The organism is Actinacidiphila bryophytorum, assembly GCF_016916835.1.
GTDB classification, from domain to species: Bacteria; Actinomycetota; Actinomycetes; order Streptomycetales; family Streptomycetaceae; genus Actinacidiphila; species Actinacidiphila bryophytorum.
This window is the reverse complement of record NZ_JAFFIX010000014.1, coordinates 1-56,596: the sequence shown is the minus strand read 5'-3', so window position 1 is coordinate 56,596 and position 56,596 is coordinate 1. Positions and strand designations below refer to the sequence as shown.

Sequence of the window (56,596 nt, the reverse complement as noted above, 5' to 3'; positions counted from 1 at the left end):
GCTGACGTGCGTGTCGAGGGTGCGCCGGGACCAGGAGTTGCCCCACACCTCGCGCATCAGGTCGTCGCGGCCGAGGACCCGGCCGGAGCGCGAGGCCAGCGCGTGCAGCAGGTCGAACTCCTTGCGGGTCACGCCGATCTGCTGGCCGTCGAGGTGGACCTCGCGGGAGACCTCGTTGATGTTCAGCTGGCCGTGCTTGATGATGTGGCCGGAAGGGCGCGGGTGGACGCGCCGCATGATGGCGTCGGTCCGCGCCATGATCTCCCGTATCCGGTACGGCTTGCGCAGGAAGTCGTCGGCGCCGGCCCGCAGGCTCAGGACGCAGTCCAGCTCGTTCTCGCTGACGGCCGCGGCGATGAGCGGGGTGCTGTCCACCGACCGGATGCTCCGGCAGACCTCCAGGCCGTCGGCGTCGGGGAGTTCCAGGTCGAGGATGATCAGGTCCGCGTCCCGCGCGAGCCGCAGCGCGGCGTCCGCGGTCTGCACGTGCTGCACCTTGTGGCCGTACCGGCGTAACTGGTGGGCTAAGTGGTCGGCTTGGTCGACGTCACCCTCGGCGATGAGGATGCGCCAGGTCAGAGATGCATATCCATTCGGAGTTTCGGATTCCGCCAGTCGCATCGCTTGGTCACTCACGACTCCCCCTCGTCTGAAGGTCCCGTAGTAAGCGCGTGCCCGACTCATGAAAGTAGAAAGCTGTATGACTGCTTGTCAATGCCGAATGATGATCCAGGATACCCGGTATACTCGATGCTGCCCAAGCCTCAACCCGACGGTCCGACACACTCATTTCGGGGAGACAGTGGCCATATTGCTGAAGAGTTAACTCACCAAGCAACACAGGCAGGCAGGTGTGTAAAGGAAAGCGCCGCGGCCGATCACAGCAGTGCTCGCCGTGCCGGCGCGCGGACTGGCGCGGATGACCATCGTCCCCCGTCCGGTCGTCACACTTGTGGCTTCCAGTCTCTGCAGCCACAGCGGCACTATACGACACGGCGCAGGTTTGTACGAGGCCGCCTGTACCGCCCCGGACCTGGACGACTCTGGCGGCACCACTCCCATCAGCGGGTTCATCTCCCCCTCCGCACCCAACCTGTGAGCGGATCCACCGCGAACCCCCCGGCGGGTGCGGGCGGTTCGCCGGCGCAGGCCCAGGAAGGCCGGGTCGCGGGCGCCGCGGCCGCCCTTCCGCACGCTCGGGACCTGCACATTTGACACCCCTCTGGCCTGCTCCTGTAATTCCCGGTCGTGCCGTGCGCCTACTCCTGACCAACCTCTGAACCAGCACGGGTTGAATCATGCGCCCTGCACCGAAGAAGGTATGTATCACGATCCCATGCACTGTCTGCCGCACCCGGAAGCCCGTTCAAATGGCGCTGCAATTGCGCGGGCCCCGGTAATTCGGAATCGCGCTGTCGGAAGAAGGGCATACGGGCCACGATGAGTGAACGCCCTCTCTACTACCTGGTCTCGACCGCGGGCATACCCAATCTGGGCGACGAGCTGATCGCCGCGACCTGGGTGCGCTATCTCGCGGAGCACGCACCCGGCGCGGATGTCGTCCTGGACTGCGTCGACCCGTCGGCCGTGGTGGCGCCGCTGCGTTCCCTGCACCCGCGGCTGCGCACGGTCTCCACCCTGTGGCAGCTGTGCTTCCGCAACTGGGCGGCAGGGCTCGGCGCCGCCGACGCGGTGCAGGCGGCGGTCGCCGACCCCGGGCAGGCAGCAGCGGACCTGCGGGACGGGATCGGGCTGCTGCGCCGGGCCGACGTGGTCCACCTGACCGGCGGCGGTTTCCTCAACAGCATGTGGCCGGCCTTCACCGGGCTGCTGTCCGGCATCGCGGCGGCCACAGAGCACTCCGGCGGGCGCGCGGCGATGACCGGTGTCGGCCTCATCCCGCCGGCCGCCGACGGCGAGGACCGTATACGGGCGCTCGCCGCGCGCCTGGCGGTGGCCGACGTCCGCGACACCGCGTCGGCCCAGCTGCTCGGCGACACCGCCGCGCTCTCCTGCGACGACGTCTTCCTCTACCCGCGCGCGTGGCGGGACGAGGAGTCCGCGGACCTGCCGGACGTCATGGTGTCGGTGCAGTTCACGCTGCGCCCCACCGCGCTCTTCCCGCCCGGCGCAGCCGCGCCGGCGGCGGGCGCACCGGGCAACGCGGCGCGGGAGCGGGCGGCGCAGCGCGGCATGGGCGGGCTGATCGCCCTGGTCTCCAAGGCCGTTGCCGACTGGGGCGCCCGCGAGGTCGGGGTGCTCGAATGCTGGCCGGACGCGGACCGCGACGTGCTGGCGGCGACGCTGGGCGCACTGCCGCGGGCGCGGCTGTTCACCCTGGAGGACGTGCTGCGCCGGGGCTTTCCCGCGCGGCCCGGCCAGGCCTGGTTCTCCACCCGCTTCCACCCGCACCTGCTGGCCGCGGCGGCCGGGGCGTCGGGCGTCGCGGTGAGCCTGCGCGACGACTACTACGGCACCAAGCACCGCTCGCTGACCGACCACGGTTCGCCGTGGGCACTGGCGCGCTGCGACGTGCTCGGGCCGCAGGCACCCGATGTCCCGCAGCGGCCGGCCGCGGGCGGCTACCTGCCGGCGCAGCTCGACGCGCACCAGGCGGCCAAGCGGCGGGTGGCGGAGCGGATCTACGGGTTCGGCCCCGCGGCGGGTGCGCCGCACGACGGCGGCGGCGCCGTATGAGCGCGGGCGCGCACGCGGACGTGGTCCGCCGCTACCTCGCCGTCTGGAACCTCCCCGACGACCGCAGGCGCGCGGCGGTGGACGAGGTGTTCACCGAGGACGTCTTCTACGCCGACCCCGAGGTCGCCCTGCGCGGCAGGACGGCCCTTGACTCCTACATCGGGCTCACCAGGCGCCGTTTCGAGGGGCTGGTGTTCACCGCGTACGGCCGCCCCGACGGACACCACCAGCAGGTGCGCTTCGGCTGGCAGTGCACGGCCGAGGGCGGCGAGCCGGCGCTGACCGGGATGGACGTCGCGCTGCTCGACGGCGGCCGGGTCCTGGCCCTTTACGGCTTCTTCGACCGCTGAGCAACCGCCCGCCCAGCCCCGCCCGTTGACCAACTCCCCCTCGTGACCGAACAGGAGGCACCGCCATGGCGGTCATCAGTGCCGACACCCGGGACCGTATCAAGAGGCTCGTCAGCGACGTCCTGGAAGTGGAGTCCGACGAGATGACGGACACCAGCCGCTTCGTGGAGGACCACGACGCGGACTCGATGCGGCTGATCGAGATCCTCTCCTCGCTCGAACTCAACCTCAAGGTGACCATCCCGCAGTCGGAGCTGCCGCGGATGGTCAACCTGTCCGGCGTGTACGACGTCGTCGGGGAAATCCGGCCGTGACCGCTGCCACGCTCGCCATCACCGACTGGTCGGCCGTCTCCCCCTTCGGCACCGGCCGCGACGCCTTCGTCAAGGGCGTACGGCAGCAGCAGTCCACCGCGGTGCAGCTGGACCGGGAGCGGTGGGGCGGGCCCGACGACGTCGCCTGCCTCGTACCGGACTTCGACGTGCGCACCGTGCTGGGCAAGAAGGGCACCCGGTCGATGAACCGGGTGACGGGCCTTGCGGTGGCGACCTCAGGCGACCTGCTGGCGAGCGCCGACGGGCTTGAGGTGCCGCGCGAGAGCACCGCGTTCGTGCTCGGCACCACCGTGGGCAGCGCGCAGAGCACCATCGACCTGACCCGCGGGTCGCTCACCGGCGAGCGGCCCTACCACGTCGAGTCCGGGCTGATCCCGTACGCGGTGATGAACGGCGCGGCCGGCCAGTGCGCCATCTGGCACGGGCTGCGCGGACCCAACGCGACGCTGTCGGCCGGCCGGCCCGGCGGACTTGTGGCCCTCAACTACGCCCGCAGGCTGCTGCTGAGCGGGCGGGCCGCGGCGGTCCTGTGCGGGGCCGCGGAGGAGTACTCCGACGCGCGGGCCTGGATCGACCACCACAGCCGGGACGACGGCGCAGCAGGGCCGGTGCTCGGCGAGGGCTGCGCGCTGTTCTCGCTGACCACGCAGCCCGAACTTCCGCCGCTCGCCGAGCTGTTGGCGGTGGCCTCCGGGACCTTCGCCGACGGCGACCGGGAGGGCGCGGTGGCCCGCTGCGTACGGCGCGCCCTGGCGGCGGGCGGTGCGCAGGCCCAGCAGGTGTGGGTGGCCTGCCCCTCGGGGGCCGCGGGGGCCGAGGGCGACGCCGAGATCGCCGCGCTGAACGGGCTGTTCGGCGCCTCCCGGGTGGGGACACCGGTGGCGGCGCTGATCGGCGAGACGCACGCGGCCTCAGCCTCGTTCGAACTGGCCGCGCTGCTCAGCCGCGCCGAGGACGACGCGTCGTGCGCGGGACGTACCGCGGTCATCACCTCGGTCGACCCGGGCGGTACGGCAGCGGCGGCGCTGCTGCGGCTGCGGCCCGACCGCTGACCGGTGCCCGGACCGCGGCGGCCTGATGTGCATTCCGGAACTGCGACCTCGAAGGGAGCCACACGCATGCCCCACACGAGCGGCGAGCACAGCACGAGGACCGTCCTGGTCACCGGGGCGACGGGGAACGTCGGCCCGTACGCCGTCCGCCAGCTGCTGGAGGCGGGCGCGAACGTCCGCGCGCTGGTGCTCAAGGACGACCCGAACCTGCACCGCCTTCCCGACGGCGTCGAGCTGCACTACGGCGACCTGGCCGACCCCGACAGCGTCGAGGCGGCGCTGCCCGGGGTCGACGGGGTGTTCTGGATGTGGCCCTTCTTCGCCCTCAGCACCGCCACCGCGCCGGCGGTGCTGGAGCGGATCGCCGCGCACGCCGGGCGGGTCGCGGTGGTCTCCTCCGTCGGTGTGCACCTGGGCATCGAGCCGGTGGACAACAACTGCCACGCCTACCTGGAGAAGCTGCTGGAGCAGACCGAGCTGGAGTGGACCTTCCTGCGCACCACCGGCTTCATGGCCAACGCGCTCGGCTTCGCCCCGCAGATCCGCACCTCGGGGACGGTGCAGTTCCCCTACGGCGACGCGGTCCGCACCTCGGTGCACGAGTCGGACCTTGCCGCGGTCGGGGTGCGGGCGCTGACCGAGGACGGGCACGCGGGGCAGAAGTACCTGGTGACCGGCCCCGAGGCGCTCTCGCAGCGGGAGCAGGTGCAGATCATCGGCGACGTGCTGGGGCGCACCCTGGTGTGGGAGGACATCCACCACGACGCGGCCCGCAAGGCGATGGTCGACACCGGGTGGCCGCCGTCGTACGCGGACGGCGCGCTGGACTACTTCGCCGACCTGTGCGTCACCCCGGAGCCGGGCTCGACCGTGGTCGCCGACACCACGGGGCGCCCGGCCCGCTCCTTCCGCGAGTGGGCGGTGGAGCACGCCGATGCCTTCCGCTGAACCCGGCTTCGTGACCTTCGGCGTGCTGCACACGGACGGCGCCAGGGCGTCGGCCGACGCGGCCGCGGCGATCACCGCCGAGGTGCGCGAGTGGGTGCGGCACGCGCCGGGGTTCGTCTCGTCGCGGGTCCACCTCGGCGTCGCCGACGACGTCGTGGTGCACCGCGGGGAGTGGACGGACCCGGAGTCCTACCGCACCTCCTTCCAGGACAGCCCGGCGGCCGGCCGGCTGCACGGCGCGGCGGGCTGGCCCGGCGTCACCGGGGCGACGGTCTTCCGCGGCGCCCCCGCGGCCGGCATCTCCGGTCCCGCGGCCGGGCGGCGGCCGGGCACCGTCGTGGTCGCCACCCGGCACCTGTCGGGTCCCGCGGCCACGGCGGCGCTGCTCGGCCTCCTGCACGGCAGCGGCGAGTGGAAGCGCGACAGCCCGGGGTTCGTGTCGGCCACGCCCTACGTCGACGCGGACGGCCGCACCTTCGTCAACTACCCGGTGTGGGTGGACCGGGCGGCCTACGACGCGTGGATGGCCGATCCGCGCATCCCGGCAGGCCAGCAGGAGATCGCCCGCCTGGAGGTGGCTCCGCCGGAGTACCTGCTGTGCACGGTCGTCTCGGACATCGCCGCCGCACCCGCGGCGGGCACCCCGCGTACCGGCGGCACCGCACCCCCTGGAGGCACCGCATGACCACCGCACAGGCGCACGCGCCGCTGTTCAGCCCGGAGTACTACCGGGACCCGTACGCCACCCTGGGGTGGCTGCGCGAGCACGACCCGGTGCACGAGTTCCGCTTCCCCGTCGGCGACGTGCGGATGTGGATCGTCACGCGCTACGACGACGTACGCGCGCTGCTGGCCGATCCGCGGTTCAGCTCGGAGAGCGGCACGTGGGCCAACGAGGAGTTCACGGCGGCCGGGCTGACCACCGGCGCCGGCAGCATCCTGGAGAAGGCGATCACCGTCGTCGACCCGCCGGCGCACACCCGGCTGCGGCGGCTGGCGATGAGCGCCTTCACCCCGCGCCGGGTCGCCGACTGGCGGGACACGGTGAGCCGGACGGTGGAGGCCACGCTCGAGCAGTGCGCGGCCCGCGGCACCTTCGACGTGATGGACGACTACGCGGGGGTGGTCTCGTCCGGGGTGATGGGCGAGATCCTGGGCTTCCGGATCGACCGGCACAAGGAGCTGGTCGAGGCGCTGGCGCAGGCCTTCCCTTCCGACCCCGCGCTGATGGACCAGGTCCCGGCGGGCTTCGGGCGGATCTGCTCCTACGCGGCGGACCTGGTCGCCGACAAGCGGCGCCACCCGGGCGCCGACCTGACGTCGGTGCTGGTGCAGGCGCGCGAGGACGAGGACCGGCTGTCGGAGGACGAGCTGGTCGCCATGGTGGCCGCGATGATCCTTGCGGGCAGTGACACCATCAGGGCCTTCGTCGGCAATGCGGTGCTCGCGCTGCTCGACCACCCCGACCAGGCGCGGCTGCTGGCGGCCGACCCGGGTCTGGGCGCCGGGGCGATCGAGGAACTGTTGCGCTACGACGGCGCCTTGAGCGCGGGCCTGTTCCGTATCACCACCGAGGAGGTGGAGTTGGCCGGCACCGTGCTGCCCGCCGGGTCGCCGGTGATCGCCGCGCTGCTGGCCGCCAACCGGGACCCCGCGCGCTTCACCGACCCCGACCGGGTGGACATCACCCGGCCCGACAACCGGCACCTGGGCCTCGGCCACGGGCTGCACAACTGCCTGGGCGCCGCGCTGGCCCGGATGGAGGGCGACATCGCGGTGGGCGGCCTCTTCCGCCGCTTCCCGCACCTCGAACTGGCCATGGATCGGGACGAGATCGGCTACATCGAGAACTGGGCGATGCGCCGGATCGTGCGGCTTCCGGTGCGGGCGGCGGCCGGCGCATGAGCAGCGGCTCCTTCAGCGTGGACCGGGAGCTGTGCCGCGGCACCGGGCTGTGCCAGGCGATGGTTCCCGCGCTCTTCGGCAGGACCGACAGCGGCTACCCGGCCGCCGACACGGGCGAGTTGGCGGACGAGCGCAGCGTCGTGCTCGCCGACGAGGTCGCCGAGTGCTGTCCGACCGGGGCGATCGAAGTGTTCCGGCACGACCCGGTGCACGAGTGACACCGGCAGACAGGAGGAGGGCGGTATGAACGGACAAGGCGAACGCGGCTTCCCCGCGGGTCCCGAGGAGTCGGGCGAGCGGGTCATCGGCCGGCTGTGGGAGCGCAACTACGACAGCGGGACGTCCGCGCTGCTGGAGTCGCTGCCCTTCCGGGAGGACTGGGACTGCCTCGACCTCGGCACGGGCACCGGCTCCATGGCGCGCTGGATGGCGCGGCGTGCCCGGCGCGGCTCGGTGCTGGCCGTGGACGTCGACACGTCGCTGGTGGACGAGGACGTGCCGCACAACCTGACGGTCAAGCAGATGGACCTGCGGGCCGAGGACTTCGTCGAGGGGTCCTTCGACCTGATTCTGGCACGCGCGGTCTTCTCTCAACTGCCGGACCCGGACGCGTCGTTGGCACGGGCGGCGCGCTGGCTCGCACCCGGCGGCTGGCTGCTGGTGGAGGACTTCTGCTTCATGCCGTCCGAGCACTCCACGACCGAGACCGGGAAGGCGGTGATCGACGCGTATGTGCGCACCTTCGAGGCGCATGGCGTGGACGCCTACTGGGGGCGGCGGGCGCCGGCGCTGATGGCGCGGGCGGGCCTGGTGGAGATGGGCAAGCAGGTGCGCCCGCTGGGGCCCGGGCAGGGCGAGACCGAGAACGACCTGATGCGTGCCCGGCTGGCCTACCAGGGGGCGCCCCTGGTGGACAACGGGCTGGTGAGTGCGCAGCAGCTCGCGGAGTTCGTGGCGTCCCTGGACGACCCGGGCGCCCAGGACATCGCGACGCTGCAGATCTCGGTGTGGGCGCGCCGACCCGCCGCCTGACGTGGGCGGCAGCTCAGTTGCGTACGCCGTACCGGAATGGCTAAGCTGAGGGAACGTCAACCCCGTACACTGTACGAAATAATGGAGCCGGGCCGCGACGTGACGGCGCTGCCCGAACGCGCGTGGCCATAAGGGGAATCGATGCCCGACAATCCGATAAAGCTCGCTCTGATCACCGGAAGTGTGCGCGGTGGGCGCTTCGGCCCCGTGGTCGCGAAGTGGTTCGCCGGGCAGGCCCAGGCGCACGGCGAGGTCGAGGTCGACGTCATAGACCTCGCCGACTACCCGCTGCCGCTGGAGATGCCGCCGCACGGCGAGATGCCGCCCCCCGAGGTGGGGGCGGTGTGGGCCAGGCTGCAGGCTAAGCTCGCCTCGGCCGACGCCTTCGTGATGGTGACGCCGGAGTACAACCACGCGGTGCCCGCCTCGCTGAAGAACGCCATCGACTGGTTCAAGCAGGAGTGGGTGGCCAAGCCGGTCGGCATCGTCTGCTACGGCGGCGTCGGCGGCGGCCTGCGCGCCGCCGAAAACCTGCGGCTGATCTTCGCCGAACTGCACGCCCACACCGTCCGCGACACCGTCAGCTTCCACAACTCGTGGGGCGACTTCATCCAGGACGGCGCGATCGTCAGCCCCGAAGGCAGCGAGGCCGCGGCCAAGACGCTGCTGGACCAGGTCGTCTGGTGGGGCCAGGCGCTGCGCGACGCCCGCGAGAAGCGGCCGTATCTGAACTGATCCCGCACAGGACCGGTCACACCGGCCGGGGGTATGGGCAGGCGGCGCCTGCGCATACCCCCGGTTCTGCTTTCCCGGACTTCTCCCCCGTTGTCAGGAGCGCCCGTGAGGTTCCTCTTCATCGCGGCAGGCAGCGCCGCCACCGTCTTCGGACTGGCGCCGCTGGCAACCGCCGTGCGCAACGCCGGCCATGAGGTCTTCATGGCCGCCAACGACAACGTGATGGGCAGCGTCGCCGGCGTCGGGCTTCCCGGGGTGCCGGTGTCCGCGGTGCCGCTGCTGGACTTCATCACCAAGGACCGCACCGGCGCCCCGGTCGCGGTGCCGCAGGGGATGGCCGAGGGCGTCCGCTACACCGGCACCTGGTTCGCCCGGATGGCGGTGGCCCAGCTCGAACGGCTGCTGGCCTTCACCGCCCACCGGCCGCCGGACGTCGTGGTGGGCGGCACCCTGTGCTACGCGGCGCCGCTGCTGGCCGCCCGGTTCGGCATCCCCTGGGTCCGGCACGCCTGGGACGCCATCGACGCGACCGGCGCCGACGCCGGAGCGCAGGAGGAACTGGCCGCAGAACTCGCCGAGTTGAGCCTCGACGGGCTGCCGCGGCCCGACCTCTTCGTGGATGTGTGCCCGCCCGGCATCCGCCCGCCGCACGCGGCCGAGGCCCGCCTGATGCGCTGGATCCCCGTCACGACCCAGCGCCCGCTGGAGCCCTGGCTGTACGCCAAGGACTCCGGTCGGCCGCGGATCTGCCTGACCGCGGGCAGCCGCGTCACGCAGGACGCCGCGGAGGGCACGGCCTTCCTGGCCGACATGGTCAAGGCGCTGTCGCTGCCCGGTGTGGAACTGCTGGTCGCCGCGCCCGACGACGTGGCGCGGGGGCTGCGCGCCGCCTTCCCCGGCATCCGCGCGGGCTGGATGCCGCTCGACGTGCTCGCCCCCAGCTGCGACCTGGTCGTCCACCACGGCGGCGGCACCACAGCGCTGACCGGGCTGCGCTCCGGGGTGCCCCAACTGATATTCCCGCAGGGCGCGTTCAGCGTCCGCGGGGCGCAGGCACTGGTGGACTACGGCGCCGCGCTCGCACTCGACCCGCAGCAGGCGGCACCGGCGACGGTCACCGAGGCCGCACTCGACCTGCTGCACAGCCCCCGATACCGGGCGCGGGCCGGGGAGTTGTCGCGCGACATCGCCCGGCTTCCCGCACCGCCCGACCTGGTGGGTGCACTGACCGCCCTGTGAGAACACGAGACGGAGCGCGATGATCACGCTGACCGCGGTGGAGTCGGCCTTCCCCGACACCACCGTCACCGTCGAGGAGCGAGCCGCGCAACTCGGCCGCAGCGACGTACAGACCCATATGCACCGCACCATCCACGGCCTGGACACGATGCACTACGACGCCGGGCTGGACCTCTACGACCTGGTGCTGCCGCCCGCGCGGCGGATCCTGCGGGCCACCGACCCGCAGGCGGTGCGCTACCTGATCTACGGGCACGCGCTGCACGGTGCCCGCGGGGCCGCGCCCGACACCCCGCAGCAGATCAGGCAGCGGCTCGGGCTCGGCGGTGCGACCGCCTTCGCCATGACGCAGCAGAACTGCGCGATCCCGCTGTCGGCCATCGACACCGCGGGCGCGCTGCTGCGGGCCGACGGCGAGCCCGGTGCGACGGCGCTGCTGGTGACCGGTGAGAAGCCCGCGCCGGAGGTGGCCGCGGCGATCGACACGGTGATGATCGCCGACGGCGCGGCAGCGTGCCTGGTCTCGCTCGGCGGACCGGGCGCGCAGGTGCGGTCGTTCGCGACCCGCACCCGCGGCGAGTACTACCAGGGGCTGGCCGGCAGCCGGGAGGACTTCAGGTCGGCGGCGCAGATGCGGCCCAAGGTGCTGTGGGAGATCATGCGCGAGGCCGTCGACCGGGCCGGCTGCACCCTGGACGACATCGAGTGGATCATCCCGCCCAACCAGGGCTACGCCTTCTGGGAGGGCGTGCTGGACCGCGAGCCGGTGGCCGGCCGGGTCTTCTTCGACAACAACCGCCGGTTCAGCCACTGCCTGGCCGCGGACATCCTGATAAACGCCGCCACGCTGACGCACGAGCGGCGCTTCTCCCCGGGGCGCCCGTCGATGTTCCTCGCGACCGGGCTGGGCTGGACCTTCTCCGCCATGGTCGTCGTACCGATCCCGGAGGCGGGCTGATGGCGGACCTGCGACTCGTGACGGCCGTCGGGGCGAGCACCCCGCAGGACGGCGCGGCGGTGGGCCACAAGGAGGTCGTGGACCTGCTCGTGGCCGGGCTGCCGCAGGACCTGCCGCCGCCCGGCCTGGTGCTGCTCTCCTACGCGGCACCCGACGTCAACGGCAACCAGACCGTGGCGTCGTACCTGAACATGCGCACCGGCGGCCAGGCGCACAGCTTCGCGGTGTCGGGGCAGGGCCTGGGCGGGCCGTTCTCCGCGCTGCGGGTGGCCCGCGCCTACGCGGCCGAGGCCGGGACGTCGGTGCTGGCCGTGGTGGAGTGCCGTACGCCTGACGGGGTCGGCGCACCGCTCGCTGCGACCGGGGCGCTGCTGGCCTTCGGAAGCGGCGAAGGCCCGGTCGTGGAACCCGCAGCGGGCGGGCAACTGGCCGCACTGGCACAGGAGTCAGGCCCGCTGCTCGCGGTGCTCGGCCCGGCCGCGGACGCCGGGGCGCTCGGTGTGCCCGCGGGCGCCGACATCCACCGGGTGGCGGCCGGCGGCTACTGCACGAGCGTGTGGCTGGCGCTCGCCAGGCACTGGCCGCGGTGGTCGCGTACGTACACGGCGATCGCCCTGTGCGACACCGACCCGCTGCACGGCACAGGGCATGTGGCGGTCCTGCACGGAACGCACGCGCTGCACGGCACCGCAGAACGAGGCGGCAGGCCGCAGGCGGTTCACTGACCCAGGCTCACCCCAGAGGAGTGCTCGTCATGAACGACACGGCACAGCGCACCGGGCGGCAGGCGGCGGAGCGGCCGGACTCCGCCCGGGTGGTCATCACCGGGCTCGGGGTCTTCTCCAGCATCGGGATCGGCGCGAAGGAGTTCACCGAGGGCCTGCGGGCAGGCCGCAGCGGCGTCTCGCCGATCACGGCCTTCGACGTCACCGGCTACGACCGGGCCAACGGCTGCGAGGTGCGCGACTTCGCACCGCAGGAGTGGATCACCCGGGGTCCCGCATCCGAGCTGGGCCGGGCGAGCCAGTTCTCCGTGGTGGCCGCGCGGATGGCGGTCAGGGACGCCGGGATGGACGAGGACGAGCTGCGCGGGCGGCGGGTGCAGATATCGATCGGCACCACCGACGGCGAGTCGCGGGACATGGACCACCTCGCCGCGAGCTGGGTCAGCGACGGCCCCGAGGCCTTCGACCCCGGCCTGTCCCGGCGGCTGAGCGCCGACCGGCTCTCGGCGTCGGTCGCCCAGGAGCTGCGGCTCACCGACGCCGAGTGCGTGACGCTGGCGACCGCCTGCTCCGCGGGCAACTACGCCATCGGGCACGGCTTCGACGCGCTGCGGATGGGCGACGCGGACATCGCGCTGTGCGGCGGCGCGGACGCGATGTGCCGCAAGTCCTTCACCGCCTTCTACCGGCTGGGCACCATCGCACCGGACTTCTGCCGCCCCTTCGACGTGGACCGGCAGGGCATCCTCACCGGCGAGGGCGCAGGCGTGGTGATGATGGAGACGCTGGAGTCCGCCCTGGCCCGCGGCGCCCGGATCTACGCCGAGGTCCTCGGCTACGGGCTCAGCTGCGACGCCCACCACCCGGTCTCCCCCGAGCAGTCCAGCATCGAGCGGTGCATGCGCTCGGCGCTGGACGACGCGGGGGTGGCCCCCGAGGACGTCGACCTGATCTCGGCGCACGGCACCGGGACCCGGATGAACGACGTGACCGAGTCGCGGGCGATCCGCGGGGTGTACGAGGGCCGGCCGCCGCGGACCATCTCGCTGAAGTCGATGCTGGGGCACACGATGGGCGCGGCGAGCGCGCTGGCCGCGGTGGCCTGCTCGCTGGCCATCACCCACGGCTTCATCCCGCCGACCATCAACCACCGCAGGACCGACCCGGAGTGCGAGATCGACTGCGTGCCGAACGAGTCGGTCGACGCGGACCTGCGGGTGGTGCAGAACAACGGGCTGGCCTTCGCCGGCAACAACGCGGTGGTGGTGCTCGGCAAGTACTGACGGCGGGCGGGCCGCTCAGGTCCCGGGCTTCAGGCTCGCCTCGATGCTGTCGAGCACCCGGTCGAGCCCGTAGTGGAAGCGCGCGTCGGGCTCCATGTGGGGCGAGGTGTTCTCCATCAGCACCCGGGAGAAGGCCGGGTAGCGGCCGGAGATCACCAGGTGCCGGGCGTAGGGCGCGGTGCGCCGCATCCACTCCTGCATGTCGACGCCGGTGCGGCGGGCCTCCTCCTGCCAGCCGACCTCGGCACGCACGAAGCTCTCCACGTAGCCGTTCAGCAGGCCGGTCAGGCTGACGAGTTCGTCCACCGACATCTCGAACGCGTCGAAGGAGGACAGCAGGAACTCCTGCACGTGCAGGGAGTGCGGACCCCACACCGGGTGCCCGGGGACGCGGGTGGCCAGCCAGGTGTGCCGCAGGTACAGGTCGCGCTTGGCGACGGCCACGGCGGCGGCGTCCGCCCGCCACTCGCCGCTGGGCCGCTCGGGCAGCCCCATCTCGCCGGTGACCTCGTCGACGATCAGCTCCATGAGGTCCTCGCGGTTGCGCACGTACTGGTAGAGGGTCATGGTGCCGGCGCCGATCTCGGCGGCGATCCTGCGCATGGACGCCGCCTGCAGCCCGTCCTGGTCGGCGATCTTGATGGCGGCCCTGACGACCTGCTGCCTGCTGTACGCCCGCTGCGGCCCCGGGCTGGGCCTTCTCGAACGCTCCGGCTGCATCCAGATGCTCGATTCGTCGCCTCCCATGAGGTCTCCCGTCCGTGCCCGCCGTGCCGAAAGCTACTTGCGTACACCGTACCAAGATGGGTACGCTCGATCGAGACTTCGTACGGTGTACGGGGATAGTGAGGGCGAGGCGGCGCCGATGGCAACGGACAACAGCACGGAACAGGCGGCGGCCCCCGGGCCGGCCGCCGCGGACGTCAGGACGAAGGAGCGGCGGTACGCCCTGGGGGTGGCCGCACTGGCCCTGGCGATGGCCCTGGCCATGCTCGACCAGGTGATCGTGGGCACCGCGCTGCCCACGATCGTCGGCGACCTGGGCGGGCTGAACCAGCTGTCGTGGGTGGTCACCGCCTACCTGGTGACCAGCTCGGCGACCACGCCCCTGTGGGGCAAGCTCGGCGACCTCTACGGGCGCCGGGCCACCTTCCTGTCCTCGATCTCGATCTTCCTGGCCGGCTCCATGCTCTGCGGCCTGGCCCAGAGCATGGGCCAGCTGATCGCCTTCCGCGCGCTGCAGGGCCTGGGTGCCGGCGGGCTGATGGTCGGCGCCTTCGCGCTCATCGGCGACCTGGTGACCACGCCGGCCGAGCGCGCCAAGCTGCTGTCGGTGATCGGCGCCATCATGCCCACCGCACTGGCCGGCGGCCCGATCCTGGGCGGCCTGCTCACCCAGCACGCCAACTGGCGCTGGGCCTTCTACATCAACGTGCCGCTCGGGGCCGCGGCCCTGGCGGCCAGCGCGGCCGGCATCCGGCCCGGGCGGCGGCGCGCGGTGCGCATCGACTACCTGGGCGGTGCGCTGCTGAGCGCCGCGGTCGCCGCACTGACGCTGCTGGCGACCTGGGGCGGCAGCCGGTACGCATGGGGCTCGCCGCAGATCGCCGCGCTCGGCGCGGCCTGCGCCGTGCTGCTGGCCGTGCTGCCGGCGGTGGAGCGGCGGGCGGCGGAACCGATCCTGCCGCCGCGGCTCTTCCACGACCGCGACTTCAACCTGGCGCAGGTGCTCGGCCTGCTGATGGGCGCCGCGATGCTCGCGGTGATGGTGTACTTCCCGACCTACATGCAGGACGTGCGGAGCGCCTCGCCCACCTTCAGCGGGTTGCTGCTGCTGCCCTTCGTCGGCGGCATGATCGGCGTCCAGCTCGTCATCGCCCGCATCATCCCGCGCACCGGGCGGGTGCGGCCCTACCCCATCGCGGGCGGCGCGCTGGCGACCGCCGGCATGCTGACCCTGCTGCTGCTCGACACCGGAACCGCGACGCTGGCCGCCTCCGCGCTGACGCTGACCGCGGGCGTCGGCACCGGCCTGGTCATGCAGAGCACCCAGCTGATGACCTTCGGCAGCGTCGAGCAGCGCGACATCGGCGCGGCCAGCGGGCTGCTCAACCTCTTCCGCAACATCGGTGGCACGCTGGGCGTGGCGCTGCTCGGCTCGGTCTACACCAGCCGCCTGCACACCACGCTCAACGACCGGCTCGGCGAGGGGACCGGCGGCCGGCTCACCCACTCCAGCGGCCAGCTCACCCCCGAGCAGCTGCACGCGCTGCCCGGCACGCTGCGCGAGGCCTTCCGGCAGGGCGTCAGCCACGGCCTGCACGGCGTCGTGACCGGCGCCGCGGTCCTGACCGTCATGGCGCTGGTGACCGCCTGCTTCGTCCGCGGCCGGCTGCCGCAGCGCCAACCGAACCCGAACTGATCCGGCCCGCACACCGAGGGAGCCGGGCGGCCGCACCTGCGGCCGCCCGGCTCCCTCGCGTCGGCGACCCGGCACACCAGGGCGAACCCGCACCGCGGACAACCGCAAACCAGCAACCCGGCAAACCAGCAACGAGGAGATTCCCCCTATGGACCCCTTACGTCGTGTCGCGCTGGTCAGCGGCGGCTCGCGCGGAATCGGCCGGGCGACCGTGCTGCGCCTGGTGCGCGACGGCTACGAGGTGGCCTTCTGCTACCAGCGCGACGCCGGCGCGGCCCGCGCGGTGGAGAAGGAGGCCGCGGAGATCGGCGGGCACGCCACCGCCCGGCAGGTGGACGTCACCAGCGCGGCCGAGGTGCAGGCCTGGGTGCTCGGCGTCGAGCAGGAGACCGGCCCGGTCGACACCGTGGTGACCTCGGCCGGCGTGGTCAAGGACGCGCCGCTGGTGATGATGACCGACGAGGACTGGGACCTGGTGCTCGACACCAACCTGCGCGGCACCTTCCTGGTATGCAGGGCCGCGCTCTTCCACATGATGAAGCGCAGGTCCGGCTGCGTGGTGAACGTGTCGTCGATCGCGGGCGTCGCGGGAAACGCCTCGCAGGGCAACTACTCCGCCGCCAAGGCCGGGATCATCGGCCTCGGCCGGTCCCTGTCGAAGGAGGTCGGCCGCTACGGGATACGCGTCAACACCGTGGCCCCCGGCTTCATCGAGACGGACATGCTCGCGCAGCTGACCGACGGCTACCGCAGCCGCATGGTCGACCGGACCGCGCTGCGCAGGTTCGGACAGCCGGAGGACGTCGCGGACGCCGTCGCGTACCTGGCCGGAGCAGCGTACGTGACCGGCGCCGTGCTCCAGGTCGACGGCGGGCTCGCCATCTGAGGAGCGTCCGCCGCGCCTACCTCCGCCCGGTGCCCGACGCGGGTGCCGCCGCACCCGCTCCCCGCGTGTCGCACACCTCGAACACCCCGCAGCCGAAGCCCTGTTGCCTCCGGCGCCCGCCCCCTAACGGAGCCTGCCATGAGCGAGCAGAAGATCCACAACGGACGGTTCACCACGGCCGGCGACGAGGAGGTCGTGCTGTTCCTCCTCGGCATCCGGGTCAACAAGGCCAGAGCGCTGCGCTCCTGGCTGCCGGTGGTCCGCGCGCTCGACCCGATGCTGCGGGAGCTGGCCGCCGACCCCCGCAGCGGCCTGCTGTACTCGCGCACCCAGCGCTACGGGCTGCGCGAGGTGACCCTGCTGCAGTACTGGCGCAGCACCGACGCGCTGATCGAGTTCTCGCACGCGGCGATGCACCGGCGCGCCTGGCGGGACTTCTACAAGGTCGCCTCCCGCGGCACCGACGTCGGCCTGTGGCACGAGACCTACGTCGTACCCGCGGGGCACTACGAGTCGATCTACGGCAGCGTGCCGCTCACGGGCCTGGGCATCGTGCAGGGGCTCACCCCGATCGGGCGGCGCACGGAGACCGCACGGGACCGGCTCGGCGGGGCCGGCGAGCCGCGTACCGCGCAGCCCGCCGAGTCCGAGTCGCAGTGACCCGCCCGGCACACGGGGCGCCCGCCTGGACGACCGTGCTGCGCCCGGCAGCAGGACCCCGCCGCCGGCTGGTCGTCTTCGCCCACGCGGGAGCGGGACCGCGGCTGTACTCGCGGCTGCTGTCCGGGCTCCCGGACGACATCGAACTCGTCGGGGTGGCACTGCCCGGCCGGGAGCACCGGGACGGCGAACCGCCGGGGGCGCTGCTGCCCGCGGTCACCGGCGGGGCGGTCCGTGAACTGCGGGCTGCCGTACCGCTGCCGACGACGTACTACGGGCACAGCCTCGGCTCGCTGCTGGCGCTGGCCGCCGCCCGCACGGCACCGGAGCTGTGCCACGCCCTGGTGCTGACCGCCGCGCCGCCCGGCACCCGGGGCCACGACTTCGCCGCACCCCTGGGCACCCCGGAAGGGCTCGCCGAACTCTTCGCCCACCACCGGGTGCCGATGGACGCGCTGGAGGAGTCCCGCGCGCGCGACCGGGCGCAGCACGTGCTGGCCTGGGACCTGCTGCTGGCCCGCGACGCGCTGCTGGCCGCCGACGGGACGCGGGTCGGCCAGCCGCTGACCGTGCTCGGCGGGCTGCACGACGAGGTGGTGCCGATCGGCACGCTGCCGCTGTGGGCGGGCTTCACCACCGGGCGGTTCCGGTCCCGCGCGGTCCCCGGCGGGCACTTCTTCCCCTTCCACCCCGAGGGGCGGCACCTGCTGGTCGGCGAACTGGCCGGCGAACCGGCCAGGTTGACGACCCCCCAGGCCGGCCCCTGGACCGATCCGTTGAGGAGACAGCCGTGGATGCATCAGTCATAGTCGCCGGCGCAGGACCCGCCGGGCTCATGCTCGCCGGCGAACTGCGCCTGGCCGGCGTCGACGTGATCGTCGTCGAGCGCCTGCCGCGCCGCACCGGCGAGTCCCGCGGGCTGGGCTTCACCGCCCGCACCATGGAGGTGTTCGACCAGCGCGGGCTGCTCACCAGGTTCGGCGAGGTCGAGACCAGCAACCAGGGTCACTTCGGCGGTGTGCCGGTGGACTTCGCCGTCCTCGAAGGCGCCCACCAGGCCGCCAAGTCCGTCCCGCAGTCCGCGACCGAGGCGGTGCTCGAAGGGTGGGCCGCCGACCTCGGCGCCGACATCAGGCGGGACCACGAACTGCTGGGCATCGCCGAGAAGGACGACGCCGTCGAGATCACCGTCCGCGGACCGCAGGGCGAGCACCTGCTGCGTACCGAGTGGCTGGTCGGCTGCGACGGCGGCCGCAGCACGGTGCGCAAGGCGGCCGGCTTCGACTTCCCCGGCACCCCCGCCACGATGGAGATGTACCTCGCCGACCTGCGCGGGGTGGACCTGGCACCGCGGATGATCGGCGAGACGCTGCCCGGCGGCATGGTCATGGTCGGCCCGCTGCCCGGCGGCGTCACCCGGATCATCGTGTGCGAGCGCGGCACCCCGCCCCGCCGGCGGACCGGGCCGCCGGCCTTCTCCGAGGTCAGCGACGCCTGGCAGCGGCTGACCGGCACCGACATCTCGCACGCGGAGCCGGTGTGGGTCAGCGCCTTCGGCGACGCCACCCGCCAGGTCACGCAGTACCGGCGCGGCCGGGTGCTGCTGGCCGGGGACGCCGCGCACATCCACCTGCCGGCCGGCGGGCAGGGCATGAACGCCAGCATCCAGGACTCGGTCAACCTCGGCTGGAAGCTGGCCGCGGTGCAGCGCGGCACCGCGCCCGAGACCCTGCTCGACACCTACCACGGCGAGCGGCACCCGGTCGGCAGCCGGCTGCTGCTGAACACCCGGGCACAGGGCATGCTCTTCCTGCGCGGCGAGGAGATGCAGCCGCTGCGCGACGTGCTCGGCGAGCTGGTGGCCTACCCCGAGGTGGCACGCCATCTGGCCGCGATGGTCAGCGGCCTGGAGATCCGCTACGACGTCGGCACCGGCAGCCACCCCCTGCTGGGGATGCGGATGCCGCCGCTGGCCCTGACCAGGAAGGGCCGTGCCACCAGCACGGCCGAGCTGCTGCACCCGGCCCGCGGCCTGCTGCTCGACCTCGCGGACAACGCGGAGCTGCGCCGCCGTTCGGCCGGCTGGACCGACCGCATCGACCTGGTCACCGCGGTCCCGGCAGACCCGGCACCCGGCTCCCCGCTCGCCGGCACCACCGCACTGCTGGTCAGGCCCGACGGGTACGTCGCCTGGGCCGCGCCCGGCAGCCACCACGACCTGCCGATGGCCCTGGAGCGGTGGTTCGGCCCCGCACGCTGACCTCCCCCACCCCAGAGAACGCCCCCCGCCGCCCGCCCGCGCCCGCCCGCGCAGCCCCGGGCTGCACCCCCGCACCGGCCCGCACGACGGAGCCGTGCACCCGCGGCCGACCCGGCCCGACATGGAGGACCCACCATGCACAGCACGCTGATCGTGGCCCGAATGAACGCCCATTCGGCCACGGACGTCGCCGACCTCTTCACCGCCTTCGACGCCACCGACATGCCCCATGCCATGGGCACCAGGCGGCGGCAGCTCTTCTCCTACCGGGGGCTCTACTTCCACCTGCAGGACTTCGACACCGCGGACGGCGGCGAGCGGATCGAGACCGCCAAGACCGACCCGCGCTTCGTCGCCATCAGCCAGGACCTCAAGCCCTTCATCGAGGCGTACGACCCGGCCACCTGGCGCTCGCCCGCCGACGCGATGGCGCAGCGCTTCTACCACTGGAGCGCGCGGTGAGCCGTCGGCGTGTCGTCATCACCGGCGTCGGCGTCGTCGCGCCGGGCGGTATCGGCAGCAAGGACTTCTGGCAGCTGCTGACCGAGGGGCGCACCGCGACCCGCAGGATCAGCTTCTTCGACCCGTCACCCTTCCGCTCCCAGGTCGCCGCCGAGGCGGACTTCGACGCCGAGCTGCTGGGGCTGACCCCGCACCAGATCCGGCGGATGGACCGGGCCGCGCAGTTCGCGGTGGTCGCCGCCCGCGAGGCGATGGCCGACAGCGGGCTGGAGTTCGAGGGCCTGGAGCCGCACCGCACCGGGGTGACGATCGGCAGTGCGGTCGGCGCCACGACCGGGCTCGACCAGGAGTACCGCACCGTCAGCGACGGCGGACGGCTCGACCTGGTGGACCACTCCTACGCCGTGCCGCACCTCTACAACTACCTGGTGCCCAGCTCCTTCGCGGCGGAGGTCGCCCTTGCGGCCGGCGCGGAGGGGCCGTGCACGGTGGTGTCGACCGGCTGCACCTCGGGCCTGGACGCGGTCGGCCACGCGGCCGAGCTGATCCGGGAGGGCAGCGCCGACATCATGATCGCCGGCGCCACCGATGCGCCCATCTCCCCCATCACGGTGGCCTGCTTCGACGCCATCAAGGCCACCACGCCCTCCAACGACTCGCCCGAGAGCGCCTCACGCCCCTTCGACGACCGCCGCAACGGCTTCGTCCTGGGTGAGGGGTCCGCGGTCTTCGTACTGGAGGAGCTGGGGGCGGCACGGCGGCGCGGCGCCCATGTCCGCGCGGAGATCGCCGGATACGCCACCCGGAGCAACGCCTACCACATGACGGGGCTGCGGGCCGACGGCCGGGAGATGGCGGAGGCCATCAGGGTGGCCATGGACGAGGCGGAGATCGGCCCCGAGGCCATCGACTACGTCAACGCGCACGGCTCGGGCACCCGGCAGAACGACCGCCACGAGACGGCGGCGGTCAAGCGGAGCCTGGGGGCGCACGCGTACCGGACCCCGATGAGTTCCATCAAGTCGATGGTCGGCCACTCGCTCGGCGCCATCGGCTCCATCGAGATCGCCGCGTCCGTACTGGCCATCGAGCACGACGTCGTGCCGCCCACGGCCAACCTGCACGTCCCCGACCCCGAGTGCGACCTCGACTACGTGCCGCTGACCGCCCGCGAGTGGCCGACCGACACGGTGCTCACCGTCGGCAGCGGCTTCGGCGGCTTCCAGAGCGCGATGGTGCTGACCAGCGCGCGGGGAGGGGCGCCGGGTGGCCGTACGCTCTGACGCGAGAGTGGTCGTGACGGGGCTCGGCATCGCCGCCCCCAACGGCCTGGGCAGCGCCGGCTACTGGGACGCCACCCGCCGTGGAGTCCACGGCATCGGCCGGATCGCCCGCTTCGACCCCGCCTCCTATCCGGCCACCCTGGCCGGGGAGATCGACGGTTTCGCCGCCGAGGAGCTGCTGCCCGGCCGGCTGATCCCGCAGACCGACCGGGTGACCCGGCTGGCGCTGGTCAGCACCGACTGGGCGTTCGAGGACGCCGGGGTCAGGCCCGAGGAGTTCCCCGAGTTCGACATGGGCGTGGTGACGGCGAGTTCGTCCGGCGGCTTCGAGTTCGGGCAGGGCGAGCTGCAGAACCTGTGGAGCAGGGGTGGCGCCTATGTGAGCGCCTACCAGTCCTTCGCCTGGTTCTACGCCGTCAACAGCGGCCAGATCTCGATCCGCAACGGCATGCGCGGCCCCAGCGGGGTCGTCGTCAGCGACCAGGCGGGCGGCCTGGATGCGGTCGCGCAGGCCAGGCGGCAGATCCGCAAGGGCACCCGGCTGGTCGTCTCCGGCGGCATGGACGCCTCGATCTGCCCCTGGGGCTGGGTCGGCCTGCTCGCCAGCAGGCGGCTGAGCACCAGCACCGACCCGGCCCGGGCGTATCTCCCCTTCGACGGCGCCGCGCACGGGCATGTGCCCGGCGAGGGCGGGGCGCTGCTGGTCCTGGAGGACCTCGACAGCGCCCGGGAGCGCGGGGCGCCCCAGGTCTACGGGGAGATCGCCGGCTACGGTGCGACCTTCGACCCCGCGCCGGGCACCGGCCGTGAGCCGGGCCTGCGCAAGGCGATCGAGGTGGCCCTGGACGACGCGGGCCTCGCCCCCGGCGACATCGACGTCGTCTTCGCCGACGGCGCGGCCGTACCGGAGCTGGACCGCGTGGAGGCCGAGGCGATCGGCAAGGTCTTCGGGCCGCGCGGGGTCCCGGTGACGGTGCCCAAGGCGATGACGGGCCGGCTGTGCTCGGGCGCCGCGGCACTGGACCTGGCAACGGCGTGCCTGGCGATGCGCGACGGGGTCATCCCGCCCACACCGCATGTGACACCCGCGGACACCTACGACCTCGACCTGGTCGGCGCCCGGCCGCGTACCGCGCAGGTCCGCGCCGCGCTGGTGCTCGCGCGCGGCTACGGCGGCTTCAACTCGGCGGTCGTCGTGCGCGCCTGCGACCGGTGACACCGGCCGGCGCCCGCGGCCGGCGACGCCCGGTCCTCGCCTGCGACCGACGACGCCCGCAGGAACCGCTCACCCCTTCTCCGAGAGGACACCCATGCCCGGCACCGCATTCACCCTGGAGGCACTCAAAAGGATCCTGCTGGAGGGCGCAGGCGCCAGCGAGGACGTCGACCTCGACGGCGACATCCTCGACACCGACTTCGAGGCCCTGGGCTACGAGTCGCTGGCCCTGCTGGAGACCGGCGGGCGCATCGAGCGGGAGTTCGGCATCGCGCTCGACGACTCCGCGCTCACCGTGGCCCGCACGCCCCGCGCGCTGATCGAGGTGGTCAACGCGCACCTGTCCACCACGCCGGCCGCCTGAGCCCGCGCACCGCACCACCCCCCGTCCCCGGCCCCCAGGGGACCAGGCGCTGCCGCCGCACCTTCCCCCGGGTGCGGCGGCAGCGCCGTGCCACACGCCAACCCACCCACGGGAGACACCCCATGACACGAACGCAACCGCGGACCGCCCTGGTGACCGGCGCGACCAGCGGGATCGGGCTGGCCGTCACCCGGCTGCTGGCCGGGCAGGGCCACCGGGTCTTCATCTGCTCGCGCACCCCCGAGTCCGTGGCCGGCACCGCCAAGGAGCTGCAGGCGGAGGGCCTCGACGTGGACGGCGCCGCCTGCGACGTGCGCTCGCCCGAGGCCGTACGGGACTTCGTCGCCGCCGCGGTCGGCCGCTTCGGCCCGGTCGACATCCTGGTCAACAACGCAGGCCGCTCCGGTGGCGGCCCCACCGCCGACATCGCCGACGACCTGTGGCTCGACGTCATGGAGACCAACCTCAACAGCGTCTTCCGGATGACCCGCGAGGTGCTGACCGCGGGCGGCATGCGGGACCGCGGCTGGGGCCGGATCATCAGCATCGCCTCGACCGCGGGCAAGCAGGGCGTGGTGCTCGGCGCCCCCTACTCCGCCTCCAAGCACGGCGTCGTCGGCTTCACCAAGGCGCTGGGCAACGAACTCGCCCCCACGGGCGTCACCGTGAACGCGGTCTGCCCCGGATACGTCGAGACCCCGATGGCCCAGCGGGTCAGGCAGGGCTACGCCACCGCGTACGACACCACGGAGGAGCAGATCCTCCAGCGCTTCCAGGCCAAGATCCCGCTCGGCCGCTACTCGACCCCGGACGAGGTCGCAGGCCTCGTCGGCTACCTGGCCTCCGACACCGCCGCCTCCATCACCTCGCAGGCACTCAACGTCTGCGGCGGCCTCGGCAACTTCTGACCCGAGCAGCCGACCCGCAACCCGCCCACGTACAGCCGACGTACAGCCGACGTACAGCCGAGGAGACCGCCGATGACCCAGCACGAGGTCGAGCACACCATCACCGTCGACGCCCCGGCAGCCGAGGTCTACCGGCTGATCGCCGAGGTCGAGAACTGGCCGCTGATCTTCCCGCCGTGCGTGCACGTCGACGTCGTCGAGCGCGGCTCGTCCGACGAGCGCATCCGCATCCGGGCCACCGCCAACGGCGAGCCGAAGAGCTGGACCTCCCGCCGCGAACTCGACCCCGACAAACTGCGGATCGGCTTCGCGCAGGAGGTGTCCGCGCCGCCCGTCGCCGCCATGGGCGGCACCTGGGTCATCGAGGAGGAGGGCGCGGGCACCAGGATCCGGCTGCTGCACCACTACCGGGCCGTCGACGACGACCCGGCAGGGCTGGCCTGGATCGACGAGGCGGTGGACCGCAACAGCCGCTCGGAGCTGGCCGCGCTCAAGGTCAGCATGGAGCGGGTCACCGACACCGCGCTGACGCTGTCCTTCGCCGACAGCGTCAGGATCGACGGCTCCGCCAAGGACGTGTACGACTTCGTCAACGAGGCCCAGGCGTGGCAGGAGCGGCTGCCGCACGTGGCCAAGGTGGACCTGCGCGAGGACACCCCCGGCCTGCAGGTGCTGCGTATGGACACCCGCACCGCCGACGGCGCCACCCACACCACCGAGTCGGTACGGGTCTGCTTCCCGCACCACAAGATCGCCTACAAGCAGACGACGCTGCCCGCGCTGCTGCAACTGCACACCGGCTACTGGGAGTTCACCGAGGACGCCGACGGGGTCACCACCGCCACCTCGCAGCACACGGTGATCCTCGACCCGGACAACATCACCGCGGTGCTCGGCGCCGGCGCGGGGGTCGAGCAGGCCAGGGTCTTCATCCGCGGCGCCCTGGGCGGCAACAGCCGGGCCACGCTCGGCCTTGCCAAGGCCTACGCGGAAGTGCGGCGCTGAGGATGCCGTCCCCGCGAACGGCCGGCCATGACACCGACGTCGTCGTGGTGGGGGCGGGCCCTGTCGGGCTGCTGCTCGCGCTGGAGCTGCGGCTGCACGGCGTGCGGGTGACCGTACTGGAGCAACTGCCCGCACCGACCACCGAGTCGCGCGCCTCGACCCTGCACACCCGCACCATGGAGCTGCTGGAGGAGCTGGACCTGCTGGCGGACCTGGCACCGCAGCCGGGTCCGCGCGGGCACTTCGGCGGTATCCCGCTGGACCTGGCCGCAGCCGACCCCGCGCACCGCTTCGCGGGCCAGTGGAAGGTGCCGCAGACCAGGGTCGAGGCGGTGCTGCAGCGGCACGCGGTGCAGCGCGGCGCGGACCTGCGGCGCGGCCACCGGGTGACCGGACTTGCGCAGCACCCGGGGCATGTGGAGGTCGAGGCGGCGGGCCCGGGCGGCCTGCCGGTCGTGCTGCGCTGTGCTTACGCGGTCGGCTGCGACGGCGAGCAGAGCACGGTGCGGGACCTGGCCGGCTTCGGCATGACCGGCGACGCCGCGACCAAGGAGCTGCTGCGCGCCGACGTGGAGGGCATCGACATCCCCGACCGCCGCTTCGAGCGGCTGCCGAACGGCCTTGCCATCGCCTCCCGCTGGCCCAGCGGCGCCACCCGGGTGATGGTGCACGTGTACGGGTCCGCGCCGCGCGAGCGTCCGGGTCCGCCGGACTTCGCCGAGGTCGTGGCCGCCTGGCGCCAGGTCACCGGCGAGGACATCGGGCACGGCCGCCCGGTGTGGCTGAACGCCTTCGGCAACTCCCGGCTCCAGGCGGAGCGCTACCGCAACGGCCGGGTGCTGCTGGCAGGGGACGCGGCCCATGTGCAGATGCCGGTCGGCGGCCAGGCCGTCAACTTCGGCCTGCACGACGCCGCCGCCCTCGGGCGCGCCCTGGCCGCGCAGTTCGGCGGGTCACCCGACCGGGCGGCCCTGGACTCCTACCACGCGGTGCGCCACCCGGTGGGGCGCCGGGTGCTGACCGCCATCGAGGCGCAGGCCCAACTGCTGCTCGGCGGCCCCGAGTCGGAGCCGCTGCGCACCGTCTTCACCGAGCTGATGGCGCTCGAACCGGTGCCGCGCCACCTGGCCGCCACGATCAGCGGCCTCGACGCACCGCACCCGCACCACCCGGCGGACCCCGGCCCCTCACCGGCGCCCCTTCCCGCCGCCCCTTCCATCCCCTCCACCCGCTCCGTCCCGGACAGGAGAGCCAGCATGCCCCAGCTCACCGGAAAGACCGCGCTCGTCACCGGATCGACCCGCGGCATCGGCCGGGCCGTCGCCCTGCGGCTGGCCCGCGCGGGCGCCCTGGTCGCCGTGCACGGTTCGAGCAGTCAGGAGGCCGCGGACGAGGTGGTGCGGCTGGTCGAGCAGGACGGCGGCCGGGCCTTCGCGCTCCAGGCGGAGCTGGGGGTGCCGGGCGACGTGCACGAACTCTTCCTGGCCCTGGAGCGCGGCCTGAAGGAGCGCACCGGCGGCACGGACCTGGACATCCTCGTCAACAACGCCGGGGTGATGGGCGGGACGCCGCCGCAGGACGTGACGCCCGAGCAGTTCGACCGGCTCTACGCGGTCAACGCGAAGGCGCCGTTCTTCCTGGTGCAACGGGCGCTGGGCAACATGCCCGACGGCGGGCGGATCGTCAACATCTCCTCGGGCCTGACCCGCTTCGCCAACCCGCAGGAGGTTGCCTACGCCATGACGAAGGGCGCGATCGACCAGCTCACCCTGCACTTCGCCAAGCACCTGGCGCCGCGCGGCATCACCGTCAACAGCGTCGGCCCGGGCATCACGAACAACGGCTCGCCGGTCTTCGGCATCCCCGAGGCGGTCGAGCAGATGGCGGCGCTTTCGGCCTTCAACCGGGTCGGCGAGCCCGACGACGTGGCCTCCGTGGTGGCCTTCCTCGCCTCGGACGACGCCCGCTGGATCACCGGCTCCTACCTGGACGCCAGCGGCGGCACGCTGCTGGGCGGCTGACCGGCGCGGGCATGACGACGCTGTCCGGACCACGGGCGGCGGCCGGGCCGGCGGCCGCCCGTCCGCCGCGCGCCCTGCTGCTGGTGCTCTGCGCGAGCATGCTGATCGACGCGCTGGAGGTCTCGGTGGTGCTGCCGGCGCTGCCGGTCGCGGCCCGGCACCTCGGGCTGTCCCTGTGGGGCGCCCAGTGGGTGATGAGCGGCTTCGCGCTGGGCTTCGCCGCCCTGCTGCTGCTCGGCCCGCGGCTGACGGCCAGGTACGGCGCCCGCCGGCCGTACCTGTGGGCGCTGCTGGTCTTCGCCGCCGCCTCGGTGGTCGGCGGTACGACCGGGAGCGCCACCGTCCTGGTCGCCACCCGGGTGGTCAAGGGCGCCTGTGCGGCGCTCACCGCGCCCACGGGTCTTGCCATCATCGCCGGCGTCTACCCCGAGGGCGCCCCGCGCCGCCGGGCGGTCACCGTCTACTCGCTGTTCGGCGCGGCGGGCTTCACCTCGGGCATCCTGCTGTCGGGCGCCCTGACGTCGGCGAGCTGGCGGTGGACGCTGCTGTTCCCCGCGCCGGTGGCGCTGGTCCTGCTGCTGGTCGCGGCACGGCAGATCCCGCGGGAGGCCGGGCGCACCGGCGGTTCCGCGCGGGGCAGGGCAGGCTTCCGCGGTCTGCTGGGCAATGCCGCACTCGTGCGGTCCGCCGTCGGTGCGGCCTGTCTGAACGGCGGCTTCCTCGGGCTGCTCCTGCTGACCGTCTTCGGCCTGCAGGACGGCCGCGGCTGGTCGCCGTGGGCGACCGCGCTGGGGCTGCTCCCCGCGTGCGCGCCGCTCGCGCTGTCGGCGCCCTTCGCCGGGCGGCTGATCGCGCGGGCAGGACCGCAGCGGCTGATCGCGGCGGGGGCGCTGGCGGCGGCGGTCGCGTACACCTACCAGCTGATGCCGTGGCACGGGCGGGACTACCCCGGTGTGCTGCCCTCGCTCGTCCTGGTGGGCGCCGCCTTCGTGCTGTCCTTCACCGCGCTCAACGTGCAGGCCACCTCGGCGATGTCGGCCGCCGAGCGGCCGGTGGCCGTACCGCTCTACCAGACCGGCGTACAGGCCGGAGCCGCACTGGCACTGGTGCTGACCGCCGCGCTGCGGACCGCCGCGCGGGCCGGGTGGGCGCCGTACGCGCTGCTGACCGGTGTCGGCGCCGCAGGACTGCTGGTGGCGCTGGCCGGTCTGCGCCCGGCCGTGCCCGACGACAGGGAGGACCCCGCATGATGCAGGACCGGGTGGCGGAGCTGCGCGCGATCAAGGACGACGTGCTGCGCGGCCCAGGCTCCGAGGCCACGGCGCGGCAGCACGCCAAGGGCAAGCTGACCGCCCGCGAACGGATCGACCTGCTGCTCGACGAGGGCAGCTTCGAGGAGGTGGAGCCGCTGCGCCGGCACCGCGCCCGAGGTTTCGGCATGGAGGCCAAGCGGCCCTACACCGACGGTGTGATCACCGGCTGGGGCACGGTCCACGGCCGTACGGTCTTCGTCTACGCGCACGACTTCCGGATCTTCGGCGGCGCGCTCGGCGAGGCGCACGCCACGAAGATCCACAAGATCATGGACATGGCCATCTCGGCCGGTGCCCCGCTGGTCTCGCTCAACGACGGCGCCGGCGCCCGTATCCAGGAAGGCGTCTCGGCGCTGGCCGGATACGGCGGCATCTTCCAGCGCAACACCCGCGCCTCAGGCGTCATCCCGCAGATCAGCGTCATGCTCGGCCCGTGCGCGGGCGGCGCCGCCTACTCGCCGGCGCTGACCGACTTCGTCTTCATGGTCCGGGACACCTCGCAGATGTTCATCACCGGGCCCGACGTGATCCGCGCGGTCACCGGCGAGGAGATCAGCCAGAACGAACTGGGCGGCGCCGACGTCCACTCCACCGTCTCGGGCGTCTCGCACTTCGCGTACGACGACGAGCAGACCTGCCTCGAAGAGGTCCGCTGGCTGCTGTCCCTGCTGCCGTCCAACAACCGCGAACTCCCGCCGCGCGAACCGGCGGGCGACCCCGCGGACCGCAGCGCGCAGGCCCTGCGCGACCTCGTGCCGGTGGACGGCAACCAGGCCTACGACATGCGCGAGGTCATCGGGCAGCTCACCGACCACGGCGAGTACTTCGAGGTCAGCGCCGGCTGGGCGGCCAACGTGATCTGCGCCTTCGCCCGGCTGGACGGCCAGGTCGCCGGCATCGTCGCCAACCAGCCGCTGTCCATGGCGGGCGTCCTGGACATCCGCTCCAGCGAGAAGGCGGCGCGCTTCGTGCAGTTCTGCGACGCCTTCAGCATCCCGCTGGTCACCCTGGTCGACGTCCCCGGCTTCCTACCCGGCGTCGACCAGGAGCACGAGGGCATCATCAGGCGCGGCGCGAAACTGCTGTACGCGTACTGCAACGCCACCGTGCCCCGGGTCTCGGTGGTGCTGCGCAAGGCCTACGGCGGCGCCTACATCGTCATGGACAGCCAGTCCATCGGCGCCGACCTGACCTACGCGTGGCCGACCAACGAGATCGCGGTGATGGGCGCGGAGGCCGCGGCCAACGTCATCTTCCGCCGGGAGATCACCGCCGCGGACGACCCGCTTGCGGTGCGCAGCCAGCGCATCAAGGACTACAGGTCCGAGCTGATGCACCCTTACTACACGGCAGAACGCGGCCTGGTGGACGACGTGATCGACCCCGCGCAGACCCGCTCGGTGCTGATCCGGGCACTGGCCATGCTGCGGCACAAGAGGGCGGACCTGCCGCAGCGCAAGCACGGGAACCCCCCGCTGTGACGGCGGTGCGGCAGGCCGCAGGCGGCGGCACCGGCCCGCACGGCCTGCGCGGGCTGCGGGTCCTGGTGCTCGGCGGCTCCGGCTTCCTCGGCGGCCGGGCCGCCCGCTCGCTGGCCCTGGCCGGCGCCGACGTCACCTCGGTCAGCCGCGGCGGCGGGCCGCCGCAGGCACCGGGCGGCCCGCAGGTCACCGCGGTGCGGCTGGACCTGGCGGCGATGGGGCCGCGCATGCTGCGGGACTTCCTCGCCGGCCAGGCGCCGGCCGTCGTGGTCAACGCCGTCGGCCAGGTGTGGGGCGGCGAGGGAAACATGGCCGACCTCAACGACCGGCTGGTCGCCGACCTGGTGGCCACGCTGCCTGCCCGCACCCGGCTGGTCCAGCTCGGCAGCAGCCTGGAGTACGGCCCGGTCACCGGTCCCGCCCCGGTGCACGAGACGCGGAGGGCCGCCCCGGACACGGTGTACGCCAGGACCAAGCTGCGCGGCACGGAACACGTGCTGCGCGCCTCCCGCGACGGCCGGCTCGACGGCGCCGTGCTGCGGGTCGCCAACGTGTCGGGGCCGGGTGCGCCGGGCCTGCTCGGCTCGGTCGCCCGCTGGATCGCCGAGCGGTCCGCGGAGCAGCCGCCGCCGGGCGGCCACGTCCTGCGGCTCGGCCCGCTGCTCGCCGCCCGCGACTTCGTGGACGTGCGGGACGTCGGCGACGCCGTGGTGCGGGCGGTCGCCGCCAGGCCCGGCAGGATCCGCGGCCGGGTGGTCAACATCGGCGGCGGCCGGGCGGTGCCGGTGGACCGCCTGGTGGACCGGCTGCTGGAGCTGAGCGGCCTGCCCGTGCGGCGGGAGGCCGCCGGCGGGGCGGGCGGCAGCCCGCGCTCCTCGGCGGCCTGGCAGCAGCTCGACATCGACCGCGCCCGCCGGCTGCTCGGCTGGGTGCCGCGGCACGCGCTGGACCAATCGCTGCGGGACATGCTCGCGGCGCCCGACCCGGCCCGCGGCCACGACGGCGTGACCGGGCCGCAGAACCCGTACCGACTTGAGGAGAGCAAGTGAAAGCCTTGGTGCTGTCAGGCGGGTCGGGCACGCGCCTGCGCCCGTTCAGCTACTCCATGCCCAAACAGCTCATCCCCATCGCCAACAGGCCCGTTCTGGAACACGTGCTGGCCAACATCAGCGCCCTGGGCGTCACCGAGGTCGCCGTCGTCGTGGGCGGCTGGGGCGCCGAGATCGAGCGGGAGATCGGCGACGGCTCCCGGCTGGGCGTGCGGATCACCTACATCCCGCAGGACGAGCCGCTGGGCCTCGCGCACTGCGTGCTGCTGGCCAGGCCCTTCCTCGGCGAGGACGACTTCGTGATGTACCTCGGCGACAACATGCTGCCCGACGGGGTCGGCGACGTCGCCCGGCAGTTCGCGGCGGAGCGGCCGGACGCGCAGCTGGTGGTCCGCAAGGTCGCCGACCCGCGCAACTTCGGGGTGGCGGAGCTGGACCCCGCGGGCCGGGTCACCCGGCTGGTGGAGAAGCCGCAGCAGCCGCGCAGCGACCTGGCGCTGATCGGGGTGTACTTCTTCACCGCCGCGATCCACCGCTCGGTCGCCGCGATCCGGCCCAGCGCCCGCGGCGAGCTGGAGATCACCGACGCCGTCCAGCACCTGCTGGCGCACGGCGGTGACGTACGCGCCGAGGAGTACGCCGGGTACTGGAAGGACACCGGGCGCACCGAGGACGTCCTGGAGTGCAACCGGCGGATGCTGGAGGCGCTGGTCCCCGCCGTCGCGGGCGAGGTCGACGCGGACAGCACGATCGAGGGGCGGGTGGTGGTGGAGCCGGGTGCGCGGATCGTCCGCTCGCACATCGAGGGTCCCGCGATCGTCGGCACGGACACCCTGGTCGAGGACAGCCACATCGGGTCAGGTACGGCCATCGGACGGGGCTGCCTGCTGCGCTCGACGCGGCTGGCCGAGTCGATCGTGATGGACGGCGCGTCCATCACCGATGTGCCGGGCCTGCACAACTCGCTGATCGGGCGAGGCGCCAGCGTCGGCGCGTCGGCTCAGCACCGGCTCGTCGTCGGCGACCACACCCGGATCGAGGTCGCGGCCTGATGAGACTCCTGGTGACAGGCGGCGCCGGCTTCATCGGCTCGCACTACGTCCGCACGCTGCTGGCCGGCGGCTACCCCGGGTACGAGCAGGCCCGGGTGACGGTGCTCGACATCCTCAGCTACGCCGGGCGGCGGGAGAACCTGCCGGCCGCGCACCCCCGGATGGACTTCGTGCAGGGCGACATCTGCGACCTGCCGCTGCTGCTCGACCTGCTGCCCGGCCATGACGCGGTGGTGCACTTCGCCGCCGAGTCGCACGTGGACCGCTCGGTGCGCTCGGCCGCGGAGTTCGTACGGACCAACGTCGGCGGCACCCAGACCCTGCTGGAGGCGTGCCTGCGCCGCGGTGTGCCGCGCTTCGTCCACGTCTCGACCGACGAGGTGTACGGCTCGGCGGAGCAGGGCTCGTGGGCCGAGGACGCCCCGCTGATGCCCAACTCGCCCTACTCGGCGTCCAAGGCCGGCTCCGACCTGATCGCGCGCGCCTACTGGCGCACCCACGGTCTCGACGTGTCGGTGACCCGCTGCTCCAACAACTTCGGCCCCTACCAGTTCCCGGAGAAGCTGATCCCGCTGTTCGTGACGAACCTGCTGGAGGGCCGCCCGGTGCCGCTGTACGGCGACGGGCGCAACGTCCGCGAGTGGCTGCACGTGCACGACCACTGCCGGGCGGTGCAGGCGGTGCTCACCGGCGGCGGCCCCGGCGAGATCTACAACGTCGGCGGCGGCACCGGCCGCACCAACCTGGAGCTGACCGAGCTGCTGCTGTCGCTGTGCGGCGCCGACGACTCGATGATCCGGTACGTCACCGACCGCAAGGGCCACGACCTGCGGTACGCGCTGGACGACAGCAAGATCCGCGAACAGCTCGGCTACGCACCGGAGATCCCCTTCGACCGGGGCCTGGCCGACACCGTCGCCTGGTACCGGGACAACCCCGGGTGGTGGAAGTCGGCGGACAGCCGCCGCGCCGCCGGTCCCGCCGACACCGCCGGAGGCACCGCGTGAGCGACCACAAGGCACTGGTACTCGACGAGGTCCGCAAGTACCACATGGAGCAGCAGGGCGACGGGGGCTTCGTCCCCGGCGTCACCGAGATCTGGCCGTCCGGCGCGGTGCTCGACGCCGACGACCGGGCCGCCCTGGTGGAGGCCGCGCTCGACCTGCGGATCGCGGCGGGCGAGCGGTCGCGGAAGTTCGAGTCGCGCTTCGCCAGACTCCTCGGCCGCCGCAAGGCGCACCTGACCAACTCCGGCTCGTCCGCCAACCTGCTGGCGCTGACCGCGCTGACCTCCAAGGTGCGCGGCGAACGGGCGCTCAAGCCGGGCGACGAGATCATCACCGTGGCGGCGGGCTTCCCGACCACCGTCAACCCGATCGTGCAGAACGGCATGGTCCCGGTCTTCGTGGACGTCGAACTGCCCATCTACAACACCACCGCCGAGCGGGTCGCGGCGGCGATCGGCCCGAAGACCCGGGGCATCATGATCGCCCACGCGCTGGGCAACCCCTTCGAGGTCGCCGAAGTCGCGGCGCTGGCCAAGGAGCACGGGCTGGCCTTCGTCGAGGACAACTGCGACGCGGTCGGCTCGACCTACGACGGGCGGCTGACCGGCACCTTCGGCGACCTGACGACGGTGAGCTTCTACCCCGCGCACCATCTGACGATGGGTGAGGGCGGCATCGTGCTGACCTCGGACCTGAAGCTGGCCAGGGCTGTGGAGTCGCTGCGCGACTGGGGCCGGGACTGCTGGTGCGAGCCGGGCAGGAACAACACCTGCCTCAAGCGGTTCGACCACCAGATGGGCGACCTGCCGCACGGCTACGACCACAAGTACACGTTCTCCCACATCGGCTACAACCTGAAGACCACCGACCTGCAGGCGGGGCTCGGCCTGTCCCAGCTGGACAAGCTGGAGGGCTTCGTGGCCGCCCGCCGGCACAACTGGCAGCGGCTGCGCGAGGGCCTGGACGGGGTGCCCTTCCTGCACCTGGCCGAGCCGACCCCGCGCAGCGAGCCGAGCTGGTTCGGCTTCGTCATCACCGTCGACCGCAAGGCGCCCTTCGGCCGGGCGGCGCTGGTGGACTTCCTGGAGTCCCGCAAGATCGGCACCCGACTGCTCTTCGCGGGCAACCTGACCCGGCAGCCCGCCTACGCGGGGCGCCCCTACCGGGTCGTCGGGGGCCTGGAGAACAGCGACCTGATCACCGAGCAGACCTTCTGGGTCGGGGTCTACCCCGGCCTGACCGACGAGATGATCGACTATGTCATCGCGTCGGTCCGGGAGTTCACGAGGAGCTACCGATGACGACGGCCCTGCACCCGCGCGAGGACACCGGCCTCGCCGGCCGGCTGGCCAGGTCGGCGGCGCAGCGCACCTCAGGGGCGGGGCCGCGCACCGCGCAGGTCGCGGAGTGGCTGGCCGAGCGCCGGGCCGCGCACCGCTTCGCGGTCACCCGGATCCCCTTCGCGGACCTGGAGGGCTGGTCCTTCCGGCCGGACACCGGCGATCTGGGCCACCGCAGCGGGCGGTTCTTCACCGTCGAGGGGCTGTCCGCGGTGGTCGGCGAGGACCCGGGGGTGCGCTGGGAGCAGCCCATCATCCGGCAGCCGGAGGTCGGCATACTCGGCATCCTGGCCAAGGAGTTCGACGGGGTCCTGCACTTCCTGATGCAGGCCAAGATGGAGCCGGGCAACCCCAACCTGCTGCAGCTGTCCCCGACCGTGCAGGCGACGCGCTCGAACTACACCAAGGTCCACAAGGGCGCCGCGGTGAAGTACATCGACCACTTCGTACGGCCCGGGCGGGGCCGGGTGCTGGCCGACGTGCTGCAGTCCGAGCACGGCTCGTGGTTCCTGCACAAGTCCAACCGGAACATGCTGGTCGAGACCGACGAGGACGTGGCGGACGACCCGGACTTCGCGTGGCTGACCCTGGGCCAGATCGGCGAGCTGCTGCACGGCGACAACCTGGTCAACATGGACGCCCGCACGGTGCTGGCCTGCACACCGGTCGCCTTCCCCGAGCGGTCGGCGCAGCTGTCGGACACCATGCTGCACTCGTGGTTCACCGGTGAGCGCTCGCGGCACGACCTCAGGACGGCCGCGGTCCCGCTGCGCTCGGTGGCCGGCTGGGAGCAGGACCCGTGGGCGATCCGGCGCCCCGACGGCCGCTTCTTCCAGGTCGTCTCGGTGGGCGTCGAGGCGGGCAGCCGCGAGGTGGGCAGCTGGACGCAGCCGATGTTCGAGCCGACCGGGCGCGGTGTGATCGCCTTCGTCGTCCGGCGCTTCGACGGGGTGCCGCACCTGCTGGCGCACGCCCGGGTCGAGGGCGGCTTCCTCGACACCGTGGAGATCGGGCCGACCGTGCAGTGCGTGCCGGACAACCACCCCGTGCTCGGCAGCGCGGGCCGCCCGCCCTTCCTGGACCTGGTGCTGGAGGCCAAGCCCGAGCAGGTGCTGTACGAGGCGGTGCACTCCGAGGAGGGCGGCCGCTTCCTCAACGCGGAGTCACGCTGCCTGATCGTGCAGCCCGAGGCCCCGGTGGAGGACGAACTGCCGCCGGGATACTGCTGGTTGACGCCGGGGCAGCTGGCGTCGCTGGCCCGGCACGGGCACTACGTCAATGTGCAGGCCCGTACGCTCCTGTCGTGCATGACGACCGGGGCAGTGACATGGTGAACGGTTCCCCGCTGCGGATCGGGGTGCTGGGCTGCGCGGAGATCGCCAGGCGGCGGATGCTGCCGGCCTTCGCCGCGTGCCCGGCGACCGAGGTCGTGGCCGTCGCCAGCAGGGACCGGGAGAGGGCGCGGGAGACGGCACGCCCCTACGGGTGCCACGCCGTCACCGGCTACCGAGCGCTGCTGGCGGACCCCGACGTCGACGCGGTGTACGTGCCGCTGCCTGCCGCGCTCCACGCCCACTGGACGCGGGCGGCCCTGGAGGCGGGCAAGCACGTCCTGGCCGAGAAGCCGGTCGCGCTGGAGCCGGCGCGGACGGCGGAGCTGTTCGCGCTGGCCGAACGCCGGGGGCTGGCGCTGATGGAGAACGTCATGTTCGTCCACCACCCGCAGCACGAGGCGGTACGCAAGCTGGCCGCCGACGGGTCGCTGGGGGAACTGCGCAGCCTGCACGCGGAGTTCACGGTGCCGCGGCGCCCCGCGGACGACATCCGCTACCGGGAGGACCTGGGCGGCGGGGCGCTGTGGGACACCGGTGTGTACCCGCTGCGGGCTGCCCTGCATCTGCTCGGCCCGGAGCTGGCGCTGCTGGCCTCGCACCTGTCGGACCCCGGTGGCCTCGGCGTGCCCTCGGCCGGTACCGCGCTGCTGGTGCACACCCCGACGTCCACCGCGGTCACCCTCGGCTTCGGCCTGGACCACGCCTACCGGTCGGCGTACACCCTCACCGGCAGCAGGTCCGCGCTGACGCTGACCCACGCCTTCACCCCGCCGGCCACCCACGTCCCCCGCCTGCTGCCGGAGGAGGACCCGCTGGAGCCGGCCGACCAGGTGGCCCTGGCGGTGGCCGCCTTCGCGCGGGCCGCCGCCCGCGGCAGGTCCTTCGCCGCGGACACCACCGTCCGCCAGTCGGAGCTGCTGGCGCAGATCGCGGGGGCACCCCCGGCCGGCTCCCGGCGGGACCGGTAGCCGGCCGGGCGGGCTCAGGACGCCGGGTGGGGGTTGCCCAGGTAGGGGAACTCGTCCAGCAGGTCGGTGTGCGGGGACAGGCCCGAGGGCGGGATGTCGCCCTTGGACAGGAAGGCGAGGCGGTGGTCGATGACGTCGTCGGTGAAGACCCGGCCGTTGGGGTAGCGCGCGGGCTTGGACGGGTCGAAGACCAGCATGTCGGGGAGCAGCTGGTCGGCGTCGATCGCGGCGATCGCCTCCTCGCGCGTGTAGTCGCCGGTGTGGCCCATCAGGTGGACGAACTGGTCGGTCCAGCGCTCCCGGTCGTTCACCGGCTCGCTGGCGTTGTACTCGACCTTGGTCTCGTCGGTGTTGAAGAAGCTGCTGACCGAGGGGTGGCCGGCGCGGTCGACGTGGTTGAGCCTGCCGTCCTCGCGGACGCTGCACCGGCCCCAGATGCGGATCGGCGAGCGGGCGCCCAGCTCGCTGGTCGGCATCTCCACCACCGTGGAGAAGACGTTGGCCTCGGTGTTGGAGTCCACGCCGGTCCACGGCGACTTGCCGCCGAGGTGGGGTGCGGTGAAGTTCCGGCCGCCGCTGGTGTCGAAGAGGTTCTGGACCCCGTCGAAGTCGAAGAAGAAGGCGTCGCTGCGGCTGCCGGCGAAGAAGGTGAAGGGACCGGCGGTCACGGTGCTCGCGACCGGGCCGAAGGAGACCTCGGCGTCGCTGACGACCTTCTCGCCCACCGCCTCCGGTGAGCGGGCCTCCTCGCCCCTGGCGACGAAGACGCTGAAGGTCTGGCGGCCGTCCTTCGGCTCGGAGAACACATAGCTGAACGCCAGGTCGGTGAGGCAGTCGCCGTCGTTGTCGATGTTGAGGCGGTAGATCGCGTCGGGGTGCAGGGCCTTCGCCTCGGGGTTCGCGTTGAGGATGAGCACGGTCCGCGCGGGGTCCGCGGGCGACTGGAAGGCGTAGAGGTCGCAGAGGTCGAGCCGCTGGTCGCCCAGCGGCGGGCCGAGGCTGAGACCGGTGAAGTGATTCGACATTCCTGCATGTCCTTTGCGCGGTTGACGGGCCGACAGCGAAGTCAGGGCCAGGATTCCGACATTCAACCACAAAGTGCGGCAAATACCGTGACGCCACAACAGCGGCTCCCGCTAGTGCAGTTCCGCCGCCTTGCGGAGCAGCACCGCGCGCTCCTTGTCGTTGCCGCACAGTCGGCCGGCGAGTTCCAGTTCCGCGCGGGCCTCCGCCGTCCTGCCCAGGCGCCGCAGCAGTTCGCCTCGCACGCTCGGCAGCAGGTGGGAGCCCGACAGGCGGTCGGAGGCCACCAGTTCGTCCACCATCGCCAGTGCCTGCGCGGGACCCTGTGCCATGGCGACGGCGACAGCCCGGTTCAGTTCCACCACGGGCGAGGGCGCGACACGGCCCAGCGCCTCGTAGAGCAGCACGATCCGCTCCCAGTCGGTCTCCGGCACCGAGGGCGCCGACGCGTGGCACGCCGCGATGGCCGCCTGCAGACCGTACGGCCCAAGGCCCCGGCCCAGGACGGAGGCCCGGCCGAGCGCGGCCAGGCCGCGCCGGATCGCGGACCGGTCCCAGCGCCTGCGGTCCTGGTCCTCCAGCAGCACCGCCTCGCCGTCAGGGCCGGTACGGGCGGGGAAGCGCGCCGAGGTCAGCTCGAACAGCGCGAGCAGCCCGTGCACCTCGGGCTCGTCCGGCAGCAGCGCGGCCAGCATGCGGGCCAGCCGGATCGCCTCATAGGCCAGGTCGGTACGCAGCAGCCGGTCGCCCGCCGTGGCCGTGGAGCCCTCGGTGAAGATCACGTAGAGGACGCTGAGGATGCCGCCGAGCCGTTCCCGCCGCTCGGCCGCGGGCGGCAGCTCGAAGGCCACGCCCGCGGCCGCGATGGTCTTCTTCGCCCGGGTGATCCGCGCCTGAACCGTCGGCACCGGCACCAGGAAGGCGCGGGCGATCTCCTCGCTGGCCAGGCCGCCGACCGCGCGCAGCGTCAGCGCCACGCGCGCCTCGGGCGACAGCACCGGGTGGCAGGCGACGAACATCAGCGCGAGGACGTCGTCATCCACCCGGTCGGGGTCCCACGGCAGCTCGCCCGCCCGGTCCTGCGGTGCCGCGGCACCCGAGCTGGCCTCGCCCTCGGCCAGGGCGCCGGCGAGCAGTGCGTAGCGCTCGGCGAGCGCCGTGCGGCGGCGGAAGCCGTCGATGGCGCGGCGCCGGGCGGTCGCCAGCAGCCAGCCCACCGGGTCGGCGGGGCGGCCGTCGCGCGACCAGGCGACCAGCGCCTCGGCGACCGCCTCCTGGGCGACGTCCTCGGCGAGCGCGAAGTCCCGGGTGTAGCGGGCGAGGGCGGCGACGATCCTGGCGGACTCGATCCGCCACACCGCCTCGACGGCCCGCCGTGCCGACTCGGTGACCGGCGGGCCGTCGGTGGGCCGGGGCATCAGAGCTGGCCGGTGCGCTCGCGCCAGGCCCGCTCCTTGATGATCCACTCGTTGTCCTGCGGGAACTCGTCGATGGTCGGGACCCGGCGGACCTCGCACTTGGAGCCGGGGAAGGCCGGCAGCCGCTTGGCCCACTCGACCGCCTCCTCCTTGGAGGCCACGTCGATCAGGTAGAAGCCGCCGAACAGCTCCTTGGTCTCGCCGTAGGGGCCGTCGGTGACCACCGGCGCCTCGCTGCCGAAGTCGACCACCACGCCCTGCGACGGGTCGTCCAGGCCCTCGGCGGCGACCAGCACCCCGGCCTTGACCAGCTCGTCGTTGAAGCGGCCGACCGTCTCCAGCATCTCCTCGAAGGGCGTCTCCATCATCTTCGCCATGGACTCGTCCGTGCCGCGCATGATCAGCATGTACTTCGCCATCGTCCTGCTCCTCACCAACCGGGGTCGCCTCTCGACCCTCTCACCCCGAGGTCGAACGGCGCAGCCGCGGATCGACACGGCCCGCCGACGAATTTCCCGGTCTTTTCCTCCGGCCGCCGCAAAGGCGCCGCCGGGCCTCACACGGCCCTGCGGTAGAGCCACACGCCCAGCGGCGCGAACACCGCCACGATGCCCGCGTCCCAGGCCAGCGCCTGCCACACGTCGGAGGCGGCGGGGCCGCCGAGCACCAGGACGCGGACGGCGTCCGCGGTCCTGGACACCGGCTGGTGCACGGCGAAGGCCTGCAGCCAGCCGGGCATCGTGTTCACCGGGACGAAGGCGGCGGAGGCGAAGACCAGCGGGGCCAGCACGGGGAAGGCCGCGGCCTGCGCGGTCTCCGGGTCGCCCACCGCCATGCCGACGACCGCGAAGATCCAGGACATGGCGAAGCCGAAGGCCAGCACCAGCAGCACACCGCCGAGGAAGGACGGCACCCCGGCGTGGATGCGGAAGCCGAGGGCGAAGCCGACCCCGGTCATCATCGCCACGACGAAGACGTTGCGGACCAGGTCGGCGGTGGTGCGCCCGACGAGCACCGCGGACCTGGCCATGGGCAGCGAGCGGAACCGCTCCATCAGGCCGGTCTGCATGTCGGTGGCCAGGCCGATGGCGGTGTTCATGGCGCCGAAGACGACGGTCTGGACGAAGATCCCGGGGATCAGGAAGTCGACGTAGCTGACACCGTGCAGCGCGGGGGCGACGACGCCGCCGAAGACGTAGCGGAACATCAGCACGAAGACCAGCGGCTGGATGGTGGAGAACACCAGCAGCCTGGGCACCCGGCGCAGCCCGATGAGGTTGCGCCAGGCGACGGCCAGGCCGTCCTGGGCGGTGCGCAGCAGCTGCGGCGCCGCGTGGGTCAGCCCTCCGGCGGCCGCCCCGGTCACGGTGCCCCCGCCGCGGGGGTGCCGCCGGAGTGGCCGGTCAGCTGCAGGAAGACGTCGTCCAGGCTCGGCTCCCTGACCGCGACGGTGCCCGGCACCAGGTCGTGCGACTCCAGCACGCGCAGCACTTCGAGCAGCGGCCGCGAACCGTCGCGGGAGACCAGGCTCAGATGCGGCCCCTCGACCTGGGGCGCCTCCTCGAAGCCGGCCCGCAGCAGGTCGGCCGCGCGGGCGGCCCGCTCGCCGCCGACCATGTCAAGTTCGATGACGGTGTTGCCCAGGTGCGACTTGAGCAGGGCGGGTTCGTCGTCGGCGATGACCCGGCCGCGGTCGATGACCACGACCCGCGAGGCGAGCTGGTCGGCCTCCTCCAGATACTGGGTGGTCAGCAGCACGGTCGTCCCGTCGGCCACCAGGCGGCGGATCAGGTCCCACAGCGCGTTTCGGCTCTGCGGGTCCAGGCCCGTCGTCGGCTCGTCGAGGAAGAGCACCGGCGGGTCGGGGACCAGGGCGGCGGCCACGTCCAGCCGCCTGCGCATCCCCCCGGAGTAGGTGCGGGCGGGCCGGTCGGCGGCCTCGGTCAGCTCGAAGCGCTCCAGCAGCTCCGCGGCCCTGCGCCGTACCCGGGAGTGCCGTACGTGCGTCAGCCGCCCGATCAGCCGCAGGTTCTCCCGCCCCGTGAGGTTCTTGTCCACGGCCGCGTACTGCCCCGCCAGGCCGATGAGGCCGCGGACGGCGGCCGGCTCGCGCACCACGTCGTGCCCGAGGACCTCGGCCCGGCCGCCGCTGGGCGGCAGGATCGTGGTGAGGACGCGGATAGCGGTGCTCTTGCCCGCACCGTTCGGGCCGAGCAGCCCGAAGACCGTGCCGGGCTCGACGTGGAAGTCCACCGCGTCCAGGGCCGCCACAGCCCCGAACCGCTTGCTCAGGCCGCTGACGGCGATCGCCGGGTCTGCCACGGAACCACCTCGTTCGGTGCGCCACTCTCCCCCATGAACCCATGGTCGCCCCCGTGCCGCGGAGCCGCATGGGCGATTGGTACGGGCTTGGAATATTTCATACCGGTTGTACGCTGGCCTGCAACGAGGCCACGGAGCCGGAAGGAGTCCGTATGTGGGGCATGACCCGGCCGCTGCCGGCGCAGAATCCCGCATCGTCGCGTGAGCACGTCTGGACCGCTGTGGCGGCGGGACTGATCGCCCTCGTGCCGATCGCCGACCTCTTCGTACCGGACAACGTGCACCTCGCACACACCCTGGTGCTCCCCGTCGCCCTCATCGCCGTCTTCGTCGGCCCCCGCCGCGCCACCTTCACCGCGGTGCTCGCGGTGCTGGCCCTCGTCGCCGCCGGGGCCGAGCGGATGACCCTGATCTCCGAGAGCGTGCTCGTCCAGCTGCTGTGCCTGATGCTGCTGTCGGCCCTGCTGGTCGCGGTCAGCCACATGCTCGACCGGCGACGGCAGGAACTCGTCGGGCTGCGGCGGGTGTCGGAAGCGGTGCTGCGCCCGCTTCCGCAGCGCGCAGGACCGGTCTCCATCGCTTCGGCCTACCGCGCCGCCGAGATCGGGTCCCCCGTCGGCGGCGACCTCTACGCGGTGGCCCGCACCGCCGACTCCACCCGGCTGCTCATCGGCGACGTCCGCGGCAAGGGCGCGGCCTCCGTCGCCGACACCGAACTGGTCCTCGGCGCCTTCCGCGCCGCCGCCCACCGCCAGTCGCCGCTGCCCGAGCTGGTCGCGTCCCTCGAAGGCAGCGTCCGCTGGGGCCTGAACGAACCGGGGGACGCCGCCGCGGGCGACGCGGCCGAGCGGTTCGTCACCGCGGCGGTCGTGGAGATCCCCGACGACGAGCCGTACGTGCACGTGGTCAGCTGCGGCCACCTGCCGCCGCTGCTCTTCCACGAGGGCTCGGTCACCGCGCTGGACGCGACCGACCCCGCCCCGCCGCTGGGCCTGGGCGCCCTGGCCGACGGCGGCTACACCCCCACCACCTTCCCCTTCGAGCCGGGCGACCGGCTGCTGGTGTACACCGACGGTGTCACCGAGGCCAGGGACGGCAAGGGCGAGTTCTACCCGCTGCTGGAGCGTGCCGCCGCCTGGACCGGGCACCTGCCCGACGCGATGGTGCGGGCGGTGACCAGCGAGCTGCGCGCGCACGCGGCGGCCGGGCTGAACGACGACATGGCCGTGGTGGCCCTGCGGCGCGACGAACCGCGCCCGGCCGTCGTCCCTGAGGCCGTGGCCGTCACCGGGTGAGGCCGGTCCTCCTCCTCGCGGCCTCACCCGGCGGGCGGGGTGCGTCACGCAGGCCCGAGCGCTCTGCGCATGCGGGCGAGGCCGTACTCGAAGGACCGGTCGACGTCCCCGCCGAGCCGGAAGCCGCCGGCCAGCTCCATCCCGATGAACCCGGTGGCCCACGCGGTCACCAGGCGCGCGGCGTCCAGCGCGTCCTGCTCCCCCGCGAGCTGCGCGCACGCCCGCAGCACGGGGTCCGCGGCCCGGCCGAGCGCCTCGGGCGGCGCGGCCTGGGACAGCATCAGCCGGAAGCCCTCCGGGCGGTCCCGGGCGAAGCCGCGGTAGGCGCGCACCAGCTCCTCCAGCGAGCCGTCGGTGCCCTCCAGCCGGGCGGCCAGCTCCGCCACGGCGGCCTCGGAGACGGCGGCGAGCAACGCCGCGCGGTTGCGCACGTGCTTGTACAGGGACGGCGCGCGCACGCCGACGCGGGTGGCGACGCTCTGCATGGTCAGGCCCTCCCTGCCGCCCGCCTCCAGGATGTCCCGGCCCGCGGCGACGATCGCCCCCCGCGAGGTCTTCTCAGGGCTCGGCACCGGCGGCCCTCCTCTCCACGGCTGCGCAGCTATTGCCCGTAGCCATCAAGGCTACGTATCGTAGCCATGGTAGCGCTCGGCACCCTCGGAGGGGATCCCATGAAGCTCGGCCCGCACCTGCACCGCATCGGCAATGACGTCGTCGCGTGCTACCTCATCGACACCCCTGACGGCATCACCCTCGTCGACGCCGGCCTGCCCGGCCACTGGCGGGACCTGCAGCGCGAACTGCGCTCCCTGGGCAGGTCGGCCGCCGACATCCGCGGCCTGGTGCTGACCCACGGGGACTCCGACCACATCGGCTTCGCCGAACGGCTGCGCCGCGAGCACGGGGTGCCGGTCTACGTGCACTCCGCGGACGCCGTGCGCGCACGCACCGGCGAGAAGCCCAAGACCCCGGCAGGACCCATGCGGCTCGGCCCCGCGATCGGCTTCTTCTGGTACGCCCTGCGCAAGAACGGCCTGCGCACCACCTATGTCAGCGAGGTGGTCGAGTTCTCCGACGGCCAGGTGCTCGACCTGCCGGGCAACCCGGTGATCGTGCCGATGCCCGGCCACTCGCCGGGCAGCGTCGCGGTGCACGTGCCGCTCGCCGACGCCGTCTGCGTCGGCGACGCCCTGACGACCCGGCACGTCCTGACCGGCCGCACCGGCCCGCAGCCCGCCCCCTTCACCGACGACCCCGACGGCTCCCGAGCCTCCCTCGACCACCTCGCCGCACTCCAGGCCTCCTGGGTACTCCCCGGCCACGGCACCCCCTGGCACGGCTCGCCGGCCGAAATCGCAGACGCGGTCAGGAAGTCCGCCGCCTGAACCGGCCGCGGGTCGGCCGGCGAGGCCGGCGACGGCGCCAGGAAGGTCGACGCTGCCCCGTGCCGCGGGGTGCCGTGGCCGCGGGACGGACCGGGGTGCGGTCGGCTACGCCCTCGCCGCGCATGCCTCGGCCTCGGCCAGATACCGCGCCACCGGGCCGAGGGTCAGCAGACCGCTGCCCGCGCCCGCGTGTTCCGCACGGGCGGGGCGCAGCCGTGCCGCGGCACGGGCGGCCACCGCGGGCTCGGACAGGCGGACGGCAGCGCGGGCAGCCGACGGCTCACCGGCCAGGGGTACGCGGCACCGGCGGCTACGCCCTCGCCGCGCATGCCTCGGCCTCGGCCAGATACCGCGCCACCGGGCCGAGGGTCAGCAGACCGCTGCCCGCGCCCGCGTGTTCCGCACGGGCGGGGCGCAGCCGTGCCGCGGCACGGGCGGCCACCGCGGGCTCGGACAGGCGGACGGCAGCGCGGGCGGTCAGGGACCACAGGGCCTCCTGCATGTGGTCGCGCGGCGGCTCCGGGGCCGCGGCCAGGGCGGTACGGGCCTCTTGCGGGCGGTCCTGGGCGAGCAGCACGAGGGGGCGCGCCCAGGGGCGGTAGGGGCCCCAGTCGAGGTGCGGGTCCGTGGGCGCGGGGCGGTCGTGGAGCAGGCGCAGCCCGAGGAGGGCGAGCGGGAACAGGCCGCGGTGCAGGCCGGGCATCCCGGCGGCCCGCAGGGCGTCCTCTGCGGCACGGTAGTGCTCCGCGGCCGTGGCGGCGGTCGGTCCGCCGGGTTCCGCGCTGCGGGCGGCCGTGACGCGCGCGCGGAACCACCCGGTGAGGACGCGGACCAGGAGCGCTTCCGTGACGGCCGCGAGCTCTTCCGCGGCTGCCGCGTGCGCGGCGGCGGCGTCGAGGTCGCCGAGGGCCGAGGCGGACTGCAGGCGGACGAGCCGGCCCAGGACCGCGAAGTTCGGCAGGCCGTGCCGGGTGGCCAGGTCGAGGATGCGGGCGCCGACGCCGTCCCGTACGGCTGCGAGCCCGGGGCGGGTGAATGACTGCAGGAAGACCCCGTTGAGGGCGAAGGCGAGCAGCGCGGGATCGCCCAGGTCCCGCGCCAGCGCCTCGGCCCGGAGTGCCGCCTGCCGCCCGCGGCTCAGCTCGGCCGCGGTCAGGCCTGCGCTGCGGCTCTCGACGGCGACGGTGGCCAGCAGGCGCGCGGACAGGTCGGCGGGGGCGGCCGGGCCGAGTGCGGTGAGGGTGCGTTCGGCTGCCGCGACGACGGCGCGGGACTGCTCGGGGTCGTCGGCCCGGCTCCACAGGGCGGGTACGTCGTAGGCGCCGATGACCCTGGCGGTCAGTTCGACGTCTCCGGTGCGCTCTGCCGCCTCGACGGCGGCGAGCCGGTCGCGCCGCGAGTGGACGAGGGCGTCGCCGCCGGCCAGGGCGAGGGTGCGGGCCAGGTCCACGGTGGTGCGCGGGCCGAGCCGTACGCCGGGGCCCGCCCAGCCGGCCGGCACGCGGGGAGGCGGCGCGGACCCGGTGAGGATCTCGGTCTCCAGCCGCTGGAGGCCGGGGCCGGGGTCCAACCCCAGCTGGTCGGCCAGCATGGCGCGGGCGCGGCGCAGGGTGGCCAGCGCGTCGGCCTGGCGGCCCGCGCGGTGCAGGGCGCGGGCCAGCAGCCCCCAGGCGGGCTCGCGCCACGGGTGTTCCGCGACATGGGCGCCCAGCTCCGCGACGAGATCGGCGCCCTGCCCGGCGTCCAGGAGGATGCGGGCGCGCAACTCCACCCCCTCCAGCCGCAGTTCCTCAAGCCGGGTGCGCTCGCGCTGCGCCCACGCGGAAGCGGGCACGTCGGCGTAGGCGGGTCCGCGCCAGGACCCGAGTGCCGCGCCGAGGTCGGCGACCGTCTCGGGGCTGCGCCGGGCGCGGGCCAGGGCGTCGTGGAAGCGGTGGACGTCCACGTCCTCGCGCGGCAGCCGCAGCGCGTAGCCGGGGCCTTCCGTGACGATGACGCGCGGCGGGTCGCGGGGCGGCCGGTCGGGTTCGAGGGCGCGGCGCAGTGCGGCGACGAAGGTCCGCAGCGCGCCCACGGCCCGGGCCGCCGGGTCGGGCCACAGATCACCCACGAGGGTGTCGGTGGTGACCATCCGCCCCTCGGCGGCGACGAGCCGGCCGAGCACCTCACGGTGCCGGGGCCCGCCCAGGTCGACGGGGCTGCCGTCGTCGCGGAGCGCCCGCACCGCACCGAGCACGTCGATTCGCATGCCCCCATCCTCCGTGCCGGGAGCCGCCCGCGCGCCGCCGTACTGATCGGATGCTGATCGCCGTCGCCCAGCCTGACCGGGTCAGCACCCGATCCGAAGGACGGCCTCCCATGACGCCCACCACTCCCGCCGGTTCCGCCGGCCCAGCCATTCCCGGCTTCGACCACGTCCGCCTGCCCGGAGCCGGCGGTGTGGAGCTGGCTGCCGCGGTCGGCGGCAGCGGCAGCCCGGTCGTGCTGCTGCACGGCTTCCCGCAGACCCACCTGATGTGGCGGCACGTCGCCGAACGGCTCGCGGACCGGCACACGGTGATCTGCCCCGACCTGCGGGGCTACGGCGCAAGCGACAAGCCGCCGGCCACCGGCCCCGACGTATATGCCAAGCGCACGATGGCCGCCGACGTCGTGGCCCTGGCGGCGGCGCTCGGCCACGAGCGCTTCGCCCTCGTCGGCCACGACCGGGGCGCCCTGGTCGCCTTCCGCGCCGGTCTCGACCACCCGGAGACCGTCACACACCTGGGCATCCTCGACGTCGTGCCGACGCTCGACATGTGGAAGGTCCTGCACGGGACGTCGGCGGCGGTCGGCTACCACCTCTACCTGATGGCGCAGCCGCCCGGCCTGCCCGAGACGCTGATCGGCAACAGTGCGGACGCCTTCTTCGGCTCCTTCCTGGACGCCTGGGCCGGCGACCCGGCCGCCCTGCCGGAGCAGGTGCGTACCGCCTACCTGCGGGCCAGTGCCGCGGCGGTGCCGTCGATCGTCGCGGACTACCGGGCCTCGGCGGGAATCGACGTCGCACACGACCAGGCGGACCTGGACGCCGGGTCCCAGCTGGCCATGCCCGTCACCGTCGTCCAGCAGGACTGGGGCGCGCACCTCGGGTACGACGCGGCCGCGGTGTGGAAGGCGTGGGCGCCGGACCTGGATCACCGGCTGACCCGGGCGGGGCACTTCATGGCCGAGGAGGCTCCCGGCGAGATCACAGCGGCGGTCCTGGACCTGCTGGCCCGCTGAGCCCGCCGCCGTCACCCGGCCGGGCGTGCCTGCTCCGTGTCCTGCCCCGCGCCCAGCTCCTGGGTGCCGACGACGGACAGCAGGTCCAGCTGCTCGGCTCCCCGGCTGCCGGGCGGCGCGGTGAACCACAGCAGGCGCTGGCGCCCGTCCTCGCTGAGCAGGTTGTAGCAGTCGAGTTCGACGACGCCGAGCAGCGGGTGGACGATCCGCTTGTGGTCCATGCGGCGCACTGCGACGTCATGGGTCGCCCACAGGGCCGCGAACTCCTCGCTGCTGCGCCGCAGCACGGCGACCATCCGCGCGACCTCCGCGTCCCTGCCGCGCCGGGCGGCGGCCGCCTGGAGGTCGGCTGCGAACACCCGCGAGTGGTGCGGGTGGTCCTCCCGCGGGTAGATCTCCCGCGACCGCGGGTCGGTGAACCAGCGGTAGACGAAGCTCGCCGCGGGGCCGCGTTGTGCGGGTGACCCGCCGAGCAGCGCGCGGGCCAGGTCGTTCTCGACGAGGGTCTCGTGCAGGTCGGTGATGACCCGCGCGGGGGTGTTGGACAGCCGGTCCAGCAGCCCGAGGAGTGCGGGCTGCACATGCGCCGAGGGTCCGTGCGCCGACGGCGGAACCGGCCGTTCCGCCAGGTGGAAGAGGTGGTCGCGCTCGTCGCCGTTCAGCCGCAGTGCCCGGGCGAGGGCGGCCAGGGTCTGGGCCGAGGGCTGCACGCCGTTCTTCACGCTGCCGCGTTCCAGCTCGGTGTAGTAGTCGGCGGACAGACCCGCCAGCTGGGCGACCTCCTCGCGGCGCAGCCCGGGGACGCGCCGGCGCGGGCCGTGCGGGAGACCGACCTCGGCGGGGCGGATGCGGTCGCGGCGGGTCCTGAGGAAGGCGCCGAGTTCTGGGAGGTTCACCCCTCCATGGTCGCCCGTGCGCCGGAGCGCAGCCAGGGGGTGCCGACCCCTGGGTGGACGCAGCCCTGGCAGGGGGCGGGGAACCCGCCGATCGTGGAGGACGGCGGAGGGACCGCGGGCCGCCCGCAGCAGGGCAGCCCGCGGCACCCGGCCGCACATCGGCAACGCACCGGAAACCACCGGAAGCCACAGGAAGCCACAGGAAGAAGGAACGACCAGCCATGCCTTTCGCGAACTTCAAGGTCCCCGAGAAGACCCTCACCCCGAAGCAGAAGCAGGAGATCGTCACCCGCACCACCGAGCTGTACGTGGAGCTGTACGGCGAGCGCGCCCGCAACACCACCATGGTGCTGGTCGAGGAGGTCGCCGACGGCGGCTGGGGCATCTCGGGCGATGTGCTCACCCTCGCGATGCTCGGCGGGGCGGCGCCGGCCGAGGACGGCGACGCCTGACCTGGCCCGGTGTCCCGGGCAGCGGGACCGGGGTCAGCGGCTGGGGAGGCTGGAGCCGCGGACGACCAGTTCCGGCTGCAGGACGGTCTGCCGGTGCCGGTGCTCCGCCGGGTCGCCGACCGTCTCCTCCAGCAGCATCTCGGCGGCCAGCCGGCCCATGGGGACGGCCGGCTGGCGTACCGAGGTGAGCGGCACGGCGGCGGCAGCGGCGAACTCGATGTCGTCGTAGCCGACGATCGCCATCTCGTCGGGGACGCTGATCCGGGCGGCGAACATCGCCTGCAGCACACCGAGCGCCAGCAGGTCGTTGGCGCAGAAGACCGCGGTGGGCCGCCTGCCCAGCCCCAGCAGGCGCGACCCGGCGTCCCGGCCCGCGGCGACGTCGAGGCGCTCGGCGGAGATCTCGGTGAGCGAGTCGGCGGGCAGCCCGGCCTCGGCGAGGGCCGCCAGCGCACCGGCCTTGCGGTCGTGGACCTGGGTCACCTCGGGCGGGCCGCCGACGTAGACGATCGAGCGGTGTCCGGCGGCGATCAGGTGCTGTACGGCCAGCCGGCCGCCGGCCACGTCGTCCACCGAGACCGAGCAGACCGACGCGTCGGCCGAGACCCGGTCGACCAGCACGAAGGGGATGCCCTGGCTGCGCAGCCCGTCGAGGCTGCGGCCGGTCGGGTCGGCCGGGGTGACCAGGACGCCGCGGACCCGCTGCTCGGCGAAGAGCGAGAGGTACTCCTGCTCCTCGCTGACGCTCTGCGCGCTGTTGCAGACCATGACCCCGAGGCCGGCCGCCCGTGCGGTGCGCTCGGCGCCGCTGGCGACGGCCACGAAGAAGGGGTTGCCCATGTCCAGCACCAGCAGCGCCATGATGCGGCTGGCGCCGGCCCGCAGCTGGCGGGCCGACTCGCTGCGGACGTAGCCGAGCCGGGCGATGACCGACTGGACCCGGGTCCTGGTCTCCTCCGCCACCAGGTCGGGCCGGTTGATCACGTTGGAGACGGTGCCCACCGAGACGCCGGCCTGCCGCGCCACGTCTTTGATCCCCACCATGGATGCCACGCTCCGTCCCGGTCCCACCGCCGGGTTCCGCATGCGCAGGACCGACGTTCCCCGGGGAGCTTCCCCCGGCCTTCGGATTGAACCTATTCAATCATATGAAGCCAGCCTGCGTCGCAGAACAGGATGCCCGGAGAACGAACCGCGGCAGCCGAACGAATGAATCGCTTCATCGATCCGCTCCCCCAGCGTCCGGCAACGATTCCGGCGGCGTTCACGCGAGGTGGAAGACCTCACTGAGCGGAACCATAGCCGCATCGGGCGCGGCCCCGTCCAATTCTTCGAAGCAGCCCGCCATCTCCTTCTGCCAGCGCGCATTCACCTCGGTGCGGTCCATCGCGGCGCGCGCCCGCTCGAAATCCTCCGTCTCCAGATAGCCGACGAGCAGACCGTCGTCCCGCAGGAAGAGGGAGTAATTGTGCCAGCCTGTCGCGGTCAGTGCGGCCTGCATCTCCGGCCATACCGCGGCATGCCGCTCGCGGTACTCGGCAAGGCGCTCCTGTCGGACTTTGAGCAGAAAGCAGACGCGTTTCATCTACGTACCTTTCGCGCGGCGGCCGGCCCCCGCGGCGGGGGCCGGCGGCCGGGTCGGAACCGGATCAGAAATTGAACTGCCCGATGTTGGACTTGTCGAAGACGGTCGGTTTGCCGAGGACGACGGTGCTGTCCTGGCCGATGGTGAGGGTGCCCATGTCGCCCGCCGTGTAGGTCTGGCCCGGTGCACCGCTGATCCGCCCGGAGGCCAGCGCGATGGCGGTGTGCGCGGCCAGCGCGCCGAGCTTGCCCGGTCCCACAGCTCGAAGGACCGCACGGTGCCGTCGGTGACGTAGGCGCGCATGTCGTTGGGGGTGCCGAGGCCGGTGAGCTGCACCTTGCCCTTGTACTTGGAGCCGCTCAGGTACTGGGCCGCCGCCTTGATGCCGACCGTGGTCGGGGAGATGATCCCCTTCAGGTCGGGGTACTGCTGCAGCAGGCCCTGGGAGGCGGTGCACAGCGCTCCCGGGTCCTGCGCGGAGACCGCGATTGCGTCGACCTGCTGCTGGGTGAGGGCGTTGACGTAGGAGACCTGTCCTGCGGTGTCCGCGGCGCTGCTGGTGCCGGCCTCCTTGTACGCGGACCCGGCCGCCTCGACGGCCTTCTTGCCGCCGGTGTCGGAGGTGGTGAAGTACGGGTTGTTGACGTTCTTGGGCAGGAAGGCGACCGTCAGGCCCTTCTTCAGCGGGGCGCCCGGGTCGACCGATGCGGTGGGCGCGGCCGCGGCGTCCGGTCTGTGCACCCCGGCGAGGATCTTGATCAGGGTCGACTTGCCGGCGCCGTTCTCCCCGGCGAGTGCGTGCGCCTCGCCCGCGTACAGCGCCAGGGACACCTCGCGCAGCGCCCGTACGGCCCCGAAGGACTTGCTCACCCCGTCGAGCGCGAGAACCGGAGTCCGTTCCGGTACGGGATCGGTCATGGGGTCTCCTGAGTCTCCCGGCGAGAAACAATGGGGGGTGAAATGTTTCAATGGAGATGCCGGGACGTTAGCCCCGCTCAGAGAGGCCGTCAAGAGTTCCGGAGTCCATCGGACCGCGTTCACCGCTCAATTGATCCGGTCCGAGGACTCGATGTCCGAGGTGAGCAGCGTATATGATGCCGTGACACGATTCAATGGGTCGGCACCCGGCGGAGTCACGCCCTCACGGCGAGGCGCCTCCGACGGGGCGGCCCGCGTCCTCCGGAGCCCCACGCACCACCCCCGCCCCCGAGCGGCGCACCCGCCGGCGCCGCACCGCCGCACTCCGCGCCGCAGCCCGCATCTACCGGGTGAACCTTTTCATCGCTCCACGAGTCATTGACAGAAGTTGTCCTCGCCACTACGGTGTCCGCTAAATGAAACGATTCACAGAGGTTGCCATGACAGATCTGTCGGCCGTCCGGGCGGCGCTGAAGTCCCAGCGGATCGAGACCCCGTCGTGGGCGTACGGCAACTCCGGCACCCGGTTCAAGGTGTTCCGGCAGGAAGGCGTGCCCCGCGACCCGTACGAGAAGCTGGACGACGCGGCCCAGGTGCACGCGGCGACCGGCGTGGCCCCCGTGGTGGCGCTGCACATACCGTGGGACCGGGTGGACGACTACGCGGCCCTGCGCGCCTACGCCGAGGACCGCGGGCTGACCCTGGGCGCGATCAACTCCAACGTCTTCCAGGACGACGACTACAAGCTCGGCTCTGTCACCAACCCCGACCCGGCGGTCCGCCGCAAGGCGCTGGGCCACCTGCTGGACTGCGTCGACATCATGGACGCCACCGGCTCGCGCGACCTGAAGCTGTGGTTCTCCGACGGCACCAACTACCCCGGCCAGGACGACATCGCCGCCCGCCAGGACCGGCTGGCCGAGGCCCTGGAGGCGGTCTACCGGCGGCTCGGCGACGACCAGCGGATGCTGCTGGAGTACAAGCTGTTCGAGCCGGCCTTCTACACCACCGACGTCCCCGACTGGGGCACCTCGTACGCGCACTGCCTCAAGCTCGGGCCGAAGGCGCAGGTCGTGGTGGACACCGGGCACCACGCGCCGGGCACCAACATCGAGTTCATCGTCGCCTTCCTGCTGCGCGAGGCCAAGCTGGGCGGCTTCGACTTCAACTCCCGCTTCTACGCCGACGACGACCTGATGGTCGGCGCCGCCGACCCCTTCCAGCTCTTCCGCATCATGCACGAGGTCGTACGCGGCGGCGGCCTGCGGCCGGAGACCGGCGTGGCCTTCATGCTCGACCAGTGCCACAACATCGAGGCGAAGATCCCGGCGATCATCCGCTCGGTGATGAACGTCCAGGAGGCCACCGCCAAGGCGCTACTGGTCGACGCCGACGCGCTGGCCGCGGCCCAGTCCGCCGGCGACGTGCTGGAGGCCAACGCCGTGCTGATGGACGCCTACAACACCGATGTGCGCCCGCTGCTCGCCTCGGTCCGCGAGGAGCTGGGCCTGCACCCCGACCCGATGGCCGCCTACCGCGCCTCCGGCTGGCAGCAGCAGATCACCACCGGCCGGGTCGGCGGCGAACAGGCCGGCTGGGGCGCCTGACCCCGGCCCCTCCCGGGATCCGGCTCCGCCGCGTACCGCCGCTGCGGCCGCCGACCGCCGCTGCTCCGCTCCGGCCCACCCGCCCACCACCGTCAGAAGGACTTCACGCATGACTACCGTCCCCAGCTCCGCCGGCAGCACGGTCGGCGCGCTCCTCGGACGTTCGAACCGGCTCGGCTCCGACCCGCGCAACACCAACTACGCTGGCGGCAACACCTCCGCCAAGGGCAGCGCGCCCGACCCGGTCACCGGCGCGGACATCGAGTTGATGTGGGTCAAGGGCTCCGGCGGCGACCTGGGCACCCTCACCGAGGGCGGTCTCGCGGTGCTGCGCCTGGACCGGCTGCGGGCGCTCACCGAGGTCTACCCGGGGGTGGAGCGCGAGGACGAGATGGTGCCTGCGTTCGACTACTGCCTGCACGGCAAGGGCGGGGCGGCGCCCTCCATCGACACCGCCATGCACGGGCTGGTCGACGCGGCCCACGTCGACCACCTGCACCCCGACTCCGGTATCGCGCTGGCCTGCGCCGCCGACGGCGAGAAGCTCACCGCCGAGTGCTTCGGCGACACCGTGGTCTGGGTGCCCTGGCGGCGCCCCGGCTTCCAGCTCGGCCTGGACATCGCCGCCGTCAAGGAGGCCAACCCGCAGGCCGTCGGCTGCGTGCTCGGCGGCCACGGCATCACCGCCTGGGGCGCCACGTCCGAGGAGTGCGAGCGCAACGCACTGCACATCATCCGTACCGCCGAGGCCTTCCTGGCCGAGAACGGACGTGCCGAGCCGTTCGGTCCCGTGCTCGACGGCTACGAGGCGCTGCCTGACGCCGAGCGCAGGGCGCGGGCCGCCGCGCTGGCCCCGGTCGTGCGGGCGCTGGCCTCCGCCGACCGCCCGCAGGTCGGCCACTTCACCGACACCCCGGAAGTGCTGGACTTCCTCTCCCGCGCCGAGCACCCGCGGCTCGCGGCGCTGGGCACCTCGTGCCCCGACCACTTCCTGCGCACCAAGGTCCGCCCGCTGGTGCTCGACCTGCCGCCGGGCGCCCCGCTGCCCGAGGCAGCGGCCCGGCTGCGCGAGCTGCACGCCGAATACCGCAGCGAGTACGCCGCCTACTACGAGCGGCACGCGGCACCCGACTCCCCCGCGATGCGCGGCGCCGACCCGGCGATCGTGCTGGTGCCGGGCGTCGGCATGTTCAGCTTCGGCAAGGACAAGCAGACCGCCCGGGTGGCCGGCGAGTTCTACGTCAACGCTGTCAACGTGATGCGCGGCGCCGAGGCCGTCTCCAGCTACCGGCCCATCGAGGAGTCGGAGAAGTTCCGGATCGAGTACTGGGAGCTGGAGGAGGCCAAGCTGCGCCGGATGCCCGCGCCCAAGCCGCTGGCCACCCGGATCGCGCTGGTCACCGGCGCAGGATCCGGCATCGGCAAGGCGATCGCGCACCGGCTGGTCGCCGAGGGCGCCTGCGTCGTCGTCGCCGACCTGAACGCCGGCAGTGCGGCGGCGGTAGCGCAGGAGCTGGGCGGCCCCGACAAGGCGGTCGCGGTGACCGTGGACGTCACCGACGAGGAGCAGATCCGCGCCGCCTTCGAACAGGCGCTGCTCGCCTTCGGCGGGGTGGACCTGGTGGTCAACAACGCCGGGATCTCCGTCTCCAAGCCGCTGCTGGAAACCACCGCGGCCGACTGGGACCTGCAGCACCGCATCATGGCCCGCGGCTCCTTCCTGGTCTCGCGCGAGGCGGCCCGGGTGATGACCGAGCAGGGGCTGGGCGGCGACATCGTCTACATCGCCTCCAAGAACGCGGTCTTCGCCGGCCCCAACAACATCGCGTACTCCGCCACCAAGGCCGACCAGGCCCACCAGGTGCGACTGCTCGCCGCGGAACTCGGCGAGCACGGCATCCGGGTCAACGGCATCAACCCCGACGGCGTCGTCCGCGGCTCCGGCATCTTCGCCGGCGGCTGGGGCGCCAAGCGCGCCGCGGTCTACGGGGTGGAGGAGGCCGAGCTCGGTCAGTACTACGCCCAGCGCACCCTGCTCAAGCGGGAGGTGCTCCCCGAGCACGTCGCAAGCGCGGTCTTCGCGCTGACCGGCGGCGACCTCACCCACACCACCGGCCTGCACATCCCGGTCGACGCAGGGGTCGCCGCCGCCTTCCTGCGCTGAGCCCCCGCGGCGGGCCGTCCGCCGCCCCCGTTCCCCACCCGTGGAAGGAAGACCCGCCGTGACCCCGACCGCCGCCCCCTCCCCCGCAGAACCCGCCGCCTTCGCCGCGGTGGACCTGGGAGCGACGAGCGGCCGGGTGATCGTCGGCCGGGTGGGGCGGGGCGGCCTGGACCTCACCGAGGTGCACCGCTTCCCCAACACCCCGCTGCGGCTGCCCACCGGGCTGCACTGGAATCTGCCCGCGCTCTACCAGGGCGTGCTGGACGGGCTGGGCGAGGCAGCGCGGACCGGCCGGATCGCCTCGGTCGGCATCGACACCTGGGCGGTGGACTACGGCCTGCTCGACGCGGACGGCGCGCTGCTGGGCCTGCCCCACCACTACCGTGACGAGCGCACCCGGGGCCTCGCGGAAGGGGTACGCGACCAGGTCGGCGCGCGGCGGATGTACGAGGCCACCGGGCTGCAGCACCTGCCCTTCAACACCGTCTTCCAGCTGGCGGCGGCCCGCGGTTCCGCCCAGCTGCGGACCGCCCGCACGATGCTGCTGATCCCCGACCTGCTGACGTACTGGCTCACCGGCTCCGTCGGCGCCGAGATCACCAACGCCTCAACCACGGGCCTGCTCGACGCCGCGACCGGCACCTGGTCGCGGGAGATGGCCGCGGCCACCGGGCTGGACCCGGGCCTGCTGCCGCCGCTGACCGGACCCGGCACACCGGCCGGCGCCCTGCTGCCGTACGTCCGCGCCGCCACCGGCGCCGCCGCGGGTACGCCGGTGGTCACCGTCGCCTCGCACGACACGGCCTCCGCGGTGGCCGCGGTACCGGCGACGGCAGCCAGTGCGGCGTACATCTCCTGCGGCACGTGGTCGCTGGCCGGTCTCGAACTGGACGCGCCCGTGCTGAGCGAGGAGTCGCGGGCGGCCGGCTTCACCAACGAGCGCGGCATCGACGGCACCGTCCGCTACCTGCGCAACATCATGGGCATGTGGCTGGTCGAGGAGTGCCGCCGCACCTGGGCCGCGCAGGGAAGGCCCGTCACGCTGGCCCCGCTGCTCACGGCCGCCGCCAGGGCGGAGCCGCTCGCGGCACTGATCGACCCGGACGCACCGGACTTCCTGGCCCCAGACGACATGCCCGCCGCCATCGCCGCCCGCTGCGTCCACACCGGGCGGCGCCCGCCCACGGAACCCGGCGCGGTGATCCGCTGCGTGCTGGACAGCCTGGCCCTGGCCCACCGCCGGGTGCTGCGCCGGGCCGCGGAACTCGCCGGCCGCGACATCACCCGCGTCCACATCGTCGGCGGCGGGAGCCGCAACGCGCTGCTGTGCCAACTCACCGCGGACGCCACCGGCTTGCCGGTGGTCGCAGGACCCGCCGAGGCGACCGCGATCGGCAACGTCCTGGTGCAGGCACGCGCCCGCGGCCTGGTCGGCGGCCTCCCCGAGATGCGGCAACTCGTCGCCGCCACACAGCAGTTGCGGCACTACCGGCCGCGGGGTGACAGCCGCGGCTGGACGGCGGCCCAGCACCGGCTGACCGCCGGCACAGAACACCCCCTGGTCCAGGGGCCGGGCCGATGACGGCGCGACGCCGTGCCCGCGCACTCCCGGCCGGACGACCCGAAGGAGCCCCGATGCGGGTCGCGTTGTTCCTCACCTGCGTCAACGACATGCTCTATCCGGACACCGGGCGGGCGGTGGTGGCGCTGCTCGAACGGCTCGGTGTGGAGGTGGACTTCCCGACCGGGCAGACGTGCTGCGGGCAGGCCCACTACAACACCGGCTACCGGCGCCAGGCCGAGCCGCTGGCCCGCCGCTATGCGGAGGTCTTCTACGGCTACGACGCCGTGGTCACCCCGTCGGGCTCCTGTGCGGCGACGGTCCGCCACGCCTACCCCCGGCTGGGCGCCCTGGCCGCCGAGGAGGGCAGGGGCCGCGGCCTCGCGGACGCGCTGGCGGGGCTGCCGAGGACGTAC

The 56,596-nt window shown here is 73.3% G+C and carries 55 protein-coding genes and 1 pseudogene (1 of these 56 cut by a window edge); 42 read left to right on the top strand and 14 right to left on the bottom strand.

The window, feature by feature from the left end:
* On the bottom strand, positions 1 to 621 hold the 5' portion of the coding sequence (locus JT723_RS20775; RefSeq protein ID WP_205046318.1) for a response regulator transcription factor. 78 nt of this gene lie to the left of the window's left edge; only the first 621 of its 699 coding nucleotides appear in the window; its start codon is at positions 619 to 621; the stop codon falls past the left edge of the window.
* A gap of 819 nt (positions 622 to 1,440) precedes the next feature.
* Here JT723_RS20775 and JT723_RS20770 point away from each other — a divergent pair.
* The 14 genes from JT723_RS20770 (at position 1,441) to JT723_RS20705 (ending at position 13,259) form a co-directional block, all read left to right on the top strand.
* On the top strand, positions 1,441 to 2,697 hold the full coding sequence (locus tag JT723_RS20770; RefSeq protein WP_205046234.1) for a polysaccharide pyruvyl transferase family protein: 1,257 nt from the start codon (positions 1,441 to 1,443) through the stop codon (positions 2,695 to 2,697).
* Positions 2,694 to 3,047: a nuclear transport factor 2 family protein gene (locus tag JT723_RS20765; RefSeq protein ID WP_205046233.1), complete on the top strand. Its 354-nt coding sequence runs from the start codon at positions 2,694 to 2,696 to the stop codon at positions 3,045 to 3,047. The genes JT723_RS20770 and JT723_RS20765 overlap by 4 nt, the downstream gene beginning before the upstream one ends.
* Positions 3,048 to 3,112: 65 nt before the next feature.
* Entirely contained in the window at positions 3,113 to 3,361 is a 249-nt protein-coding gene (locus JT723_RS20760; RefSeq protein WP_205046232.1) for an acyl carrier protein, read from the top strand.
* Entirely contained in the window at positions 3,358 to 4,434 is a 1,077-nt protein-coding gene (locus JT723_RS20755; protein WP_205046231.1) for a beta-ketoacyl synthase N-terminal-like domain-containing protein, read from the top strand. Before JT723_RS20760 ends, JT723_RS20755 begins: the two co-directional genes overlap by 4 nt.
* A 66-nt stretch (positions 4,435 to 4,500) precedes the next feature.
* On the top strand, positions 4,501 to 5,382 hold the full coding sequence (locus tag JT723_RS20750) for an NmrA family NAD(P)-binding protein (protein ID WP_205046230.1): 882 nt from the start codon (positions 4,501 to 4,503) through the stop codon (positions 5,380 to 5,382).
* Complete coding sequence (locus JT723_RS20745) at positions 5,369 to 6,067, top strand: putative quinol monooxygenase (protein ID WP_205046229.1); 699 nt, start codon at positions 5,369 to 5,371, stop codon at positions 6,065 to 6,067. Before JT723_RS20750 ends, JT723_RS20745 begins: the two co-directional genes overlap by 14 nt.
* Entirely contained in the window at positions 6,064 to 7,287 is a 1,224-nt protein-coding gene (locus JT723_RS20740; RefSeq protein WP_205046228.1) for a cytochrome P450 family protein, read from the top strand. Before JT723_RS20745 ends, JT723_RS20740 begins: the two co-directional genes overlap by 4 nt.
* Positions 7,284 to 7,505, top strand: coding sequence for a ferredoxin (locus JT723_RS20735; RefSeq protein WP_205046227.1), 222 nt, complete (start codon positions 7,284 to 7,286; stop codon positions 7,503 to 7,505). Before JT723_RS20740 ends, JT723_RS20735 begins: the two co-directional genes overlap by 4 nt.
* 25 nt (positions 7,506 to 7,530) lie before the next feature.
* Positions 7,531 to 8,319 (top strand): class I SAM-dependent methyltransferase, encoded by a 789-nt coding sequence (locus JT723_RS20730; RefSeq protein ID WP_205046226.1) that lies wholly within the window; start codon positions 7,531 to 7,533, stop codon positions 8,317 to 8,319.
* A gap of 141 nt (positions 8,320 to 8,460) precedes the next feature.
* Positions 8,461 to 9,054, top strand: a complete 594-nt coding sequence (locus JT723_RS20725; protein WP_205046225.1) for an NADPH-dependent FMN reductase — start codon at positions 8,461 to 8,463, stop codon at positions 9,052 to 9,054.
* A 105-nt stretch (positions 9,055 to 9,159) separates the two neighbouring features.
* Positions 9,160 to 10,293: a glycosyltransferase gene (locus JT723_RS35255; RefSeq protein ID WP_205046224.1), complete on the top strand. Its 1,134-nt coding sequence runs from the start codon at positions 9,160 to 9,162 to the stop codon at positions 10,291 to 10,293.
* 19 nt (positions 10,294 to 10,312) lie between these two features.
* Positions 10,313 to 11,251, top strand: coding sequence for a 3-oxoacyl-[acyl-carrier-protein] synthase III C-terminal domain-containing protein (locus JT723_RS20715; RefSeq protein ID WP_205046223.1), 939 nt, complete (start codon positions 10,313 to 10,315; stop codon positions 11,249 to 11,251).
* A complete protein-coding gene (locus tag JT723_RS20710) occupies positions 11,251 to 11,976 on the top strand; it encodes a hypothetical protein (protein WP_205046222.1) in 726 nt (241 codons plus the stop codon). Before JT723_RS20715 ends, JT723_RS20710 begins: the two co-directional genes overlap by 1 nt.
* Before the next feature lie 29 nt (positions 11,977 to 12,005).
* Positions 12,006 to 13,259 carry a beta-ketoacyl-[acyl-carrier-protein] synthase family protein gene (locus tag JT723_RS20705; protein ID WP_205046221.1) on the top strand — a complete coding sequence of 418 codons (1,254 nt, stop codon included), beginning with the start codon at positions 12,006 to 12,008 and terminating at the stop codon, positions 13,257 to 13,259.
* A gap of 15 nt (positions 13,260 to 13,274) precedes the next feature.
* Here JT723_RS20705 and JT723_RS20700 read toward each other — a convergent pair whose 3' ends face one another.
* Positions 13,275 to 14,006 carry a TetR/AcrR family transcriptional regulator gene (locus tag JT723_RS20700; protein ID WP_205046220.1) on the bottom strand — a complete coding sequence of 244 codons (732 nt, stop codon included), beginning with the start codon at positions 14,004 to 14,006 and terminating at the stop codon, positions 13,275 to 13,277.
* 118 nt (positions 14,007 to 14,124) lie between these two features.
* Here JT723_RS20700 and JT723_RS20695 point away from each other — a divergent pair, with 118 nt between their 5' ends.
* From JT723_RS20695 to JT723_RS20600, 20 genes are all read left to right on the top strand, one after another.
* Entirely contained in the window at positions 14,125 to 15,681 is a 1,557-nt protein-coding gene (locus JT723_RS20695; RefSeq protein WP_205046219.1) for an MDR family MFS transporter, read from the top strand.
* Between the two features lie 148 nt (positions 15,682 to 15,829).
* On the top strand, positions 15,830 to 16,567 hold the full coding sequence (gene fabG / locus JT723_RS20690) for a 3-oxoacyl-ACP reductase FabG (protein WP_205046218.1): 738 nt from the start codon (positions 15,830 to 15,832) through the stop codon (positions 16,565 to 16,567).
* A 138-nt stretch (positions 16,568 to 16,705) separates the two neighbouring features.
* Positions 16,706 to 17,227, top strand: coding sequence for a DUF4188 domain-containing protein (locus JT723_RS20685; protein WP_205046217.1), 522 nt, complete (start codon positions 16,706 to 16,708; stop codon positions 17,225 to 17,227).
* Entirely contained in the window at positions 17,224 to 18,036 is an 813-nt protein-coding gene (locus JT723_RS20680; RefSeq protein ID WP_205046216.1) for a thioesterase II family protein, read from the top strand. Before JT723_RS20685 ends, JT723_RS20680 begins: the two co-directional genes overlap by 4 nt.
* Entirely contained in the window at positions 18,018 to 19,487 is a 1,470-nt protein-coding gene (locus JT723_RS20675; protein WP_205046215.1) for an FAD-dependent monooxygenase, read from the top strand. Before JT723_RS20680 ends, JT723_RS20675 begins: the two co-directional genes overlap by 19 nt.
* 135 nt (positions 19,488 to 19,622) lie before the next feature.
* Positions 19,623 to 19,949, top strand: coding sequence for a TcmI family type II polyketide cyclase (locus JT723_RS20670; RefSeq protein WP_205046214.1), 327 nt, complete (start codon positions 19,623 to 19,625; stop codon positions 19,947 to 19,949).
* On the top strand, positions 19,946 to 21,232 hold the full coding sequence (locus JT723_RS20665) for a beta-ketoacyl-[acyl-carrier-protein] synthase family protein (RefSeq protein ID WP_205046213.1): 1,287 nt from the start codon (positions 19,946 to 19,948) through the stop codon (positions 21,230 to 21,232). The genes JT723_RS20670 and JT723_RS20665 overlap by 4 nt, the downstream gene beginning before the upstream one ends.
* Positions 21,216 to 22,448, top strand: a complete 1,233-nt coding sequence (locus JT723_RS20660; protein ID WP_251513872.1) for a ketosynthase chain-length factor — start codon at positions 21,216 to 21,218, stop codon at positions 22,446 to 22,448. The genes JT723_RS20665 and JT723_RS20660 overlap by 17 nt, the downstream gene beginning before the upstream one ends.
* A gap of 94 nt (positions 22,449 to 22,542) precedes the next feature.
* Positions 22,543 to 22,812: an acyl carrier protein gene (locus JT723_RS20655; RefSeq protein WP_205046212.1), complete on the top strand. Its 270-nt coding sequence runs from the start codon at positions 22,543 to 22,545 to the stop codon at positions 22,810 to 22,812.
* 122 nt (positions 22,813 to 22,934) lie between these two features.
* On the top strand, positions 22,935 to 23,720 hold the full coding sequence (fabG, locus tag JT723_RS20650) for a 3-oxoacyl-ACP reductase FabG (RefSeq protein ID WP_205046211.1): 786 nt from the start codon (positions 22,935 to 22,937) through the stop codon (positions 23,718 to 23,720).
* A gap of 72 nt (positions 23,721 to 23,792) precedes the next feature.
* Positions 23,793 to 24,725 (top strand): aromatase/cyclase, encoded by a 933-nt coding sequence (locus JT723_RS20645; RefSeq protein ID WP_205046210.1) that lies wholly within the window; start codon positions 23,793 to 23,795, stop codon positions 24,723 to 24,725.
* 2 nt (positions 24,726 to 24,727) lie between these two features.
* On the top strand, positions 24,728 to 26,746 hold the full coding sequence (locus tag JT723_RS20640; RefSeq protein ID WP_205046209.1) for an SDR family oxidoreductase: 2,019 nt from the start codon (positions 24,728 to 24,730) through the stop codon (positions 26,744 to 26,746).
* Positions 26,747 to 26,757: 11 nt separating this feature from the next.
* Complete coding sequence (locus tag JT723_RS20635) at positions 26,758 to 27,996, top strand: MFS transporter (RefSeq protein ID WP_205046208.1); 1,239 nt, start codon at positions 26,758 to 26,760, stop codon at positions 27,994 to 27,996.
* Positions 27,993 to 29,540: an acyl-CoA carboxylase subunit beta gene (locus JT723_RS20630; protein ID WP_205046207.1), complete on the top strand. Its 1,548-nt coding sequence runs from the start codon at positions 27,993 to 27,995 to the stop codon at positions 29,538 to 29,540. The genes JT723_RS20635 and JT723_RS20630 overlap by 4 nt, the downstream gene beginning before the upstream one ends.
* Positions 29,537 to 30,589: an NAD-dependent epimerase/dehydratase family protein gene (locus JT723_RS20625; RefSeq protein ID WP_205046206.1), complete on the top strand. Its 1,053-nt coding sequence runs from the start codon at positions 29,537 to 29,539 to the stop codon at positions 30,587 to 30,589. The genes JT723_RS20630 and JT723_RS20625 overlap by 4 nt, the downstream gene beginning before the upstream one ends.
* Entirely contained in the window at positions 30,586 to 31,641 is a 1,056-nt protein-coding gene (locus JT723_RS20620) for a glucose-1-phosphate thymidylyltransferase (protein WP_205046205.1), read from the top strand. The genes JT723_RS20625 and JT723_RS20620 overlap by 4 nt, the downstream gene beginning before the upstream one ends.
* Positions 31,641 to 32,648 (top strand): dTDP-glucose 4,6-dehydratase, encoded by a 1,008-nt coding sequence (rfbB, locus tag JT723_RS20615; protein ID WP_205046204.1) that lies wholly within the window; start codon positions 31,641 to 31,643, stop codon positions 32,646 to 32,648. The genes JT723_RS20620 and rfbB overlap by 1 nt, the downstream gene beginning before the upstream one ends.
* Before the next feature lie 44 nt (positions 32,649 to 32,692).
* Positions 32,693 to 33,949 (top strand): lipopolysaccharide biosynthesis protein RfbH, encoded by a 1,257-nt coding sequence (rfbH, locus tag JT723_RS20610; protein ID WP_240165946.1) that lies wholly within the window; start codon positions 32,693 to 32,695, stop codon positions 33,947 to 33,949.
* The gene (locus JT723_RS20605) at positions 33,946 to 35,322 is read left to right on the top strand and encodes an NDP-hexose 2,3-dehydratase family protein (protein ID WP_205046202.1); all 1,377 of its coding nucleotides are present in this window, start codon (positions 33,946 to 33,948) and stop codon (positions 35,320 to 35,322) included. Before rfbH ends, JT723_RS20605 begins: the two co-directional genes overlap by 4 nt.
* Positions 35,292 to 36,290, top strand: coding sequence for a Gfo/Idh/MocA family protein (locus tag JT723_RS20600; protein ID WP_251513870.1), 999 nt, complete (start codon positions 35,292 to 35,294; stop codon positions 36,288 to 36,290). Before JT723_RS20605 ends, JT723_RS20600 begins: the two co-directional genes overlap by 31 nt.
* Before the next feature lie 14 nt (positions 36,291 to 36,304).
* Here JT723_RS20600 and JT723_RS20595 read toward each other — a convergent pair whose 3' ends face one another.
* The 5 genes from JT723_RS20595 to JT723_RS20575 form a co-directional block, all read right to left on the bottom strand.
* Positions 36,305 to 37,315: a DUF4331 family protein gene (locus tag JT723_RS20595; RefSeq protein ID WP_205046201.1), complete on the bottom strand. Its 1,011-nt coding sequence runs from the start codon at positions 37,313 to 37,315 to the stop codon at positions 36,305 to 36,307.
* A 111-nt stretch (positions 37,316 to 37,426) separates the two neighbouring features.
* Positions 37,427 to 38,758 carry an RNA polymerase sigma factor gene (locus JT723_RS20590; RefSeq protein WP_205046315.1) on the bottom strand — a complete coding sequence of 444 codons (1,332 nt, stop codon included), beginning with the start codon at positions 38,756 to 38,758 and terminating at the stop codon, positions 37,427 to 37,429.
* Entirely contained in the window at positions 38,731 to 39,150 is a 420-nt protein-coding gene (locus tag JT723_RS20585) for a YciI family protein (protein WP_205046200.1), read from the bottom strand. The genes JT723_RS20590 and JT723_RS20585 overlap by 28 nt, the downstream gene beginning before the upstream one ends.
* Positions 39,151 to 39,287: 137 nt before the next feature.
* The gene (locus tag JT723_RS20580) at positions 39,288 to 40,097 is read right to left on the bottom strand and encodes an ABC transporter permease (protein WP_251513867.1); all 810 of its coding nucleotides are present in this window, start codon (positions 40,095 to 40,097) and stop codon (positions 39,288 to 39,290) included.
* Complete coding sequence (locus JT723_RS20575; RefSeq protein ID WP_251513864.1) at positions 40,094 to 41,053, bottom strand: ATP-binding cassette domain-containing protein; 960 nt, start codon at positions 41,051 to 41,053, stop codon at positions 40,094 to 40,096. Before JT723_RS20575 ends, JT723_RS20580 begins: the two co-directional genes overlap by 4 nt.
* 152 nt (positions 41,054 to 41,205) lie before the next feature.
* On the opposite strand from JT723_RS20575, the gene JT723_RS20570 reads away from it, so the two are divergent.
* Positions 41,206 to 42,348 (top strand): PP2C family protein-serine/threonine phosphatase, encoded by a 1,143-nt coding sequence (locus JT723_RS20570; RefSeq protein ID WP_205046198.1) that lies wholly within the window; start codon positions 41,206 to 41,208, stop codon positions 42,346 to 42,348.
* A 44-nt stretch (positions 42,349 to 42,392) separates the two neighbouring features.
* Here JT723_RS20570 and JT723_RS20565 read toward each other — a convergent pair whose 3' ends face one another.
* Positions 42,393 to 42,920: a TetR/AcrR family transcriptional regulator gene (locus tag JT723_RS20565; RefSeq protein ID WP_205046197.1), complete on the bottom strand. Its 528-nt coding sequence runs from the start codon at positions 42,918 to 42,920 to the stop codon at positions 42,393 to 42,395.
* Positions 42,921 to 43,019: 99 nt separating this feature from the next.
* Here JT723_RS20565 and JT723_RS20560 point away from each other — a divergent pair, with 99 nt between their 5' ends.
* The gene (locus JT723_RS20560; protein WP_205046196.1) at positions 43,020 to 43,733 is read left to right on the top strand and encodes an MBL fold metallo-hydrolase; all 714 of its coding nucleotides are present in this window, start codon (positions 43,020 to 43,022) and stop codon (positions 43,731 to 43,733) included.
* A gap of 105 nt (positions 43,734 to 43,838) precedes the next feature.
* Here JT723_RS20560 and JT723_RS35840 read toward each other — a convergent pair whose 3' ends face one another.
* Entirely contained in the window at positions 43,839 to 43,970 is a 132-nt protein-coding gene (locus tag JT723_RS35840) for a hypothetical protein (RefSeq protein ID WP_265749715.1), read from the bottom strand.
* A 73-nt stretch (positions 43,971 to 44,043) separates the two neighbouring features.
* The gene (locus JT723_RS20555; RefSeq protein WP_205046195.1) at positions 44,044 to 45,981 is read right to left on the bottom strand and encodes an AfsR/SARP family transcriptional regulator; all 1,938 of its coding nucleotides are present in this window, start codon (positions 45,979 to 45,981) and stop codon (positions 44,044 to 44,046) included.
* Between the two features lie 110 nt (positions 45,982 to 46,091).
* On the opposite strand from JT723_RS20555, the gene JT723_RS20550 reads away from it, so the two are divergent.
* Positions 46,092 to 46,997, top strand: coding sequence for an alpha/beta fold hydrolase (locus tag JT723_RS20550; protein WP_205046194.1), 906 nt, complete (start codon positions 46,092 to 46,094; stop codon positions 46,995 to 46,997).
* An 11-nt stretch (positions 46,998 to 47,008) separates the two neighbouring features.
* Here the strand turns inward: JT723_RS20550 and JT723_RS20545 are convergent, their stop codons facing one another.
* The gene (locus JT723_RS20545) at positions 47,009 to 47,893 is read right to left on the bottom strand and encodes a helix-turn-helix transcriptional regulator (RefSeq protein WP_205046193.1); all 885 of its coding nucleotides are present in this window, start codon (positions 47,891 to 47,893) and stop codon (positions 47,009 to 47,011) included.
* Positions 47,894 to 48,114: 221 nt separating this feature from the next.
* Here JT723_RS20545 and JT723_RS20540 point away from each other — a divergent pair, with 221 nt between their 5' ends.
* Positions 48,115 to 48,345: a tautomerase family protein gene (locus tag JT723_RS20540; RefSeq protein ID WP_205046192.1), complete on the top strand. Its 231-nt coding sequence runs from the start codon at positions 48,115 to 48,117 to the stop codon at positions 48,343 to 48,345.
* 33 nt (positions 48,346 to 48,378) lie between these two features.
* On the opposite strand, the gene JT723_RS20535 is transcribed toward JT723_RS20540, so the two are convergent.
* The 3 genes and pseudogenes from JT723_RS20535 to JT723_RS20525 form a co-directional block, all read right to left on the bottom strand.
* Positions 48,379 to 49,398 (bottom strand): LacI family DNA-binding transcriptional regulator, encoded by a 1,020-nt coding sequence (locus JT723_RS20535; protein ID WP_205046191.1) that lies wholly within the window; start codon positions 49,396 to 49,398, stop codon positions 48,379 to 48,381.
* A gap of 211 nt (positions 49,399 to 49,609) precedes the next feature.
* Entirely contained in the window at positions 49,610 to 49,930 is a 321-nt protein-coding gene (locus tag JT723_RS20530) for an L-rhamnose mutarotase (protein WP_205046190.1), read from the bottom strand.
* 64 nt (positions 49,931 to 49,994) lie between these two features.
* Positions 49,995 to 50,848, bottom strand: a pseudogene (locus tag JT723_RS20525) (substrate-binding domain-containing protein).
* Positions 50,849 to 51,288: 440 nt separating this feature from the next.
* Here JT723_RS20525 and rhaI point away from each other — a divergent pair.
* From rhaI to JT723_RS20505, 4 genes are all read left to right on the top strand, one after another.
* On the top strand, positions 51,289 to 52,455 hold the full coding sequence (rhaI, locus tag JT723_RS20520) for an L-rhamnose isomerase (protein ID WP_205046189.1): 1,167 nt from the start codon (positions 51,289 to 51,291) through the stop codon (positions 52,453 to 52,455).
* 109 nt (positions 52,456 to 52,564) lie between these two features.
* Positions 52,565 to 54,619, top strand: a complete 2,055-nt coding sequence (locus JT723_RS20515) for a bifunctional aldolase/short-chain dehydrogenase (RefSeq protein ID WP_205046188.1) — start codon at positions 52,565 to 52,567, stop codon at positions 54,617 to 54,619.
* Between the two features lie 58 nt (positions 54,620 to 54,677).
* Complete coding sequence (locus JT723_RS20510) at positions 54,678 to 56,201, top strand: rhamnulokinase (protein ID WP_205046187.1); 1,524 nt, start codon at positions 54,678 to 54,680, stop codon at positions 56,199 to 56,201.
* A gap of 53 nt (positions 56,202 to 56,254) precedes the next feature.
* The coding region (locus tag JT723_RS20505) for a heterodisulfide reductase-related iron-sulfur binding cluster (protein ID WP_205046186.1) at positions 56,255 to 56,596 on the top strand (342 nt) is incomplete at its 3' end.

Coding starts and splice junctions, on each gene's coding strand:
- JT723_RS20770 (WP_205046234.1), top strand. CDS start 1,441: ATGAGTGAACGCCCTCTCTACTACCTGGTCTCGACCGCGGGCATACCC.
- JT723_RS20765 (WP_205046233.1), top strand. CDS start 2,694: ATGAGCGCGGGCGCGCACGCGGACGTGGTCCGCCGCTACCTCGCCGTC.
- JT723_RS20760 (WP_205046232.1), top strand. CDS start 3,113: ATGGCGGTCATCAGTGCCGACACCCGGGACCGTATCAAGAGGCTCGTC.
- JT723_RS20750 (WP_205046230.1), top strand. CDS start 4,501: ATGCCCCACACGAGCGGCGAGCACAGCACGAGGACCGTCCTGGTCACC.
- JT723_RS20745 (WP_205046229.1), top strand. CDS start 5,369: ATGCCTTCCGCTGAACCCGGCTTCGTGACCTTCGGCGTGCTGCACACG.
- JT723_RS20740 (WP_205046228.1), top strand. CDS start 6,064: ATGACCACCGCACAGGCGCACGCGCCGCTGTTCAGCCCGGAGTACTAC.
- JT723_RS20735 (WP_205046227.1), top strand. CDS start 7,284: ATGAGCAGCGGCTCCTTCAGCGTGGACCGGGAGCTGTGCCGCGGCACC.
- JT723_RS20730 (WP_205046226.1), top strand. CDS start 7,531: ATGAACGGACAAGGCGAACGCGGCTTCCCCGCGGGTCCCGAGGAGTCG.
- JT723_RS20725 (WP_205046225.1), top strand. CDS start 8,461: ATGCCCGACAATCCGATAAAGCTCGCTCTGATCACCGGAAGTGTGCGC.
- JT723_RS20715 (WP_205046223.1), top strand. CDS start 10,313: ATGATCACGCTGACCGCGGTGGAGTCGGCCTTCCCCGACACCACCGTC.
- JT723_RS20710 (WP_205046222.1), top strand. CDS start 11,251: ATGGCGGACCTGCGACTCGTGACGGCCGTCGGGGCGAGCACCCCGCAG.
- JT723_RS20705 (WP_205046221.1), top strand. CDS start 12,006: ATGAACGACACGGCACAGCGCACCGGGCGGCAGGCGGCGGAGCGGCCG.
- JT723_RS20700 (WP_205046220.1), bottom strand. CDS start 14,006: ATGGGAGGCGACGAATCGAGCATCTGGATGCAGCCGGAGCGTTCGAGA.
- JT723_RS20695 (WP_205046219.1), top strand. CDS start 14,125: ATGGCAACGGACAACAGCACGGAACAGGCGGCGGCCCCCGGGCCGGCC.
- fabG (WP_205046218.1), top strand. CDS start 15,830: ATGGACCCCTTACGTCGTGTCGCGCTGGTCAGCGGCGGCTCGCGCGGA.
- JT723_RS20685 (WP_205046217.1), top strand. CDS start 16,706: ATGAGCGAGCAGAAGATCCACAACGGACGGTTCACCACGGCCGGCGAC.
- JT723_RS20670 (WP_205046214.1), top strand. CDS start 19,623: ATGCACAGCACGCTGATCGTGGCCCGAATGAACGCCCATTCGGCCACG.
- JT723_RS20655 (WP_205046212.1), top strand. CDS start 22,543: ATGCCCGGCACCGCATTCACCCTGGAGGCACTCAAAAGGATCCTGCTG.
- fabG (WP_205046211.1), top strand. CDS start 22,935: ATGACACGAACGCAACCGCGGACCGCCCTGGTGACCGGCGCGACCAGC.
- JT723_RS20645 (WP_205046210.1), top strand. CDS start 23,793: ATGACCCAGCACGAGGTCGAGCACACCATCACCGTCGACGCCCCGGCA.
- JT723_RS20640 (WP_205046209.1), top strand. CDS start 24,728: ATGCCGTCCCCGCGAACGGCCGGCCATGACACCGACGTCGTCGTGGTG.
- JT723_RS20635 (WP_205046208.1), top strand. CDS start 26,758: ATGACGACGCTGTCCGGACCACGGGCGGCGGCCGGGCCGGCGGCCGCC.
- JT723_RS20630 (WP_205046207.1), top strand. CDS start 27,993: ATGATGCAGGACCGGGTGGCGGAGCTGCGCGCGATCAAGGACGACGTG.
- rfbB (WP_205046204.1), top strand. CDS start 31,641: ATGAGACTCCTGGTGACAGGCGGCGCCGGCTTCATCGGCTCGCACTAC.
- rfbH (WP_240165946.1), top strand. CDS start 32,693: ATGGAGCAGCAGGGCGACGGGGGCTTCGTCCCCGGCGTCACCGAGATC.
- JT723_RS20605 (WP_205046202.1), top strand. CDS start 33,946: ATGACGACGGCCCTGCACCCGCGCGAGGACACCGGCCTCGCCGGCCGG.
- JT723_RS20595 (WP_205046201.1), bottom strand. CDS start 37,315: ATGTCGAATCACTTCACCGGTCTCAGCCTCGGCCCGCCGCTGGGCGAC.
- JT723_RS20585 (WP_205046200.1), bottom strand. CDS start 39,150: ATGGCGAAGTACATGCTGATCATGCGCGGCACGGACGAGTCCATGGCG.
- JT723_RS20570 (WP_205046198.1), top strand. CDS start 41,206: ATGTGGGGCATGACCCGGCCGCTGCCGGCGCAGAATCCCGCATCGTCG.
- JT723_RS20560 (WP_205046196.1), top strand. CDS start 43,020: ATGAAGCTCGGCCCGCACCTGCACCGCATCGGCAATGACGTCGTCGCG.
- JT723_RS20555 (WP_205046195.1), bottom strand. CDS start 45,981: ATGCGAATCGACGTGCTCGGTGCGGTGCGGGCGCTCCGCGACGACGGC.
- JT723_RS20550 (WP_205046194.1), top strand. CDS start 46,092: ATGACGCCCACCACTCCCGCCGGTTCCGCCGGCCCAGCCATTCCCGGC.
- JT723_RS20540 (WP_205046192.1), top strand. CDS start 48,115: ATGCCTTTCGCGAACTTCAAGGTCCCCGAGAAGACCCTCACCCCGAAG.
- JT723_RS20530 (WP_205046190.1), bottom strand. CDS start 49,930: ATGAAACGCGTCTGCTTTCTGCTCAAAGTCCGACAGGAGCGCCTTGCC.
- rhaI (WP_205046189.1), top strand. CDS start 51,289: ATGACAGATCTGTCGGCCGTCCGGGCGGCGCTGAAGTCCCAGCGGATC.
- JT723_RS20515 (WP_205046188.1), top strand. CDS start 52,565: ATGACTACCGTCCCCAGCTCCGCCGGCAGCACGGTCGGCGCGCTCCTC.